The organism is Sinomonas atrocyanea, from assembly GCF_030811715.1.
Lineage (GTDB): Bacteria > Actinomycetota > Actinomycetes > Actinomycetales > Micrococcaceae > Sinomonas > Sinomonas atrocyanea_A.
On sequence record NZ_JAUSRH010000003.1, the window covers coordinates 397933 to 455603 of the forward strand.

Below are 57671 nucleotides of genomic sequence, written 5' to 3' on the forward strand. Positions count from 1 at the left end.
GCACCGACCTGTACCTGGGCGGCATCATGGAGCACATCGAGGAGGCCGGCATCCACTCCGGCGACTCCGCGTGCGTGCTGCCGCCGGTCACCCTCGGCACCGACGTGGCCGAGCGCGTCCGGGCCGCCACCGAGGCGATCGCCGCGGGCGTGGGCGTCCGCGGGCTCATCAACATCCAGTTCGCCCTCGCCGCGGACGTGCTCTACGTGCTCGAGGCCAACCCGCGCGCCTCGCGGACCGTCCCGTTCGTCTCGAAGGCCACCGGGGTCCAACTCGCCAAGGCCGCCGCGCTCATCGGCACGGGCGTGACCATCAAGCAGCTGCGCAGCGCCTACCGCATGCTGCCCGAGACCGGCGACGGCGCGGTGCTGCCCGAGAGCGCACCCGTGGCCGTGAAGGAGGCCGTGCTCCCGTTCAGCCGCTTCCGCACGCCGGAGGGCACCGTGGTGGACAGCCTGCTCGGCCCGGAGATGCGCTCGACCGGCGAGGTCATGGGCATCGACAAGCACTTCGACACGGCGTTCGCCAAGAGCCAGGCCGCGGCGAACAGCTCGCTGCCGACCTCGGGCCGGGTGTTCGTCTCGGTGGCGAACCGGGACAAGCGCTCGATCATCATGGCGGTGAAGAAGCTCTCCGACCTCGGCTTCGAGATCCTCTCCACGGGCGGCACCGCCGCCGTGCTCAACCGCAACGGCATCAGCGCCACCGTGGTCCGCAAGGTCAGCGACGGCGGCGAGGGCACGATCGTGGACCTGATCAACGACGGGAAGGTCGACATGGTCTTCAACACGCCCTCGGGCGGCGCCGCGCGCGGCGACGGCTACGAGATCCGCGCCGCGGCCACCTCGGTCGGCAAGCCCTGCATCACGACGGTCGCCGAGTTCAACTTCGCCGTCCTCGCGATCGAGGCCATGCGCAGCTTCGAGTGGGACGTCACGAGCCTGCAGGAGCACGCCGCCTCGGTGCGCGGCGGTTCGGCCGCACCCGCGGAGGACGCCGCGGAGCCTGCCCGTGCCTGAGCCCACCGCCCGCCCAGCGGGCCGCGCGCCCTTCGGCGAGCGGCTCGCCGGGGCGGTGGCCGCCCGTGGCCCGCTCTGCGTCGGCGTCGACCCGCACCCGTCGCTGCTGGCCGCGTGGGGGCTGACGGACGACGCCGACGGCCTCCGCCGCTTCTCGGCCGCGGTCCTCGAGGGGGTCGCCGAGGTCGCGGCGGCGCTCAAGCCGCAGGTCGCTCTCTACGAGCGCCACGGCTCGGCCGGCATCGCGGCGCTCGAGGAGCTCCTCGCGGCCTCGGCCGACGCCGGGCTGCTCACGATCGCCGACGCGAAGCGCGGGGACATCGGCTCCACCATGGCGGCCTACGCGCAGGCCTGGCTGGGGGAGGGGTCCCCGCTCGCGGCGGACGCCGTCACCCTGAGCCCGTACCTCGGCTTCGAGTCGCTGCGGCCCGCGCTCGAGACCGCCGCGGAGACGGGCCGCGGCGTGTTCGTGCTCGCCCTGACCTCCAATCCGGAGGGCGCCTCGGTCCAGCACGTGGGCGGGGACTCCTCCGTGGCCCGGCGGATCGTCGACGCAGCGGCCGCGGAGAACGGCCGGTACGCGGGCGCAGAGCGCGGCCTGGGCTCCGTGGGCCTCGTCGTGGGGGCCACCGTGGGGGACGCGATCGGCCGCCTCGGCCTCGACCTCGCCGCGATGGGCGGGCCGATCCTCGCCCCGGGCCTCGGCGCCCAGGGGGCCACGCCCGCGGTCCTGCGGGAGACGTTCGGGCAGGCCTACCCCCGGGTGCTGGGCACGTCCAGCAGGGACATCCTCGCCGGGGGCCCCGAGCCCCAGGGCGTGCGGGCGCGTGCCGAGCGGACCCTCGAGGGCTTGCGGGGCTGACTCGCGCCGGTCTACGTTCTAGGGGAGTCCGCGCGCCGCAGTGGCCGCGGGCTCCCGAGCGATCCGGGCGAGCACGGAGGCGGCGCAGTGGCCTTGGAACCCCTGACACCCGAGGAGAGGCGCGCGGCGCTCGGGAAGGCGGTCGAGGCGCGCGGGATCCGCTCCCGGGCCAAGGCCGCCCTCCACTCCGGGGAGCTGACCGTCGGGGAGCTCCTCGCCCAGGCGGACCACGACGAGGCGCTCGCGCGGCTGAAGGTCACCGAGATGCTCGAGTGCCTCCGCGGCATCGGGCCCGTGCGCGCCCGGGCGATCCTCGCCGCACTCGGCATCGCGCCGAGCCGCCGCCTCAGGGGCCTCGGCGTCCACCAGCGGCGTGCGCTGGTAGATTTTCTGGCAGGCTGAACATGCCCGGGGCATCCCGGGCTCTGACGAAGGGACAGCGTGGAGCACGCACAGGACCAGACGGCCGCATCCGAGGCCGGGCACGGCGGGCTGACCGTCCTCGCGGGGCCCACGGCCGTGGGCAAGGGCACAGTCTCGACGTACATCCGGGACACCTATCCGGAGGTGTGGCTCTCCGTCTCGGCCACGACCCGGGATCCGCGCGAGGGCGAGGTCGACGGCGTCCACTACTACTTCGTGGGCCCCACCGAGTTCGAGCGGCTCGTCGCCGAGGACGCGTTCCTCGAGTGGGCCGTGGTCCACGGGCAGAACCGCTACGGCACGCTGCGCCGCACCGTCGACGAGGCGATCGCCGCCGGGAAGCACGTCCTGCTCGAGATCGACCTCCAGGGCGCGCGCCAGGTCAAGGCCGCCATGCCGGACGCACAGTTCGTGTTCCTGGCCCCTCCGAGCTGGGACGAAATGGTGCGCCGCCTCCGCGGGCGCGGCACCGAAACGGCCGAGGAACAGCAGCGCCGCCTCGAAACGGCTAAAATAGAGCTCGCTGCCGAGCCCGAGTTCGACGTCACCGTCGTCAACGACGACGTGAAGCGCGCGGCAGACGAGCTTGTGTCACTCATGGGACTGACGCCGCACGCCCGGCCCGCGTCGCGCTAGCGCGCCGGCCATCCGCTACGAAAGAGCATTGGAGACCCACTTTGTCCTCGACCCCCGAAGGCATCATCAACCCGCCGATCGACGACCTCCTGACGAAGTCCGACTCCAAGTACGGCCTCGTCATCTTCGGTGCGAAGCGTGCCCGGCAGATCAATGCCTACTACGCCCAGCTGCACGAGGGCCTCTTCGAGTACGTCGGTCCGCTCGTGGACACCCGTCTGAATGAGAAGCCGCTGTCGATCGCCCTGCGCGAGATCAACGAGGGGCTCCTCGTCGCGACCCCCGCCGCCGAGGAAGAGCCGGCCACGGAGTCCGAGGACCAGTAGGACCAGGGACCAGAAGGAGGTCGGCCGCGTGCGCGTGGTCCTAGGCGTGGGCGGCGGGATCGCCGCCTACAAGGCGGCCCTGCTGCTGCGGCTGTTCACCGAGGCCGGCCACAGCGTCACCGCCGTGCCCACCGAGGCGGCGCTGAGCTTCGTCGGCAAGGCCACCTGGGAGGCCCTCTCGGGCAAGCCCGTGCGCACAGACGTGTTCGAGGCCGTGGAGACGGTCAACCACGTCCGCCTCGGCCATGAGGCCGACCTCGTGGTGGTGGCGCCCGCGACCGCGGACCTGCTCGCGCGAGCCGCGGGCGGGCACGCCGACGACCTCCTGACCAACACCCTCCTCATGGCGCACTGCCCGGTGCTGCTCGCGCCCGCCATGCACACCGAGATGTGGCGGCACCCCGCGACACAGGCCAACGTGGCGCTCCTGCGCGAGCGGGGGGTGCACGTCCTCGACCCCGCCGTCGGGCGGCTGACGGGGGCGGACTCCGGCCCGGGCCGGCTCCCGGAGCCGGAGGAGATCTTCAGCGCGGCCCTCGCCCTCGTGGGCGGGCCCTCGGCGGACGACGCCGGCCACCTCCCGGGCGGCCCCGGCACCGGCCGCCCCTCCGACTCCCTCGCCGGCCGGCGCGTCGTCGTCTCCGCGGGCGGCACCCGCGAGCCCCTCGACCCCGTGCGCTTCCTCGGGAACCGGTCCTCCGGCAAGCAGGGCGCGGCCCTCGCGCGCGCGGCCCTCGCGGCGGGCGCCGACGTCACGCTGGTCGCCGCCCACATGGACGTCCCGCCGCCCGAGGGCGCGCGGGTCGTCAGCGTCGGCTCGGCCCTCGAACTGCGCGAGGCGATGCTCGCCGAGGCGCCCGGCGCCGACGTCCTCGTCATGGCCGCCGCGGTGGCCGACTTCCGGCCCTCCGAGCAGCAGGCCAGCAAGATCAAGAAGCGCGACGACGCCGCCGATCCCATCATCACCCTCGTCCGCAACCCGGACGTCCTCGTGGAGCTCGTGCAGCGGCGGAACGCGGCGCAGCCCGGCCAGCTGATCGTGGGCTTCGCCGCGGAGACCGGCGACGACGCCTCGAGCGCCTTCGACTACGGCATGGCCAAGCTCGCCCGCAAGGGCTGCGAGCTGCTGGTCCTCAACGAGGTCGGCGCGGACGCGGCCGGGTCGGAGCGCGTCTTCGGCCAGGACAGCAACGCGGTGCTCATCCTCGCCCGCGACGGCGGCGAGCCCGAGCACGCGGCGGGCAGCAAGGACGAGGTGGCGGCCGCCGTCGTGCGCCGGATCACCCGCGAGCTCGCCGCCCGCGCGACCCAGTAGCGCGGCGCGACCCAGTAGAGTGGACCAGTGACCCACGCTCCCGATTCCGGCACCACTGCCCTGCGCCTCTTCACGTCCGAATCCGTGACCGAGGGGCACCCCGACAAGATCTGCGACCAGATCAGCGACTCGATCCTCGACGCGCTGCTCGCCGCCGACCCGGAGTCGAAGGTCGCGGTCGAGACGATGGCGACGACGGGCCTGGTCCACGTCGCGGGCGAGGTCACCACCGACGCGTACGTCGAGATCCCCCAGATCGTGCGCAACACGATCCTCGGCATCGGCTACGACTCCTCGGCCAACGGCTTCGACGGGGCCCGCTGCGGCGTGTCGGTCTCGATCGGCCAGCAGTCCTCGGACATCTTCGACGGCGTGTTTAACTCCCTCGAGGCGCGCGAGGGCACGATGGAGGACGAGTACGACCTCCAGGGCGCCGGCGACCAGGGCATCATGTTCGGCTACGCGTCCGACGAGACGGCCACCTACATGCCCACCCCGATCTGGCTCGCCCACCGGCTCTCCGAGCGCCTCACCGAGGTCCGCAAGAGCGGCGAGCTCGCGTACCTCCGCCCTGACGGCAAGACGCAGGCGACCGTGGGGTACGACGGCGACCGCCCCGTGAGCGTCGAGACCATCGTCATCTCGAGCCAGCACGCCGAGGGCACCGACCTCGCGACCCTGCGCGCGGACCTCGCCGACCACGTCGTCAAGCCCGTGCTGGCCATGGCCGAGCTCGAATCTGACCATGTGCGCAGCATCCTCAACCCCGCCGGCGCCTTCATCATCGGCGGCCCCGTCGGAGACGCCGGCCTGACCGGCCGCAAGATCATCGTCGACACCTACGGCGGGTTCGCCCGCCACGGCGGCGGCGCCTTCTCCGGCAAGGACCCGTCGAAGGTGGACCGCTCCGCCGCCTACGCCATGCGCTGGGTCGCGAAGAACGTCGTGGCCGCCGGCCTCGCACGCCGCGCCGAGATCCAGGTCGCCTACGCGATCGGACAGGCCCGCCCCGTGGGCATCTACGTCGAGACGTTCGGCACCGAGAGCGTGGACCCGCTGCGCATCGGCGCGGCCGTCAGCGAGGTCTTCGACCTGCGGCCCCGGGCGATCATCGAGGCCCTCGACCTCAAGCGCCCGATCTACGCCAAGACCGCCGCGCACGGGCACTTCGGCCGCGAGGAGCCGGACTTCACGTGGGAGCGGCTCGACCGCGTCCAGGACCTGAAGGACTTCTTCGGGGCGTGAGCCGCGTCAGGCGCGGGCGATGAGCGCGAGCCAGCAGCCCGCCGACCCCGTCCAGCCGTCGCTGCTGACCGGCTTCCCGCTGCCCGAGCAGGCCCCCCCGGGCCCGCGGCCGGCGCTCCAGCGGCCGGTGGCGCGCGTGTGCGTCGAGTCCCCGCTGCCGCAGCTGGACCGCCGCTTCGACTACCTCGTGACGGAGGAGCTCGAAGGCGCGGCCGTGCCGGGCGTCCGCGTCAAGGTCCGCATCGCCGGCCGCGAGCACGTCGGGTTCCTGCTCGAGCGGCGCGACTCCTCGGACGCCGGCGTGCGGCTGGCCCCGCTGGGCGCCGTGCTCTCGCCGCTGCCCGTCCTCGCGCCCGAGGTCGCCGAGCTCGCCGCCGCCGTCGCCGAGCGCTGGGCCGGGGCCCTCGGCGATGTCCTGCGCTTCGCCGTCCCGCCGCGTGCGGCGAAGGTCGAGGCGGAGTTCGCCGCCCGGGCCGCAGAGGCTCCCGACCTCGCGCCGGATCCTGTGCCGCACCCCGCGCCCGGACCGGCGGCAGCGCCGGGCCGCGGCGCCGGTGGCTGGGCGCGGCTCACCCATGGAACTGCCTTCCTGCGGCATCTGGCTGCGGGCGGGAGCCCGCGCGCCGTCCTGCAGGCCGCCCACGGCTACGGGCCCGAGGCCTGGCCCCACACGATCGCCGCCGCCGTTGCCGCCGCGCGGTCCTCGGGACGGGGAGCGCTCGTCGTCGTCCCCGACCGGCGGGACCTCGAGAGGATGCAGGCGGCCCTCGAGGAGGCGCTCCCCGGCGAACGGACGGTCCGGCTCTCCGCCGAGGACGGCCCGAGCGCGCGTTCGCGGTCGTTCCTCGAGCTCCTCACCGGCGGGGCACGGATCGCGGTGGGCACCCGTGGCGCCGTGTTCGCGCCCGTGCAGGACCTCGGCCTCGTGGTCTGCTGGGACGACGGCGACGAGACGCACCTCGAGCCCCGGGCCCCCTACTTCCACGCCCGCGAGGTCCTGCTCCTGCGCGCCGAGCAGGCAGGCTGCGCGGTGCTGCTCGCGGGCCACGCCGTCTCGGTCGAGGCCCAGCGCCTGGTCGAGTCGGGCTGGCTGCAGCCCATCGCTCCCGACAGGGCGGCGCTGCGTGCTGCCACGCCGCGGATCACGAGCACGGCAGACAGCGTCGAATCGGCCCGTGACCCGCTCGCCCGCGTCGCGCGGCTGCCGCACGCGGCGTGGCAGGCGGCGCGCGAGGCCCTCGCCGACGGCCCGGTGCTCGTGCAGGTGGCCCGCGCGGGCTATGCCCCCTCGCTCGCCTGCGAGCGCTGCCGTGAGCCGGCGCGGTGCCGGCACTGCTCCGGGCCCCTCGCCGAGCAGCCCTCGGGCCGCGAGCGGCTCGTGGCCTGCCGGTGGTGCGGGACGCCCGAGCTGGCCTTCTCCTGCCGCGTCTGCGGAGCCCACGCCCTGCGGCGCACCGCGATCGGCGCCCTGCGGACGGCCGAGGAGCTGGGGCGGGCCTTCCCCGGGGCGGTCGTGATCACCTCCGCCGGCGACTCGGTGAAGTCCGAGGTCGCGGGCTCGCCGGCCCTCGTCGTCGCCACCGTCGGGGCCGAGCCGCTGGCGCCCGAGGGGTACGCCGCCGCGCTCCTGCTCGACGGGGAGGCGCTGCTGCGGCGGGAGAGCCTGCGCGCGCCCGAGGAGGCCCTCCGCCGATGGCTCAACGCGGCCGCGCTCGTCCGCCCCGCCTCGGCCGGCGGCCGGGTGGTCATCACCGCCGGCGAGAGCGAGGCGCTGGCCGCGCTCGTGCGCTGGGACCCGGCGGGATTCGCCTCGCGCGAGCTCGCGCTGCGGCGCGAGCTGTCGCTGCCGCCGGCTGTGCGCACCGCGGCGGTCACCGGTGCCGTCGCCGACGTCGAGGCGTTCCTCGAGGTCGCGCGCGAGGCCGTGTCGCTGCCGGGCGTGCGCGTCGTGGGCCCCGTCCCGGGCGATCCCGCGCAGGCCCTGGTCTTCTTCCCGATCGCCGCCGGGCCGGCCGTGGCGCGCGCCCTGCACGCGGCGCGGATCTCCCTCGCGGTGCGCCGCACCGGCGGGCCGGTGACCCTCCGGGTCGATGCTCCAGATCTCCTATGAGCAGGCTGCTCTGATCCGCCGCCGCGGCTCAGCTGCGCGCGCCGCGGCGCGCGCGGGCGTCGATCGCCTCCTGGGCGGCGGAGAGGAGCGCTTCGGCCGATGCGTCCCAGCGGAACGTCGCCGCCTGGGCGCGGGCCGCGTCGGAGGCGGCCTCCCAGGCACCGGGGGCCTCGAGCGCCCGGACGGCGGCGGCGAACTCGGCGGGGGAGTCCGGGTCGACGTAGGAGGCGCCCGCGCCCCCCACCTCGCGGAAGATCGGGATGTCGCTCGCGACCACCGGGGTCCCCAGGCTCATGGCCTCGACGAGGGGCAGGCCGTAGCCCTCGGACCGGGACAGGCTCACGAGCGCCGTCGTGCGCCGCAGGAGCGCCTCATAGTCCTCCTCGGACACGCCGCCGTGGAAGACGACCCGGGCCCCGGCCGGCACGAGGGACTCGAGCTCCGCGCGCCGTGCGGGCGAGACCCGCGAGAGGAGGTGCAGTTCGTAGTCGGCGAGGTGCTCCATGCCCGCGATGACCGTCTCGACGTTCTTGTACGGCATGAAGGAGCCCATGTAGAGCAGGGTCTTCTCTGCCCCGTCCTCCGGGCGCCTCGGTTCGCGGCCGCCCTGCGGGGCGTTGCCCACGATCCGGACGGGGCGGCGGGTCAGGCGCTTCTCGGACATGAGCCACCGCGTCGTGTGGCTGACGGTGGCGACCACGTCCGCCCGGTTGAGCAGGACCCGCTGGGGCCAGTACGCCCGGTGGTAGAGGCGCCACAGCACGCGCACGGGCGCGGGGAGGAATCCCGGCGGCTCGGGGTGCTCGTAGTAGATGAGGTCGTGCAGGGTGAGGACGAGCGGGTACCGCCGCCCCCAGGAGCCCATGGTCTGCATGGGGCAGAACACGACGTCGGGCCTGAGCCGGTTGACCTGGGCGGCGATGAACAGCTCGCGCGGGGACAGCGGGCTCGTGACCTTCACGTGGGGCACGGGCGGCAGGAGCGCGAGCTGGCGGTCGTCGCTGATGAGCATCGCGACATCGGCACGGCGCGAGACCGCCTCGATCAGGCTCGCCCCGAAGCGGCTGATGCCGTCGTGCTGGTCCGTGCGCGTGAACCGGGCGTCGATGAGGATCCTCATGCCGTCCTCTCGGAGATGAAGTCGGCGATCGCGGCCGCGGCCGGACCTGGCGTCTCGTAGTGGATGAGGTGCCCGACGCCGGGGACCACGGTCAGGCGCGAGTCGCGGAGCCTGGCGTGGAAGCGCCGCACATCGGGCAGCGCCGCGATCTCGTCCCGCTCGCCCGCAACCAGCAGCACCGGAAGCTGCAGCTGGTCCGCGACCTCCGCGGCGTCGTGGGAGATCGATGCGCGGAACGACTCCAGCAGCGAGGACCGCGTCGCGAACTCGCTGAAGTGCTCGCGGTGCTGAGCGTGCACGAAGGCCCGCAGGCCGCCGTCGCGGGTCTTGGCCATGGCCTCGCTCATGAGGCGCACGACGGCGCGGCTGCGCAGCAGCGCAGTGCCGGGGGCCGCCGGAAGGGCCGCGGCGCCCCAGTAGTAGAACTCGGCGAGCCGGCTGAGGACGGCCTGGGGGCCCTCGAGGGCGGGAGCCGAGATCGGATTGACCAGGACGAGCCGCTCGAAGCGGCCCGGGTGCCTGGCCATGAAGTGCGCCGCGACGATGGACCCGAAGGAGTGCCCCAGCAGCACGGTGTCCGGGCCGAGTGCCAGCCCGTCGGCAAGGAAGGCGAGCCAGCGGACGTAGCCGTCGATGGAGTGCTCGCCGGCCAGGACGCCGGAGGCTCCGAAGCCGGGCAGGTCCGGCATGACGAACCGCACGTCAGGCAGGGCGTCGACGATGCGCATCAGCCCGTGGTGGGTCCCGCGGAAGCCGTGGACGGCGAGGACTGTCGGCGCGTCGGCGGCCGGCGGAGTCCCCGGGCGGCCCACCGGCTCGTAGGTGAAGACGGCCGTGGGCGCGCCGGCGACGTCGACGGTGTCGAGGCGCTCGCGCGCGGCCAGCTGCTCGGACAGGAACGGCTCTGCTGCCAGGGTCATGGGGGTCATCCTCCGTCTCAGTTGACGTCGTCGGGGTGGGAACCGCTGCGGAAGCCCCGGTCGAGGCCGGCGATCCGCTCCCGCTCGTCGTCAGTGAGCGCGAAGCCGAACACGTCCGCGTTCTCGCGGATGCGCTCGGGGCTGCTCGCCTTCGGGATCACGATGGTGCCCTCGTCGAGGTGCCAGCGGATCGCAGTCTGGGCAACGCTCACGCCGTGCGCGTCGGAGATCTCGCGCAGCACGGGGTCCTCGAGCAGGCGCCCGCGGGCGAGCGGCGACCACGCCTCGGTGGCGACGCCGAGCTCGGCGTGGAGCGCCCGCAGCTCGCGCTGCTGGAGCCAGGGATGGAGCTCGATCTGGTTCACGGCGGGCACCTCCCCGGTGGCGTCGACGAGGCGGCGCAGGTGCTCGGGCTGGAAGTTGCTCACGCCGATGGCGCGGACCCTCCCGTCCGCGCGGAGCCGGACGAGTGCCCGGTAGGTGTCGACGTACAGGTCCCTGCGGGGGCACGGCCAGTGGATGAGGTACAGGTCCACGACGTCCAGCCCGAGTTGGGCCTGGCTGCGGTCGAAGGCCCGCAGGGCGGCGTCGTACCCCTGATCCGTGTTCCAGATCTTCGTCGTGACGAAAAGCTCGGAGCGGTCGAGGCGGCCGGAGGGGGCGTCGTCGGACATCGCCCGGCGCACGGCGCGGCCCACGCCCGCCTCATTGCCGTACATCGCCGCCGTGTCGAGGCTCCGGTAGCCCGCCGCGAGGGCCTCGCCCGCGATCCGCTCCGCGTCCTCGGGCGGCACCTTGTACAGGCCGAACCCGAGCTGGGGGATGGCCACGCCGCGGGCAAGGGGGACCGTGGGGGACGCGATCATGGTCTCCACCCTACCGGCGCGCCCGGGCGGAACCGCCGACCGCCGGGCACCGGGCTAGGCATGCTCCGTGAGCAGGGCCCGGCCGGTCGCCTCGTCCACGATCAGGTCGGTGACGAGGCGGGCCTTCAGGGCTCCGCGCAGCGCCGCGGCCTTGGACGGGCCGGAGACGATGCACAGACGGCGGGGAACCCTGCGCAGCGCCGCGAAGTCCGGACCCGTGGCGCGCGCGTTGAGCCCGATCCCGTCCGAGGACCCGTCGGCCCGGAAGAAGACGGTGGCCACGTCCCCGACGACGCCCTCCGCGGCCAGCGACTCGAGGTCGTCGCGGTCGAGGTAGCCGCCGGAGTACACGTGGCTGGGAACCTCGGCATCGACCGAACCCACGCCGAAGACGGCGAGGGACATGCGCTCCTGGACGGCGAGGACGCGGCGCACGCTGCGCTCGCGCCACATCCACTCCTTGGTCTCCGGCCGGTCGAAGAACGCGGGGACTGGGAACTCCTCGACATCGGCGTCGAACGCCCTCCCGAAGCGCCGCATGATCTCGCTCGCGTATCCGAGCCCCATCGTCTGGGTATTGGCCGCCCCATTGAGCTGCACCACGGTCGTCCCATGGGTGGGCTTGCGGTTGAGGTAGCGGCTCATGGCGCTGAGCGTCGACCCCCAGGCGATCCCGATGACCGTCCGCGAGGCGACGAAGGGCGTCAGCGTGCGGGCCGCGTACATCGCGACGCGGTCCAAGGTCTCCGCCTCGTTGAGGTTCTCGACCTGCGGGACCACGTGGACCGAGGAGGGCGCCATGCCGAACTGCTCGGCCACGGCCGTCTCGAGCTCCACCGCCGAATCGATCGGGCTGTGGATCTGGATCTGGACGAGACCCGACTCACGGGCGAGCGTGAGCAGGCGGGAGACGGTCGAGCGCGAGGTGCGGAGCTGCCGCGCGATCCCGTCCATGGTGAGGTCCTGCAGGTAGTACAGGCGGGCCGCGAGGAGCGCGTCCTGATGCCGGCGCGAAACGGTCCCAGGTGAGCTTTGTCTCACCGACGGGCGGTACGGATCGGTCTCGGAGGGTCCCACGGCGGTCCTTTCTGCACGTTTGTGCAGACTGCTTGAACTTCTTTCGCAGCCCTTCAAAGAATAGCGGGAGCGCCACGCACAACCTAGGCCAAGGAGGTCCACGTGCCCCAGAACCCCAACCCCGCCCAGCCCGCCCCCCGTGGGGGAGTCGCATCGCTGAAGGCCGCACCCCACGCGAAGGTCCTGATCATCGGCGGCGGCATCAACGGCGTCGGCACTTTCCGTGATCTGGCCCTCCAGGGCGTCGACGTGGCGCTGGTCGAGCGCGGCGACTACTGCGACGGCGCGTCCGGTGCGTCGTCGCACATGATCCACGGCGGCATCCGCTACCTCGAGAACGGCGAGTTCCGGCTCGTCAACGAGTCCGTGGTCGAGCGCAACCGGCTCCTGCGGATCGCGCCGCACTACGTCAAGCCGCTGCAGACCACGATCCCGATCTTCTCCACCTTCTCGGGCATCCTGAACGCCCCGCTGCGCTTCCTCACCCACCGCTCGGGCAAGCCGCAGGAGCGCGGCGCAGTCCTGATCAAGCTCGGACTGAGCCTCTACGACGCCTTCTCCCGCAACGGGGGCACCGTGCCGCGCCACCGGTTCCTCGGCCGGAAGAAGGCACTCGCCGAGCTCCCGCTGCTGCGTCCTGACCTGAAGTACACCGCCACCTACTTCGACGCCTCCGTGCACAACCCCGAGCGGCTGACCCTCGACGTCCTGCGGGACGGGCTGGCCGCCGGTGCGCACGCTCGCGCCACCAACTACGTCTCCGCGGTCGGCGTCTCCGGGCGCGGGGCAGCGCACGACGGCGCGGCGGTGCGGCTCCGCGACGAGCTCACCGGGGAGGAATTCGACTTCAGCGCCGACATCGTGGTCAACACCACGGGGGCCTGGGTCGACGCCACCAACGGCTCCTTCGGCGCGCCGACGCGGTTCATGGGCGGGACGAAGGGCTCGCATATCGTCCTCGACCACCCCGAGCTGCTCGCGGCCTGCGCCGGGCGCGAGATCTTCTTCGAGCACAGCGACGGCCGCATCGTCCTGATCTATCCGATGGGGGACCGCGTCCTCGTGGGCACCACCGACATCGACGCGGGCGACGACCTCACGCCCACGTGCACGGACGAGGAGATCGCCTACTTCTTCGACCTCATCCACCACGTCTTCCCCACCATCGAGGTGGGCAAGGACAGCATCGTCTACACGTTCTCCGGCGTCCGCCCGCTCCCGCGGCACGACGACACCGCCCCCGGCTTCGTCTCACGCGACTACCGGATCGAGCGGGCGCCGCTGCCGGGCGGCTCCGGGCAGACGGTGCTGAGTCTCGTCGGCGGCAAGTGGACCACCTTCCGCGCGCTCTCCGAGCACCTCGCGGACGAGGTCCTCGGCCTGAGCGGGCACACCCGGAAGGTCAGCACCGGCGAGCTGCCGATCGGCGGCGGGCAGGACTTCCCGTCGACCCGGGAGGCGACCGAGCGCTGGCTCAAGGCCCACACCGGCGGAGGGATCGACGCGGCCCGCGCCGAGGTCCTCCTCGCCCGTTATGGAACGCGTGCTTCGGAAGTCATTGAATTCCTCCGCGCTGGGGAGGACAGTCTGCTTCAGAGCACCAAGGAGCTGAGCGTCCGCGAGCTGGAGTGGATGGCGCTGCACGAGCAGGTGGGGCACGCCATCGACATCCTCATCCGCCGCACCTCCCTGGCCTTCCGGGGCCTGGTGACGGCCGAGCTCATCGACGAGGTGGCCGGACACTGTGCCCGGTTCCTCGGCTGGGACACGCAGCACACCCGGCGGGAGGTCGAGCGGGCCGTGGCCACGCTGGCCGACCGCCACCGCGTGGACGTCGACCACCTGGTCGCCTGAGGCGCATCGCACCATGCCCCGGGCCGACCGGCCCGGGGCAACACCTGAATACCGCAAGGAGTCAAAGATGTCTCTAGGGATCGTCTTCTTGTCCGAAGTGCTCGGCACCGGGATGCTCACCCTCCTCGGGTGCGGCGTCGTCGCCAACGTCGCGCTGAAGGGCACGAAGGGGAACGCCGCCGGCTTCCTGATGGTGACGTGGGGATGGGGAATCGCCGTGTTCTCCGGCGTCTACATCGCCGCGAAGTCCGGGGCCCACCTGAACCCCGCCGTCACCCTGGGCCTGCTGCTCAACGGCAAGGGCGAGTACGCGCCCGGCGTCAAGGTCGATGTCGCCTCGACGCTGACCTACTTCGGCGGCGAGATGCTCGGGGCGTTCCTCGGCGCGGTCGTGTGCTGGCTCGCCTACAAGCAGCACTTCGACCACGAGGCAGACCCGGCCAACAAGCTCGGCACCTTCTCCACCGGTCCGGCCATCCGCAGCAAGGGCTGGAACCTCATCACCGAGATCATCGGCACGTTCGTGCTCGTCGAGGTCATCCTCTCCTTCGGAGGGACCCCGTCCGGGCTCGGCCCCCTCGCCGTCGCCCTCCTCGTCGTCGGCATCGGCGTCTCGCTCGGCGGCCCGACTGGCTACGCCATCAACCCCGCGCGCGACCTCGGACCCCGCATCGCCCACGCCCTCCTGCCGATCAAGGGGAAGGGCTCGAGCGACTGGGCCTACGCCTGGGTTCCCGTGGCCGGACCGCTCCTCGGCGGTGCCCTCGCCGGCCTGTTCGCCCGCATCATTCCCGACATCTTCGCGGCCGTCGCGAAGTAGCAGCCCAAGCACCCGTCACTGCAGACTCATCCAAAGGAGCCATGAATGTCTGATCAGGCGCAGAGCGCACAGCAGTACGTCATCGCGATCGACCAGGGGACCACGAGCACCCGAGCGATCATCTTCGACCACTCGGGCTCGATCGTCTCCACCGGCCAGCTCGAGCACGAGCAGATCTTCCCCCAGGCCGGCTGGGTCGAGCACGACCCGAAGGAGATCTGGGGCAACACCCGCGAGGTGATCGGCCAGGCGCTCTCGAAGGCGAACCTCACCCGTCACGACATCGCCGCAGTCGGCATCACCAACCAGCGCGAGACCGCGGTGGTCTGGGACAAGAACACGGGCGAGCCCGTCTACAACGCCATCGTGTGGCAGGACACGCGCACCCAGAGCATTGTCGACGAGCTCGCCAAGGACGGCGGCGTCGAGCGGTTCAAGCAGAAGGTCGGCCTGCCCCTGGCCACCTACTTCTCGGGCACCAAGATCAAGTGGATCCTCGACAACGTCGAGGGCGCCCGCGCCAAGGCCGAGGCGGGAGACCTCCTCTTCGGCAACACCGACGCCTGGGTCCTGTGGAACCTCACGGGCGGCACGGACGGCGGCGTCCACGCCACCGACGTCACCAACGCCTCGCGCACCATGTTCATGGACCTCGAGACCCTCACCTGGGACCAGGAGATCCTCGACGCGTTCGGCGTGCCCGCCTCGATGATGCCGGCCATCAAGTCCTCCTCCGAGACCTACGGCACGGTGCACACCTCGCAGCTGCTGCGGGAGACGCCCGTCGCGGGCATCCTCGGCGACCAGCAGGCGGCCACCTTCGGCCAGGCGGCCTTCGACACCGGCGAGGCCAAGAGCACCTACGGCACGGGCAGCTTCCTGATCTTCAACACGGGTGAGGAGATCGTCCACTCGAAGAACGGCCTGCTCACCACGGTCGGGTACAAGCTCGGCGATGCGGCCACGCACTACGCCCTCGAGGGCTCGATCGCGGTCACTGGCTCGCTCATCCAGTGGCTGCGCGACAACCTCGGGATGATCGGCAGCGCCCCCGAGGTCGAGACGCTGGCCAAGTCGGTCGAGGACAACGGCGGGGTGTACATCGTGCCGGCGTTCTCGGGCCTGTTCGCCCCGTACTGGCGCCCGGACGCCCGAGGCGCGATCGTGGGCCTCACCCGGTACGTCAACAAGGGCCACATCGCCCGCGCCGCCCTCGAGGCGACCGCCTTCCAGACGCGCGAGGTGCTCGACGCCGTCAACGCCGACTCCGGCGTCCCCCTGGCCGAGCTCAAGGTCGACGGCGGCATGGTCGCCAACGACGCGCTCATGCAGTTCCAGGCGGACATCCTCGGCGTGGACGTGGTGCGGCCCAAGGTCATCGAGACCACCGCCCTCGGCGCCGCGTACGCCGCCGGCCTCGCGGTCGGGTACTGGAAGGACCTCGGCGAGTGCTCGGCCAACTGGGGCGAGGACAAGCGCTGGAGCCCGCAGATGGACTCCGCCGAGCGCGACCGCCAGATGCGGCTGTGGAAGAAGGCCGTGTCCAAGTCGATGGACTGGGTGGACGCCGACGTGAAGTAGCCCGGCGGCGCCGGAGGATGCGGCGCACGGCGGCCCCCGCCGTCGTGCGCCGCGCCTGCGGTAGCATGGCTTGCATGCGCGGCGTCCTCCTGCTTCGATAGCCGCTTGCTGCATGGGGCCCCGCGGGGCCCCATGCAGCAAGCGGCCGCCCCTCCTTGTGCGAGGGGCTTTTGTGTGTCAGGGGAAGGATGCAGGCGGACGCCTGGACGAAGAGAGACGTGGAGAGAAATACGGTGAGCGAAGAGCAGGTCGCGGAACAGTCGGCAGGGGCGGCATACAGCTTCGCCGCGATCGAGGCCAAGTGGCCCGCGGTGTGGGACGAGCTGGGGGTGTTCACCCCCAAGGACGACGGCTGCCGCGAGCGCCGCTACGTGCTCGACATGTTCCCGTACCCCTCCGGCGACCTCCACATGGGCCACGCCGAGGCCTTCGCGATGGGCGACGTCGTGGCGCGCTACTGGCGCCTGAGGGGCTACGACGTGCTGCACCCCATCGGCTGGGACTCCTTCGGCCTGCCTGCCGAGAACGCCGCGATCAAGCGCAACACCCACCCGGCCGAGTGGACGTACAAGAACATCGAGACGCAGGCCGCCTCGTTCAAGCGCTACGCCCTCAGCCTCGACTGGTCGCGCCGCCTGCACACCTCCGATCCCGAGTACTACCGGTGGACGCAGTGGCTGTTCCTGCGCTTCTACGAGCGCGGCCTGGCCTACCGCAAGAACCACCCGGTGAACTGGTGCCCCAAGGACCAGACCGTCCTGGCCAACGAGCAGGTCGTCAACGGCGCCTGCGAGCGCTGTGGCACCCCCGTGACGAAGAAGTCCCTCAACCAGTGGTACTTCAAGATCACCGAGTACGCGGACCGCCTCCTCGAGGACATGGCCGAGCTCGAGGGGCACTGGCCCGAGCGCGTCCTGGCCATGCAGCGCAACTGGATCGGCCGGTCCGAGGGCGCGCACGTGCAGTTCGCCATCGAGGCCACCGACGCCCGCCCGGAGCGCGAGGTCACCGTCTTCACGACCCGGCCCGACACGCTCTACGGGGCCACGTTCTTCGTCGTCGCGGCCGATGCCGACCTCGCGGGCGAGCTCGTGGCACCGGAGCAGGCGCAGGCGCTCGCGGAGTACCAGGACCGGGTCAAGGCATTGAGCGAGATCGAGCGGCAGAATACAGACCGCGAGAAGACCGGGGTCTTCCTCGGCCGCTACGCCGTGAATCCCCTCAGCGGCGAGAAGCTGCCGGTCTGGGCAGCAGACTACGTCCTGGCCGACTACGGCACGGGCGCGATCATGGCCGTCCCGGCCCACGACCAGCGCGACCTCGACTTCGCCAAGGCCTTCGGCCTGCCCGTCCGGGCCGTGCTCGACACGGGGGAGGAGGACCCCGCGGCCACCGGCGTCGCGACGAGCGGCGAGGGCACGATCATCAACTCCGGGCCGCTCGACGGCCTGTCCAAGGCCGAGGGCATCGCCAGGGCGATCGAGGTGGTCGAGGCCGCCGGCACGGGCGAGGGCACGGTCAACTACCGGCTGCGCGACTGGCTCCTGTCCCGCCAGCGGTTCTGGGGCGCGCCGATCCCGATCATCCACTGCCCGGCGTGCGGCGAGGTCCCGGTCCCCGACGACCAGCTGCCCGTCCGGCTCCCGGACAACCTGCGCGGCGAGCAGCTCGCTCCCAAGGGCACCTCCCCGCTCGCGTCCGCCGAGGACTGGGTCAAGGTCACGTGCCCCTCGTGCGGCGGCGCCGCCCTGCGCGACACCGACACGATGGACACGTTCGTCGACTCGTCCTGGTACTACCTGCGGTACCTCTCGCCCGACTACACCGACGGCCCTTTCGACCCGGACGCCGCACGGCGCTGGATGCCGGTCGCACAGTACGTGGGCGGGGTCGAGCACGCGATCCTGCACCTGCTCTACAGCCGCTTCTTCACCAAGGTCATGAAGGACATGGGCCTCATCGACGCGGACGAGCCCTTCGCGGCCCTCATGAACCAGGGCCAGGTGCTCAACGGCGGCAAGGCGATGAGCAAGTCCCTCGGCAACGGCGTGGACCTCGGCGAGCAGCTGAACACCTTCGGGGTCGACGCCGTCCGCCTCACCATGGTGTTCGCGTCCCCGCCGGAGGACGACGTCGACTGGGCGGACGTCTCCCCGTCCGGCTCGGCGAAGTTCCTGGCCCGTGCGTGGCGCCTCGGGCAGGACGTCACGAGCGCTCCCGGCGCGGATCCGGCCACCGGGGACCGTTCGCTGCGCGCCGTCACGCACCGTACGATCGCCGACGCCACCGAGCTCCTCGACGCGCACAAGTTCAACGTGGTGGTCGCCAAGGCCATGGAGCTCGTCAACGCCACGCGCAAGGCGATCGACTCCGGCCCGGGAGGCTCTGATCCGGCCGTGCGCGAGGCGGTCGAGACCGTGGCGATCATGCTCAGCCTCTTCGCCCCGTACACCGCCGAGGACCTCTGGGCGGCCCTGGGCCACGAGCCCTCGGTCTCCAATGCGTCCTGGCCGCAGCACGACCCGTCCCTCCTCGTCGAGGACACCGTGACGGCCATCGTCCAGGTCCAGGGCAAGGTGCGGGACCGGCTCGAGGTCGCCGTGGACATCACGGAGGAGGATCTGCGCGAGCTCGCGCTCGCGTCGCCCAGCGTCCAGCGTGTCCTCGACGGCCGCGGCATCCGGACCGTGGTCGTGCGGGCGCCCAAGCTGGTCAACGTCGTCCCCGCCTGATCGGGGTGACTCCGCGTGGCTGAGGGGCAGGCTCAGGAGCTTCCGGCGATCGCCTGGCTGAGGCGGCGGTGGGGCAGACTCCGCCAGGGGCCTGCCCCGGCCGTGCCGCCGACGCCGCGGCCCCGCGTCGCCGTCGTCACCGACTCCTCGGCTGCGCTGCCCCCCGCGTGGACGGAGGAGTTCGAGCGGGCGGGGTGCTTCGCGTGCATCGTCCTGCCGGTCATGGCCGGCGAAGAGATCTTCACCGAGGGCGAGGACGTCGACACGGCCCTCGGCCTCGCCCTCGCGGCGGGACGCCAGGTGAGGACCTCGCGGCCCTCGCCCGGGCAGTTCGAGCGGGCCTACCGGGCCTTCGAGCAGGCGGGCTTCGACGCCGTCCTGTCGCTGCACCTCTCCGGCAAGCTGTCCGGGACGGCCGACGCCGCGCGGATCGCCTCGGCGCGCGTGGGCATCCCGGTCGCGGTGGTCGACTCGCAGACCGCCGGCATGGCGCTCGGCTTCGCCGTCCAGTCAGCGGTGCTCTCTGCGGCCACGGGTGCCGGTCCCGCCCAGGTGCGGCGTGCCGCCGAGGACCGGCTCGCGGGGGCGGAGGTCCTCTTCTACGTGCCCAGCCTCGAGCAGCTGCGCCGCGGGGGCCGCATCGGTGCGGCGGCGTCGCTCGTGGGGACGGTGCTCTCGATCAAGCCGATCCTCACCCTGCGCGACGGGCTGATCGTCCCCCTCGAGCGCATCCGCACGGCACCCAGGGCCGTGTCCAGGCTGCGGGAGCTCGCTGAGGCGAGCGCGGCTGCCCACGTCCCGCCGGTCCTCGCCGTGCACTACTTCGGCAACCGGCCCGAGGCGGAAGGGCTCGCCCGGGCGCTGGCGGCAGACCTCGGCCTGGCTCCAGGCAGCGTGGTGGTCTCCGCAATGCCGGCAGTCCTCGCCGCCCACACCGGGCTGGGAGTTCTGGCCGTCGTCGTGTCCCGCTCCGTCGGCGACGCCGCCGAACCTTCCGGGCCGGCGCCCCGCTAGCCCACAGCGGTGCCCCGCTGGCCCGGCACTTGCCCTCCACAGGGCTGCTCCATCGCGCGTCGTCCACATAGCGCACCCGGGGACCGCGGCATATCGCGGCCCGATGGCAGCGTGAGGGCCGTGGGCAGATGGCAGAGGGGAACCGGCGGGCGGCGGGCGGCTGCCCATCGCTGGAGCGTGCTCTTCCCGCCCGACAACGCCGCGCCTGGGCTCCTCGACCTCGGCGCGCCCGCGGACGAGAGCGCCGACCCTGCCGACGAGAGCACCGACGCGGCGGAGGAGAGCAGTGGCCCCGAAGACCCGAGTGCGCTCGATCCGGACGCCGGAGCAGGGCGCCGGCGGCGGGAGGACCGCCCGCGGCTCGCGATCTCGGTCCGGCTCGGCGCGGTCCTCGCTGCGCTCCTGGCCACCGTGTGCGCCAGTTGGTGGGGGGTCGCGCAGGGGACCGCGCCCGCCGCCGTCCCGGTCGGCGCACCGACGCTGGGCCCAGGCAGCACGGGCCCCCGGGCCGCAGGCCCTCAGGCGTCATCGGGCGCACCGGGCCCCGCGGGAGATGCACCGGCGGGAGATGCACCTGTGGGGGATGGTCCGACGGTGCACGTCGCTGGAGCGGTCGCGGCCCCGGGTGTCTACCGCCTGGCCCCCGGGGCACGGGTCCACGAGGCCATCGCCGCCGCCGGTGGTGCGAAGCCAGGCGCGGATCTGGACCGCCTCAACCTCGCAGCTCCGGTGGAGGACGGAACGCGCCTCAGGGTCCCGCTCCGGGGCGAACCCGAGGAGGGGCAGGCAGCCGGCGGCACAGCAGCCGCAGCAGCGGGGAGCGGCACGCCGCAGAAGGCAGGCAGCGCCGCCGCGTCAGGCAGAGGCGCCCAGCGCAAGGTCGACATCAACGCCGCGACGGCAGAGGACCTCGGGGCGCTTCCACGCGTCGGCCCCGTCCTCGCCCAGCGCATCGTCGACTACCGCACGGCCCATGGCCGTTTCGCGGCCCCCGAGGACCTCGACGCCGTGAGCGGGATCGGACCGAAGATGCTCGAGTCGCTGCTCCCGCTCGTGACGGTCGGATGAACGCCCGTCGCGGCGCCTGGGACCGCTACCGCACTGCGGCCGTGGCGGGCGCGGGGGAGCGGGCGGCACAGCCGGCCGCCCATTCCGACCGCTTCCGCACGCTCGCCTCGGGCTGGTGGAGCGCGGAGGCGGCGCAGCCGCTGCCGGCTGCCGGCCGCTGGAGGGACCTCCGGCTCGTCCCCCTGGGCGCAGCGGCCTGGCTCGGGGCCGCGGTCGGCCCGTTCGCAGCAGCGCCCGGTATCCTGGCGGCGCTCCTCGCCGTCAGCCTCGCCGGCGCCGCAGCGGCCGCTGGCCTGGCGCTCGGCCTGCACCGGGCGCGAAAGCCGCGGCATGGCCACGCTCCGCACGGCGGCATCGCCCCGGCTCGGGCCAGATGGGCAGGATCCGCGATCCTCGCCGCCTGCTCCTGCCTGGCGGCCGCCGCGGGGCTGGCCGCGGCCGCCGGCCACGGCGCGGCAGAGCGCGCCGGACCGGTGGGCGAGCTGCTGGCCCGCGGCGGAAGCACGGTCGCGACCATCGAAGTCATGGCCTCGCCGATCCCACTGCGCGGCCCCAGCACGTTCGGCACGGCACCGCGCTTCACCGCCGAGGGACGGATCGTCCGGGCCACCGACGCCGGCCGCGCCTTCGCGGCGGCGTCCGCCATCCGGCTTGTCGGCGGCAGCGATATCGGCGGACTCCGCCCGGGCACGACCATCGACGTGGCCGGCCGCGTCGTCCCCGCGACGCAGCCAGGGCGCCCCGCCCTGCTGAGCACCTCGTCCCGCCCGCGCGTCGTCGGCGGCAACCCCGCAGGCCTGCTGGCCGGCGACGTCAGGGGAGCGCTCCGTGCCTCGAGCGCATGGCTGTGGCAGGACGCCGCCGGGCTCCTGCCCGGCATGGCCGTCGGGGATACGGCCGCCCTGCCGCAGGACCTCGAGGACGCGATGCGGCAGGTGGGGCTGGGCCACCTCACGGCCGTCAGCGGAGCGAACTTCACCCTTCTGTCAGCCAGCGTGCTCCTTGCCCTGCGTGCGGCCCGCGCACCACGGCCGGTCGCCTCCGGCGCCAGCTGCGCGGTCCTCGCGGCCTTCGCGTTCGTGGTCGGGCCCGAGCCGAGCGTCCTGCGGGCAGCCGCCATGGGCGCCGTCGCCCTCGTAGCCCTCATGAGCGGCCGCGCCGGGCGGAGCTGCTCTTCCCTGTCCGGCGCCGTCCTGGTCCTCGTCCTGCTCGAGCCGGACCTCGCCCTGAGCATGGGCTTCCTGCTCTCGGTCGCGGCCACGCTCGGGATAGCGCTGCTCGGACCGCCGCTCACCGGCCTGCTCGCGACGCGCCTGCCCACCTGGCTCGCCGTCGCCGTCGCCGTGCCCCTGTCTGCCCAGCTGATGTGCGGGCCGCTCGTGGTGCTCATCCAGCCCTCATTCCTGACCATGTCCCTTGCCGCCAACATCGCAGTGTCCGCCTTTGTCCCGCTCGTCACCGTGGCCGGAACGCTGGCCCTCGCCACGTGCACCTGGTGTCCACCGATGGCGCTCGTCTGCACGGCGATCGGCGGCGCGGCCGCCCAGGCCGTCGCCGCCTCCGCACGCCTGCTCGCTTCACTACCGGGCGCGGCCCTGCCCTGGCCGGACGGGCCGGCCGGGGCCCTCGCCATGGCCGTCACGTCCGCGGTGAACTCCGCGGCACTGTGGGTGGGCCTCTCGCCGGCCGGACGGCGCGCGGCCGCCCGACTGGCGCGCGGGCTCACCGACAGCGCCAGCGCGGCCGCGGTCTCCACGTCCGGATTGGGCCGGGGGGCCCGACGTGGGAGAGTGGACAGGTGAAGTGCAGCAAGACCACCGCAGGGGGCCGCGCGTGACGCCCCCAGCCCGGACCGGCAGGTCCCAGGCCTCCAAGGGTTCCGCAGGCACCAGGAGCGCGGGGACAGTCGACTGGCGCGACGCCGCCCCAGCGCCCGTGGTCCTGGTCACCGGTCCAGAGGACTACCTCGCGGCGCGGGCCATGGACGCCGTCCGTGCCAAGGCCAGGGAGGCCGCCGGCGAGCTCGAAGTGACCCGGCTCGAGGCCGGCGCCTACACCGGCGGCGAGCTGCTGATGGCGGCCTCGCCCTCGCTCTTCGGCGAGAACAAGCTCATCGAGGTGCACGGACTCGAGTCCATGAGCGAGGAATTCCTCCGCGACGCCCTCGCGTACACCTCTGCCCCGGAGCCGGACGTCGTCCTCGTGCTCCGGCACGGCGGGGGAACCCGGGGCAAGAAGCTCCTCGACGCGGTCAAGGCCTCGGGGGCGCCCGTCGTCGACTGCCAGGCGCTGAAGAAGGACGCAGACAAGGCTGCCTTCGTGCTGGCCGAGTTCCACGGTTCCGGGCGGCGGATCGAGCGCGAAGCTGTGGATGCGCTCGTCGCCGCGGTGGGCAGCAGCCTCGCAGAGCTCGCGGCCGCATGCAGCCAGCTCATCCTCGACGCATCGTCCACCGTGGACGCGGCAACCGTCGAGAAGTACTACGGCGGCCGGGTCGAGGCCACGGCCTTCAAGGTCGCGGACGCCGCCCTCGCCGGCCAGAAGGCGAAGGCGCTCTCGGCCTTCCGGCATGCCCTCGAGACCGGCGTCGACCCGGTGCCGATGGTCGCGGCCATCGCGTCCAAGCTCAGGACGCTCGCCAAGGTGGCGGGGGCGCGCGGCTCGGCCCAGAGCATCGCGCGGGAGCTCGGCATGCAGCCGTGGCTGGTCGAACAGGCCCAGCGCGACATCAGAGGCTGGACCCCGCAGAGCCTCGCCACGGCGATCCGCGCGGTGGCCGAGGCTGACGCCGAGGTCAAGGGGCTCGCGCGCGATCCCGCCTATGCGGTCGAGCGGGCCCTCTCGGCCGTGAGTTCCGCCGCCCGGGCACGCTGACCGCGGAGCCGGCCCGGTTGCTGGGCTCGGTCCGCTCAGGTCGGGACCACCCCTGGGGACCCACCGGGACTGCCGGAGACGCAGCAGGGGCCGGCACCCGTGAAGGATGCCGGCCCCTGCCGGGAAGACCTGCTGGGTCAGCCGATCTTGCCGACCTTCTTCGCGATGCCCGACTTGCGGTTCGCGGCCTGGTTCTTGTGGATGACGCCCTTGCTCACGGCCTTGTCGAGCTTCTTGCTCGCGTACGCCAGAGCGGAGGCAGCAGCATCCTTGTCAGCGGAAGCGACGGCGGTGGTGACGGCGCGGATGGCCGTCTTCAGCTCCGACTTGACCGCCATGTTGCGCTGGCGGGCCTTCTCGTTCGTGAGAATGCGCTTCTTCTGGGACTTGATGTTTGCCACGTATGGAACTCTCTTGTTGATGCCAACAGGGTCTAGAGGGCGTTCGGACCGACCATCGACTGAGCGGCGTGGGGATGCCTATGGCAGCCGGTCGTCAGTGCCCGCCGACCTGCACGGACACACAGCAGACAATGCTAGCAGACTCCCCGGGCGCGGCGACCCTCGCGCGCGCGGAGCGGCGGACGCACTGCCTATGGGAGACTAGGAAGTCAGCAATCCACCGTGGGCAACCACGCCTCGACAGTATTGACAGTGAGGACCGTTCACCGTGTCTCCCATGGCCCGCACAGCGCCCGTGCCCGCCGCGACGGATCCGTCGATCATCCGCAACTTCTGCATCATCGCGCACATCGACCACGGAAAGTCGACCCTCGCGGACAGGATGCTCCAGTTCACCGGGGTCGTGCAGGCGCGGGACATGAAGGCGCAGTACCTCGACCGCATGGACATCGAGCGTGAGCGCGGCATCACCATCAAGTCCCAGGCAGTCCGCATGCCCTGGGAGGTCGACGGCACGGCCTTCGCCCTGAACATGATCGACACCCCCGGACACGTCGACTTCACCTACGAGGTTTCGCGCTCGCTCGCGGCGTGCGAGGGCGCGGTGCTCCTCGTCGACGCCGCCCAGGGGATCGAGGCGCAGACCCTCGCGAACCTGTACCTCGCGATGGAGAACGACCTCACCATCATCCCGGTGCTGAACAAGATCGACCTGCCCGCTGCCCAGCCCGAGAAGTACGCGGAGGAGCTCGCCAACCTCATCGGCGGCGACCCGGACGACGTCCTGAAGGTCTCCGGCAAGACGGGCGTCGGGGTCGAGGGCCTCCTCGACCGGATCGTGCGCGACATCCCCGCGCCCGTGGGCGACGCCGCGGCCCCCGCCCGGGCCATGATCTTCGACTCCGTGTACGACACCTACCGCGGCGTCGTCACGTACGTGCGCGTCGTCGACGGCTCCCTGAGCCCGCGCGAGCGGATCCAGATGATGTCGACCAGGGCCAGCCACGAACTCCTCGAGATCGGTGTCATCTCCCCGGAGCCGATCCCGTCCAAGGGACTCGGGGTCGGCGAGGTCGGCTACCTCATCACGGGCGTCAAGGACGTGCGCCAGTCCAAGGTGGGCGACACGATCACCAACCTGTCCAAACCGGCCGCGGAATCCCTCGGGGGCTACCAGGACCCCAAGCCGATGGTCTTCTCCGGCCTCTACCCGCTGGACGGCTCCGACTACCCGGACCTGCGGGACGCGCTGGACAAGCTCAAGCTCAACGACGCCGCCCTCGTCTACGAGCCCGAGACGTCGGCGGCACTCGGCTTCGGCTTCCGCGTCGGCTTCCTCGGCCTGCTCCACCTCGAGATCGTCCGCGAGCGCCTCGAGCGCGAATTCAACCTCGACCTCATCTCCACCGCGCCCAATGTCATCTACGAGGTCACCCTCGAGGACAAGTCCGTGGTGACGGTGACCAACCCGAGCGAGTTCCCCACCGGCAAGGTCAACGAGGTCCGCGAGCCCATGGTCTCGGCGACGATCCTCGCCCCCAACGAGTTCGTGGGCGCCATCATGGAGCTGTGCCAGGGCCGGCGCGGCCAGATGAAGGGCATGGACTACCTCTCCGAGGACCGCGTGGAGCTGCGCTACTGGATGCCGCTGGCCGAGATCGTGTTCGACTTCTTCGACCAGCTCAAGTCCAAGACCCGCGGCTACGCGTCGCTCGACTGGAAGGCCGACGGCGACCAGGTCGCCGACCTCGTGAAGGTCGACATCCTGCTGCAGGGGGAGCAGGTCGACGCCTTCAGCGCGATCACCCACCGCGACAAGGCCTATGCCTACGGCACGATGATGACCGCCAAGCTGCGCGAGCTCATCCCTCGCCAGCAGTTCGAGGTGCCGATCCAGGCGGCCATCGGCTCCCGCATCATCGCGCGCGAGAACATCCGCGCCATCCGCAAGGACGTCCTCGCCAAGTGCTACGGCGGCGACATCACCCGCAAGCGCAAGCTCCTGGAGAAGCAGAAAGAGGGCAAGAAGCGCATGAAGATGGTCGGCCGCGTCGAGGTGCCGCAGGAGGCCTTCATCGCGGCGCTCACCACCGACGAGTCGAAGGACAAGGCGAAGAAGTAGTGCCCAGCACCCTTCCTCTGGGCGACCCGGCCCCGGCCGACGGCGCCCTGCCGCCCCAGGCGGCCGTCGCGGCAGGGGAGCGGGGCTTCTCGCTGTACGCCCACATCCCGTTCTGCGCCGTGCGCTGCGGGTACTGCGACTTCAACACCTACACGGCCACCGAGCTCGGCGGCGGCGCCTCGCAGGCCAACTACGCCGCGACCGCCGTCTCCGAGGTGCGCTTCGCGGCGGCCGCGCTGGACGCCTCAGGGGTGCCGCGCCGTCGTCTGTCCACCGTGTTCTTCGGCGGCGGCACGCCGACCCTCCTGCCCGCGCACGACCTCACGGCGATCCTCTCCGCCGCGGTCGCAGAATGGGGGCTGGAACCGGGAGCGGAGGTGACCACCGAGGCGAATCCCGATTCGGTCACGCCTGAGTCCCTCGAGGCCCTCGCCGAGGCCGGATTCACCCGGGTCTCCTTCGGCATGCAGTCGGCGGTGCCGCACGTGCTCAAGGTCCTCGACCGGACCCACACCCCGTCCCGCGTGCCCGAGGCGGTCCGCTGGGCCCGGGCGGCGGGGCTCGACGTGAGCCTGGACCTCATCTACGGCACCCCGGGCGAGTCGCGCGACGACTGGCGCGTCTCGCTCGACGCGGCGCTCGCGTGCGAGCCGGACCATGTGAGCGCCTACGCGCTCATCGTCGAGGAGGGCACCAAGCTCGCGGCCCAGATCCGGCGTGGCGAGGTCCCCGCGGTGGACGACGACGACCACGCCGAGAAGTACGAGCTCGCCGACGCGGTGCTCGGCAGCGCGGGCTTCCACTGGTACGAGGTCAGCAACTGGGCCCGCGGCGCCGCGGGCGAGGGTCCGCAGGGCGGGCGCTTCGAGTGCCGCCACAACCTCGCCTACTGGAACGGCGGCGACTGGTGGGGCATCGGACCCGGGGCGCACTCCCACGTGGGCGGCGTGCGCTGGTGGAACGTCAAGCACCCCACGGCGTACGCCGGGCGGCTCTCCCAGGGGGTCTCGCCGGCCGCGGGACGGGAGACGCTCGACGACGGCACTCGCCGCGTGGAGCGCGTCCTCCTCATGGTCCGGCTCGCCTCCGGCCTGCCGACGTCCGAGCTCGAGGCCGAGGGCCGCGCGGCCGCGGCCGGCCTCATCGCCGACGGGCTCGTGGAAGGGCCCGCGGCCCTGCAGGGCCGGCTGGTCCTCACGCTGCGGGGCCGGCTCCTCGCCGACGCCGTCGTGCGGGCGCTGCTGCCCTGACCCGGGCAGCAGGGCTCACTTGATGAGGTGCAGGTTGTAGCGGTACTGGTACGGCTGCCCGCGGTTGACCTGGATGCCGGCCGTGACCGAGAAGACGGTGAGCGCGATCCAGACCAGGGTGGCCAGCACCGAGAACACGCTTCCCACGAACGGGATGTACCCGAGCAGGTTGAGCAGGATCGCCGCGACAGTGGGCGGCAGCGTGAAGTTCAGGGCTTCCTTCGATTCCTGCGCCGTGAACGGGCCGCGGTCCTTGAAGACCAGGTAGATCAGGAGCGACGGGACGAAGCCGAGGATGCCGCCGAAATGCGCGAGGGTCGCCCATTGCCGGTCCTCGGACGCCGTCAGCGGCGGCGCGGGGACCGTGGCACCGTTGTCCTGTCCGGCGGTGCTGCGGGGGTCCTTCGGGTACTCGGCCACTGATGAATCCTTGCCTGTGGTTCCTTGCGGTCTTGTCGCTCGCGGGACCGGGCGGCCGCCGCGAGCAGTCCAAGGATATCCAAGGTTGGGTGCTCAGGCGGTCAGGAAGTCGATGACCTCTTCGACACGGCCCAGCAGCGAGGGCTCCAGATCGGCGTAGGTGCGCACGGCCCCGAGGAGCTTCTGCCAGCCGAGCCCGACGTCCTCCGCGGTGCGGTGCGGCCACCCGAAGGCCTTGAGGATCCCGGTCTTCCAGTCCGTCCCCCGTGGGACGGTGGGCCACGCGGGGATGCCGAGCACCGAGGGCTTGATGGCCTGCCAGACGTCCACGTAGGGGTGGCCGACGACGAGCACGTTCCCAGCGGCGCCGGGCACCGCCATCGCCTCGGCGACGATGCGCGACTCCTTCGAGCCCGCCACCAGGTGGTCCACGATGATCCCGAGCTTCCGGCCCGGCCCGGGGCCGAACGCGGCGACTGCCCCCGCCAGGTCGTCGACTCCGTGCAGGGGCTCGACCACGATCCCCTCCACGCGGAGGTCGTCGCCCCACACCTTCTCCACGAGCTCGGCATCGTGCTTGCCCTCGACCCAGACCCGGCTCGCCTTCGCCACCTGCGCGCGCAACCCCTCGACGCGGACGGAACCGGACGCGGTGCGGGCAGGGGCAGCGGGCTGGGTCCGCGGGGCCGGCGGCCCGACGCGGACGGGCCGGCCGTCGAGGAGGAAGCCGAACCCGAGCTGGAACGAGCGGGTGCGCCCGCGCCGGTCCTCGAGGCTCATGACGTGCATCCCGCCGGACTTCTCCACACGGACCACGGCGCCGACCCAGCCGCTCTCGGCGTCCTCGAGGACGAGTCCGAGCTCGGCGGGGACGAGGGGCAGTTCGGCACGGGACGGGGCAGCGAGGTCGGCCGGCCCCCAGGAGTCATAGCTGAGTCGGTCCACCCGCCGAATCCTACGGCGGCCCGCGCCGTCGCGCCCCGCGGACGCGCCGTGGCCGAGGGCACAGCACGGGGGTTCCCGCCGGGGCCGGTGTGCGTACTAGACTTAGCACTTGATCCCAGAGAGTGCTAAGCCGCGGGTGCGCCGCCCGCCGTCGCAGCAGGAGGTGTGATGAACGAGCCCCGGAAGCTGGAGGTCCTGCGGGCGATCGTGGAGGACTACGTCCACTACCGCGAGCCCGTCGGGTCCAAAGCGCTCGTGGAACGCCACCGGCTCGGCGTCTCGAGCGCCACGATCCGCAACGACATGGCCGCCCTCGAGGACGACGGCCTCATCACGGCCCCGCACACGAGCGCCGGGCGCGTGCCCACTGACAAGGGCTACCGGGTCTTCGTGGACCACCTCGCTGCGGTGCGGCCGCTGTCCGCCGCCGAGAAGCAGGCGATCCAGGCGCTCCTGGACGGAGCGAACGACCTGGACGACGTCCTCGAGCGCACGGTCAGGCTCCTGTCGCAGTTGACCAACCAGGTCGCCGTCGTGCAGTACCCGCAGCTGGGCCGCGCCAAGGTTCGCCATGTCGAGGCGGTGTCCATGGCCCCGCGCCAGGTGCTGCTCGTCCTCATTGCGGACACCGGCACGGTCGAGCAGCGCGTGCACACCGTGAGCGAGGACGTCGACCGGGACCGGCTCGCCTACCTGCGGCAGCGGTTCCTCGACGGACTCGCCGGGACTGCCGTCGCACGGCTCTCCGCGGGAGCGGCGGAGGTCGTCGCCTCGCTCGCGCCGCAGGACCAGCGGCTGGGCGCCGAGCTGGCCCACGGCCTCGGCACCCTCGCCGAGGCGAGCCGCGAAGACCGGATGGTGATGGCCGGCACCGCCTACCTCGCGAGGTCGAACAGCGACTTCCTGCAGAGCATCTCGCCGGTGCTCGAGGCGCTCGAGGAACAGGTCGTCCTCCTGAGGCTCCTCTCGGAGATGGCGAGTGACCCCCGCGGCGTCACGGTGACGATCGGGCGGGAGAACCCGTACGTCGGCCTCGCCGAGACCTCCGTCGTGGCAACCGGGTACGGGCAGGACGACGGCCCGAAGCTCGGCATCCTCGGCCCCACACGCATGGACTATCCGGCCACGATGGCCGCGGTGCGGGCGGTCGCCCGCTACCTGTCGAAGATCATCGCCGGAAGCTGAGAAGAAAGAGAACTGTGAGCAGCCACTACGAAACCCTCGGCGTGCAGACGGATGCGACGCCCGAGGAGATCAAGAAGGCCTACAAGAAGCTGGCCCGCAAGCTCCACCCGGACATGAACCCGGGCGAGGACGCCGCGGACCGCTTCAAGGCGGTCACCCACGCCTACGAAGTCCTCTCGGACCCCCAGAAGCGGCGGATCTACGACACGACGGGCAACGAGAACGGCACCGACAACGGCTTCTCCGGGGGCTACAACGGGGCCGGCTTCGCCTTCCAGGACATCTTCGAGACCTTCTTCGGCGGCGGCGCGGCGCAGTCCGGCCCCGCGTCCCGGGTCCGGCGCGGACAGGACGCGCTCATCGCCGTCCGGATCGAGCTCAAGGATGCCGTCTTCGGCGTCAACAAGAAGCTCGAGGTCGACACCGCCGTCGTCTGCACCCGCTGCGACGGCTCGTGCTGCGAGCCGGGCACCCAGCCCGTCCGCTGCGGCGTCTGCGGAGGCTCGGGCCACATCCAGCGCCCGGTCCGCTCGATCCTCGGCCAGGTCATGACCATGGCCACGTGCCCCACCTGCCAGGGGTTCGGCACGGAGATCCCCAGCCCGTGCAACGAGTGCGGCGGCGAGGGCCGCGTGCGCAGCCGGCGCTCGCTCACCGTCAAGATCCCGGCCGGCGTGTCCACGGGTACCCGCATCCAGCTCGCCGGCCAGGGCGAGGCCGGCACCGCCGGCGGCCCCTCCGGCGACCTCTACGTCGAGATCCGCGTGGCCGCCCACCCCACGTTTACACGTGAGGGCGACGACCTGCATGCGACGCTCAGCGTCCCCATGACCGCGGCGGCGCTCGGGTCCGAGATGACCCTCGAGACGTTCGACGGAGAGCAGAGCATCACGCTGCGGCCCGGGAGCCAGTCGGGCGATGTGGTGACCCTGCACGACCTCGGCGTTGCCCGGCTGCGCGGCACGGGCCGCGGGGACCTCCTGGTGCACGTCAGGGTCGAGACCCCGACCAAGCTCGACGCCGAGCAGGAGGAGCTCCTGCGCCAGTTCGCCAAGCTGCGCGGCGAGCAGGTCGGCGAGGGCAAGCTCGTGGGCAGCGGCGGCATGTTCGCCAAGCTCCGCGACAAGCTCGGCAATCTCTGACGATGTCCCGGCCGCTCTTCTACGTCGCCCCCGGCGCGCTCGACGGCGCAGTCCCCGGAAGCACCATGACGGTCGACGGGGCCGAGGGCCGGCACGCCGTCGCGGTCCGGCGGCTGGGCGTGGGGGAGGGCGTCGACGTCTCGGACGGCGCCGGCACCCGCGCCGTCGGCACGGTCAGCAGGGCCGAGGGCTCCGTGCTGGAGGCGGTCGTCGACACGGTCGTGCACGAGGAGCGCCCGCCCTTCCGGCTCGTGCTCGTCCAGGCGCTGGCCAAGGGCGACCGGGACGAGCTCGCCGCCGAGACGGCGACCGAACTCGGCGTGGATGCGGTCATCCCGTGGCAGGCCGAGCGGTCGATCGTGCGGTGGAAAGGCGAGCGCGCCCAGAAGGCCATCGCGAAGTGGCGCTCGGTGGTCCTCGCGGCGGCCAAGCAGGCACGCCGCGCCTGGGTGCCGGCCGTCGAGCCCGCGCTCGACGACGCCCGCCTCGCCGAGCGCATCGCGCAGGCGCGGCTCGCAGTCGTGCTCCACGAGGAGGCGAGGGAATCGCTCGCGGAGATCCTTCGCGGTGTGGCCCTGGCGGACGGAACGGCCGCCGAGGGGGAGATCCTGTTCATCGTGGGCCCGGAGGGCGGCATCAGCCCCGCCGAACTCGGCCGCTTCGTCCAGGCGGGGGCGCGCACAGCTCTTCTGGGCCCCCACGTGCTGCGGTCCTCGACGGCAGGACCGGCCGCGCTCGCACTCGCCGGCGAACACCTGGGCCGCTGGGGAACCAGGGACGGCCGCTAGCCCGTGACGGTGAACGACTTGGAGTCCCAGGCCGCGGTACTCGAGGTCGCCGACGGCGAGGCGTCCTCCGCGGGCAGGACCCGCACCTCGTAGTTCCCGGGCGGCAGGTTCACCGAGAAGGTGAACTCGCCCAGATGCCCCGCCTCATGCCCCGGGGTCACGTTCCCGCTGACGTACACCGACCGGTTCCCCTGCGCATCGTGCCGCAGGACCTGCCACGCGAACGGCTTGTCCGGCGAGGTGGCCCGGCCGAAGACCTTGAGCGAGCCCTTGAGCTGGCTCCCTTCCTGCGGGTCGATGATCCACACCGGCGCGATCATGGACGGGTCGCGCTGCATGAGCTGCCCCAGCTGGACCCGCTCGAAGGCCAGCTGGGAGGTCCGGCCGTCGACCAGGAGCATGACCGAGATCGGCTGTCCGGCGTCGACGAGTCCCGAGCTGGCCGCCGCCGCCGTCGCGGTGTAGACCAGCTGCTGGACCGCGAGCTGCGCCGTCGGCTCGTCCACGCCGGTGTTGAACGCGTCGTCGGAGACATCGACAGTGATGTAGTTCCGCCCCGAGACGGACGCGGCGAGCTTCTTGGGCGACTGCCACGGACTGAAGTAGTGGGGATCGAGCGGCTTCTGCGACATCATGATCCGCAGGGCGGTCGCGATGGGGTTGTCGTGCGAATCGGCGTCGCGGAACTCCCGGTACAGGTAGACGCCGTCCCGGGCCCGGCCCAGCCAGTACACCGGCGCCTTCGCCGAGGTCTGGGACGTCTCGAGAGGAGCGGAGGCCTGCGTCATTCCGCTGGTGGGGCCCGCCGTCGACCCCGCAGCAATGCTCGGCTGCGGGGTGCCGACTGCCGTGCAGCCCGCAAGGGGCAGGCCCGCGGCGAGGAGGGCGGCAGCAAGGACCCGCGCGCCCGGTCGGCGCCCGCTCCCCAGCCCAGCTCGAAGTGCCATCGGTTCCCCTGCAGATCAATCGGAGGCCCTCCCTGGGGCCACCGTCCAGCTTGGCACAGCATCTCGGCCCGGTCCCGGCCGTGAGGGGAATAGTGTCCCAAGTGATGCACGATTGATATTTCCAACGGCTTTGCCCGGAGCCGATCTCCCGTCCGACGGCCCCCGTGCCAGGCACGGCAGTAGGATGGACTGAACGGGCGGCCAGAGGGCCGGCCACGAGCGGCGACGGCCGCACCGAGGAGGAGAGACACGCCTGTGACCGCGGAGTTCCCGCACACCACCCCTGCGGCCCGCACCGAGGTGCTGCGCTTCGGTTCGAGCGACGAGATGGTCCGCATCCTCGGCCCCCACGACGAAGCGCTGCGGTACGTCGAGGAGCAGTTCCCGGCGGTGTCGATCCACGCACGGGGGAACGAGCTCACGATCGTCGGCCCGACTGCCGAGGTCCCGCATATCCGGCGCCTCTTCGAGGAGATCTCGGCCATTGCCGCGAGCGGCGCCACGGTGACCACAGCGTCGCTCGAGCAGCTCGTCGCAATGCTCCGCACCCAGACAGTCGCGAGCCCCTCCGATGTGCTCACGCACAACATCCTCTCGAGCCGGGGCCGGACGATCCGGCCCAAGACGGCCAACCAGAAGGAGTACGTCGACGCGATCGACGCCAACACCGTGATCTTCGGGATCGGCCCCGCCGGAACAGGCAAGACCTACCTCGCGATGGCCAAGGCTGTGCAGGCGCTCCAGCACAAGGACGTCAGCCGGATCATCCTCACGCGGCCCGCCGTGGAGGCGGGGGAGCGGCTCGGGTTCCTCCCGGGCACCCTCAGCGACAAGATCGACCCGTACCTGCGTCCCCTCTACGACGCGCTGCACGACATGATGGACCCCGAGTCCATTCCGCGGCTCATGGCGGCCGGCACCATCGAGGTCGCCCCGCTCGCGTACATGCGCGGGCGCACCCTCAACGACGCCTTCATCATCCTCGACGAGGCGCAGAACACCACGCCCGAGCAGATGAAGATGTTCCTCACGCGCCTGGGCTTCGGCTCGAAGATGGTCGTGACCGGGGACGTGACCCAGGTCGACCTCCCCACGGGAGCGGCCTCGGGCCTGCGGATCGTCCAGCAGATCCTCCAGGGCGTCGAGGATGTGAACTTCTCGGTGCTCGATGCCTCGGACGTGGTCCGGCACCGGCTCGTGGGAGACATCGTCGACGCCTATGGACGGTGGGACGCGAAGGAGCGTGCGAGGGCACAGCGCCGGCGCGACCAGGCCCGCGCGCAGGGGGCCTGGTCGCCGGCCGCCGGCGCGCCTGAGTCTAAGCTGGAACCGTGAGCATCGAAGTCAACAACGAGTCCGGCCTCGAGGTCGACGCCGAAGCCCTCGTCCGCCTCGCACGGTTCGTGTTCGACCGCCTGTGGCTCCATCCGCAGACTGAACTCTCGATCCTGCTGGTCGACGAGGAGGCCATGGAGCGGCTGCACCTCGAGCTCATGGACGAGCCCGGACCCACGGACGTGCTCTCCGTCCCGATGGACGAGCTCACGCCCGGCGCCCCGGGCCGGCCCACGCCCCAGGGCATGCTCGGGGACATCGCCATCTGTCCTCAGGTTGCGGCCCAGCAGGCGGAGCGCGGGGGTCACCCGGCCGATGACGAGATGCTCCTGCTTGCGACCCACGGCATCCTGCACCTGCTCGGGTTCGACCACGCCGAGCCGGAGGAGCGGGACGAGATGTTCACCCTCCAGCGCGAGCTGCTCACCGAATTCCTCGGGAGGCCGGCACCGAGCGAGACGGTGGCGTGACCACCGCGTTCCTCCTCACCCTCGCCCTCGTCTTCGTCGTCCTCGCAGGTTTCCTCGCCGCCGCTGAGGCGGCGTTCGCCTTCCTCCCGCGCCACGACGCGGAGGAGCACATCGAGGCCGGGCATGCCGCCGCCCTCGCGCGGGTCCTGGCCGATCCGGTGCCGCACCTGCACGCCCTGCGGTTCTGGCGCATCTGGTTCGAGACGGCCGCGGCGGTGGCCGTCGCTGTCCTCGTCCACAGCTGGCTGGACAACGTGTGGCTCGCGGGCCTGGCCGCCACCGTCGTCATGGCACTCATCGGCTTCCTGCTCGTCGGGGTGTCGCCGCGTCAGCTCGGCCGTCAGCACGCGCTGCCGATCGCGGCAGTGTCCGCGCCGCTCCTGAGCGGCCTCCGGGCGGCCCTCGGCCCCGTTCCCGGGTGGCTCGTGCGGCTCGGGAGCGCCGCCACCGGCACCGACCCGCGCCACGAGGAGGCCACGTACACCTCGACCGAGCTGCGCGAATTCGTCGAGCGCTCGAGCGACACTGAGGATCTCGAGGACGAGCAGGCCGAACTGCTCCAGTCCGTGTTCGAACTCGGCGAGACGCTCGTGCGCGCCGTCATGGTGCCCCGCACCGACATCGTCGCGATCGAGTCCGGGTCGACGCTGCGCCAGTCCATGTCGCTCTTCCTGAGGTCCGGGTGCTCGCGCGTGCCGGTGTTCCGGGAGAGCCTCGATGACGTCATCGGGATCCTCTACCTCAAGGACGTCGCCGCGCGGCTCCACGAGGCCCCGGGCGCCGAGCGCGAGGCCGTCGACTCGCTGGCGCGCGAGCCGCGTTTCGTGCCCGAGTCGAAGCCCGTCGACGAACTGCTGAAGGAACTGCAGCGCGAGTCGACCCATCTGGCCATCGTCGTCGACGAGTACGGAGGCACCGCCGGCCTGGTCACGCTCGAGGACCTCATCGAGGAGCTCGTCGGCGAGATCGTCGACGAGTACGACGACGACGAGGCCGAGGCCCTCGACCTCGGCGGCGGCCGGTTCCGCGTGGCCGCCCGCATGGGCCTGGACGACCTCGGCGAGCTGTTCGACGTCGACCTCGAGGACGACGAGGTGGAGACCGTCGGCGGGCTCCTCGCCAAGGGCCTGGGCCGGGTGCCGATTGTGGGCAGCACCGCCGACGTCCACGGAATCCGGCTGACCGCGGAGCGGAGGGTCGGGCGCCGGAACAGGATCAGCCACATCCTCGCCGAGCGCGCCGAACCGACCACGACTACTGAGAACAACGACGAGGCAGGGAACACCCATGGCTGAGAAGACCGAGGGGCAGAACGCCCCCGACTACCGCGCCGGTTTCGCCGTGCTCGTGGGGCGCCCGAACGCGGGCAAGTCGACGCTGACCAACGCCCTCGTGGGCCAGAAGGTGGCGATCACCTCGGCGAAGCCCCAGACGACGCGGCACACGATCCGCGGCATCGTCCACCGCGAGGACGGCCAGCTGATCCTCGTGGACACCCCCGGGCTCCACCGCCCGCGGACCCTGCTCGGCCAGCGGCTGAACGACCTCGTGGCCGAGACCCTCTCGGAGGTCGACGCCATCGGGTTCTGCATCCCCGCGAACGAGCGGATCGGCCCGGGCGACAAGTACATCGCCAACCAGCTCGCCGCCGTCCCGCGCAAGCCGATCGTCGCGCTCGTCACCAAGGCCGACCTCGTGGACCGCGCCCAGCTGACCGAGCAGCTCCTCGCTGTCGACGCGCTCGGCCGCGAGGTCCTCGGCGGCGAGGGCTGGGCCGACGTCGTGCCCGTGTCCGGGCAGGACGGGTACCAGGTCTCCACCGTCGCAGACGTCCTGATCGGCCACATGCCCGCCTCGCCGCCGCTCTACCCGGACGGAGAGCTCACGGACGAGCCCGAGGCGGTCATGGTCGCCGAGCTGATCCGCGAGGCGGCCCTCGAGGGCGTCCGCGACGAGCTCCCGCACTCCCTCGCCGTCGTGGTCGAGGAGATCGTGCCGCGCGAAGGACGCAGCGAGGACAACCAGCTCCTCGACGTCAGGGTCAACCTGTTCGTCGAGCGTCCCTCGCAGAAGGCGATCATCATCGGCAAGGGCGGCTCGCGGCTGCGCGAGGTCGGCACCGCGGCGCGGCGCGGCATCGAGGCCCTCCTCGGGACCCGCATCTACCTGGACCTGCACGTGAAGGTCGCCAAGGACTGGCAGCGCGACCCCAAGCAGCTGGGCCGGCTCGGGTTCTGACCGGGCGTGCCGCCGCCCCGGCTCCGCCTACAGGGCCTACACAGGGCGGCCGGTTACCATATACCGACCCAGCCCCTCGCAGGAAGGCCTCTCCTTGGCTCGACGCGCCGACGCCGCGCCGGCTGCTCCCAGCAGCGCCCGACGCAGCGGCGTGCACCACGCACGCCCGAACGGATCCGCCCCGCTGCGCCATGCGCGTCCCCTCGGGAGGCGGCATCTCGCCCTCAAGATCATCGGCGGCGTGGTTGCGCTGGTCCTCGTCGGAGTCATCGCCTTCGCCGGCTACTGGTTCATCCGGCTCGGGTCCAACCTCCACCAGGCCCCGCTGAGTGCAGGCAACGCGACGGCGGATGCGACGAACGACGCGACTGATCCCCTCCAGATCCTCATCATCGGCACCGACACCCGGTCGGGCGCCGACGCGGCCTATGGCTCCCAGGCGGACAGCTCCGGGTACGGCAACTCCGATGTGATGATCCTCATGGACATCTCGGGGGACAACAAGGTCGTCTCGATGACGAGCTTCCCGCGCGACCTCATGGTGCCGATCCCGAAGTGCCACGACCCGAAGACGAACCGGGACTACCCGGCGCAGGCCGTGGGCCAGATCAACTCAGCCATGGCCGAGGGCGGCCCCGGCTGCGCCGTCGACACCGTGAACGCGCTCACGGGCCTGAAGATCGACCACTTCATGGTCGCCGACTTCAATGCCGTCAAGGACCTCTCCAACACCATCGGCGGCGTGCAGGTGTGCGTCAACGCGCCGATCGACGACCCGGCGTCGGGGCTGAAGCTGAACGCGGGGAACAACATGGTCCAGGGCGAGCAGGCGCTGGCCTTCCTCCGCAGCCGCCACGGCGTGGGCGACGGCAGCGACCTGTCCCGCATCAGGTCCCAGCAGGAGTTCCTGGCGTCATTGGCCCGGAAGGTCAAGTCGGACGGTACTCTCTCCGACGTCCCGAAGCTCCTCTCCATCGCTGACACGATCACCAAGAACCTCACCGTCGACCAGGGGCTCGGCAGCCCGCAGACGATGCTGACCATCGCCGGCCGCCTCAAGGCCGTGGATCTCGCCAAGGTCTCGTTCGTGACGGTCCCGTGGGAGCCCTACACGGGCGACCCCAACCGCGTCCAGATCAAGCAGCCGGCAGCGGGAGCGCTCTTCCAGGCGCTCCAGGAGAACCGCGACCTCACGGCGCCCGCGCCGGCCAAGACCCCGAGCGCCGCCCCGACGAAGTCCCCCTCGGCGCCCGCTACGCCTGCCTACGACAAGTCGATCCAGCCCGTGACCGTCGCCGACGGCTCGGGGGTCGCCGGCCGCTCCGCGGAGCTGGTGAAGTTCCTCGCCGGCCAGGGCTTCACGAAGACGACGCAGTTCACGGCGCCGCCGGTCGGCACGACCAACGTCTACTACGGGGCTGACTTCGCGGACGTCGCGGCCGACGTCGCCGCCAGCCTCGGGATCCCCCCGTCCCAGGTGCAGCAGGCGCCCAATGTCTACGGCGTGCAGCTCTACGTGGGGCAGGACTTCACGACCGGCACGCACTACACCCCGAAGATGCCGGACAACCTCGTGGCGCAGACCGCGGCCCAGAGCACCTGCCAGGCGGCCTTCGGCCAGTGACAGCGCCGTCCCGCGGCTCGCGCGGAGAACGGCAGCGGCCCCGGATTCCCAGCAGGGGATCCGGGGCCGCCGTGTGTGCGCAGCGCGCGGCCTACCAGATGGTCACGCGCTCCTCAGGCGCGAGCCACATCGCGTCGCCCTCCGCCACACCGAACGCCTCGTGGAAGGCGTCGAGGTTCTTGGCGACGGCGTTGGTGCGGAACTCGTTGGGGGAGTGCGGGTCGATCGAGAGGCGCCGCAGCGTCTCCTCCGGCCGGCAGACCTGGCGCCAGACCGTGGCCCAGGAGACGAAGAACCGCTGCGCGCCGGTGAGGCCGTCGATCACCGGTGCCTCCTGACCGTGCAGGCTCAGCCGGTAGGCCTTGTAGGCGATGCCGAGGCCCCCGAGGTCGCCGATGTTCTCGCCGAGCGTGAGCCGGCCGTTGACGGTGTGGCCGGGTGTCTCAGCCGGGGACAGCGCATTGAACTGGTCCACGAGCCGGGCCGTGAGCGCCTCGAAGGAGCTGCGATCCGCGTCGGTCCACCAGTTCCGCAGGGCGCCGGTCCCGTCGAACTGCGAACCCTGGTCGTCGAAGCCGTGACCGATCTCGTGCCCGATCACGGCGGCGATGCCGCCGTAGTTCACCGCCGGGTCCGCGTCCGGGTGGAAGAACGGCTCCTGGAGGATGGCCGCCGGGAAGACGATCTCGTTCATGAGCGGGTGGTAGTACGCGTTGACCGTCTGCGGCGTCATGAGCCACTTGACGCGGTCCACCGGCTTGCCGATCTCGTCCAGCAGCCGGTCGAGCTCGGCCGCGTGGGCGCGGTAGACGTTGCCGAGGAGGTCCGCCTCGTCGACCACCACATCGGAGAAGTCGATCCACTCGTCGGGGTAGCCGATCTTGGGGCGGAAGGCCGCGAGCTTCTCGAGCGCCCGCTCCCGCGTCTCCTCGCCCATCCAGGGCAGGACGGAGATGCTCTCGCGGTACGCCTCGACGATGTTCGCCACGAGCTCCTGCATGGCCGCCTTGTGGCCCTCGGGGAAGTGGCGGGCGACGTAGAGCCGGCCCACGGCCATCCCGAGGCCGGCCTCGACCGCGCCGACGCCGCGCTTCCACCGCTCCTTGTTCTGCGGGGTGCCCGAGAGGACCGTGCCGTAGAACGCGAAGTGGCGGTCCACGAACACCGTGGAGAGGAACGGCGCCGCGGCGCCCACGAGATGCGCAGTGAGCCACAGCTTCCAGGCGTGCAGCGGAGCCTCTTCCAGGAGCCCTGCGATGCCCGCGAGGAAGTCCGGGTTGCCCACCACGAGTTCGGCCCGCGCGTCGGGGCGGACGCCGGTGGCCTCGGCCCAGGCAGCGAAGTGCCCGAACGCCTCGGTCGCCTCTGCCTCGGTGCGCAGGTTGTAGGTCCGCTGGGGGTCGCGGAGGGCCACCCTGTCCCAGTGGAGGGCCGCGATCCGCCGCTCGAGGCCCAGGACCTCGGCGGCGTCCTCCGTCGCCGAGCCCGAGCCCAGCAGGGCGAAGACGTCTCGGAGGTACTCCTCGTACGCGGCGACCGTCTCTGCGAACTTCTCGTCGCGGTAGTAGGACTCATCGGGGAGGCCCAGGCCGCCCTGGCTCGCGTAGAGGACCACCCGCTCGGGGTTGCCGGCGTCGGGCGCCGCGTAGAAGCTGAACAGTCCCTCAGTGCCCCCGCGCCCGAGGCGGGCCGACGTCGTGACGAGCGAGGCGACGTCGTCCACCGCCGCGATCTCGGCGAGCAGCGGCTGCAGGGGAGCGGCGCCCAGCTCCTCGACGCGTCCCACGTCCATGAACGAGCGGAAGAACGCGCCGATCTTCGCCTCGTCCGAGCCCTCCGGGTGATCGCCGCCGGCGAGGTCCTCGATGAGGGCCCTGACGTTCTCCTCGGAGAGGTCCCGCAGCTGCACGAACGTCCCGACGAGGGCACGGTCCGCCGGGATCTCGGTGGAGCTCAGCCACCCTCCGTTGACATGGCGGTACAGGTCGTCCTGCGCCCTGACGCCGTCATCGAAGTACTGGCGGTCGACGCCGGACGGCGCGGCTGGGATGGTCATGGTGCCTCCTGTCTGCGGACGCTTCATCTTAGGCGCCGCGGCGTCACCCGCTCGGGTGCGCCATGAGCGGATGCTATCGTGGGCGTGTGCCAACCGCGCTGCTTCTTCTTAGCTGCCGTGGCGGGGCCTTCTAGCCGCTGATCCAGTGCTGATCCGCCGCAGGCCGATCCCCGCCGCGGAGTTCGCCCGTGCTCGGCCGCCGCGGATCACAGCAGCTACGAAAGGCCTACAGTAAAATCATGCGCAACGCTCAGAAGCCCTCGGGCATGCCCGTCCACCGCTACCAGCCCTTCCACGAGCAGATCACCGTCGAGCTGCCCGACCGGACGTGGCCGGACCAGCGGATCGAGAAGGCGCCGCGCTGGTGCGCCGTGGACCTGCGGGACGGCAACCAGGCACTCATCGACCCCATGAGCCCGGCCCGCAAGCTGAAGATGTTCAAGCTCCTGGTCGACATGGGCTACAAGGAGATCGAGGTGGGCTTCCCCTCGGCGTCGCAGACGGACTTCGACTTCGTCCGCCAGCTCATCGACGGCAACCACATCCCGGACGACGTCACCATCCAGGTCCTGACCCAGGCGCGCGAGCACCTCATCGAGAGGACCTACGAGGCCCTGGCCGGTGCGAAGCAGGCCATCGTGCACCTCTACAACTCGACCTCGGTCCTGCAGCGTCGGGTCGTGTTCAACCAGGACGAGGACGGCATCCTCGACATCGCCGTGCAGGGTGCCCTGCTGTGCAAGAAGTACCAGGAGATGATCCCGGACACGCACATCACGTACGAGTACTCCCCGGAGTCGTTCACGGGCACCGAGCTCGAGTACGCCGCCCGCGTCTGCAACGCCGTCGCCGAGGTCTTCGAGGCCAGCGCGGACAACCAGGTGATCGTCAACCTGCCGGCCACGGTCGAGATGGCCACCCCGAACGTGTATGCCGACTCGATCGAGTGGATGAGCCGGAACCTGCACCCGCGCGAGGGCATCATCCTGTCCCTCCACCCGCACAACGACCGGGGGACCGGGGTCGCCGCCGCCGAGCTCGGCTACATGGCGGGCGCGGACCGCATCGAGGGGTGCCTGTTCGGCAACGGCGAGCGCACCGGCAACGTCGACCTCGTCACGCTCGGCCTGAACATGTTCGTCCAGGGCGTCGACCCGATGATCGACTTCTCCAACATCGACGAGGTCCGCCGCACCGTCGAGTACTGCAACCAGCTGCCGGTCGGCGAGCGCGTCCCCTACGGCGGCGACCTCGTGTTCACCGCCTTCTCCGGGTCCCACCAGGACGCGATCAAGAAGGGCTTCGAGGCGCTCGAGCGCGACGCCGCTGCCGCCGGGAAGGCCGTGGAGGACTTCACGTGGCAGGTCCCGTACCTGCCCATCGACCCCAAGGACCTCGGCCGCAGCTACGAGGCCGTGATCCGGGTCAACTCCCAGTCCGGCAAGGGCGGGGTGGCCTACCTGCTCAAGAACGAGCACAGCCTGGACCTCCCGCGCCGGGCGCAGATCGAGTTCTCGGGCGTGATCCAGCGGCACACGGACACCGCCGGCGGCGAAGTCAGCGCCGCCAAGCTGTGGGCCATCTTCACCGACGAGTACCTGCCCTCGACCGAGGACGGCAGGGCCTGGGGCAAGTACGCGCTGAGCCACGTCACGGCGGAGTCCGACGAGGACGGCACGATGACGCTCAACGCGACGCTGCGGATCGACGGCCAGCGCGTGGAGCGCACCGGCACGGGCAACGGGCCCATCGCCGCCCTGCTGGACATCTTCGCCCAGGAGGGCATCGACGTGCGGGTCCTGGACTACAGCGAGCACGCGCTGAGCGAGGGCGGCAACGCCCGGGCCGCGGCGTACGTCGAGTGCGCGGTCGGGGAACGCGTCCTGTGGGGCGTCGGCATCGACCCCAACACCTCGATGTCCTCCCTCAAGGCGGTCATCTCCGCCGTGAACCGCGCGCTGCGTGACGCCGAGGCTGCCGCCTGAGGCACCTCCAGGCAGGGCGGACGACGGCGCCGGGCCACCCCGGCGCCGTCGTGCCGCCCGGGCGGCACTTCCGGTGGGAGAATGGGCGTCATGGCTGAGACGACGTTCGCATCCCGGAGCTACCGGGACGACGGCGTGGTGCTGCGCACCCACAAGCTCGGCGAGGCGGACCGGATCGTCGTCCTGCTGACGCGCTCGCACGGGCAGGTCCGAGCCGTCGCTCGGGGGGTGCGGCGTACCCGCAGCCGCTTCGGAGCGAGCCTCGAGCCGTTCATGGTCGCCGAGCTCCAGCTCGTGCACGGCCGGTCGCTCGAGATCGTCAGCCAGGCCGCCGCTCGGGCCAGCTATGGCGCCCCGATCGCCGCGGACTACTCCCGCTACACGGTGGCAGCGGCGATGGCCGAAACGGCGGAGCGGCTGACGGCCTCCGAGGCCGACGCCGCGACCGCGCAGTACCTGCTGCTCGTCGGAGCCCTCGCCGCCCTGAGCAGGGGAGCCCACGCGCCCGGCCTCATCCTCGACTCCTACCTCCTGCGGGCCCTCGCGACCGCAGGGTGGGCGCCGAGCTTCACCGACTGCGCCCGCTGCGGCGAGCCTGGACCGCACGGGGCCTTCAGCGCAGCCCTCGGCGGCATTGTCTGCCCCTCGTGCCGCCCGCCCGGATCCCCGGCCCCGGCCAAGGAGACCGTCCGGCTGCTCGCCGCGCTGCTGGCCGGCGACTGGGACGCGGCCGACTCCTCCGAGTCTCCGCACCGGCGCGAGGCCGCCGGCCTCGTCGCCGCCTATGCACAGTGGCACCTCGAACGCGCCGTGGGATCCCTCAAGCTCGTCGAGCGGGAGCCCGCAGATCCCTGACCGCCGGCCGCGCGGCGTCGTCCGCGGCCGAGAAGACCCCCAACCCGACTCCGGACGGTGACCGCCCTCGTGACCCCCCTCTCCCCGCGCCGCCCCCGCACGGGCCGCGCTGCCCCGACCGCGCCCTTCCCGCACCCCTCGGGGGCCACCGCTCCCGACATCCCGCGCGAGTTCGTGCCGCGGCACGTGGCGATCGTGATGGACGGCAACGGCCGCTGGGCCAACCAGCGGGGCCTTCCGCGCATCGAGGGCCACAAGGCCGGGGAACCCGCACTGCTCGACGTCATGGCCGGCGCGATCGAACTCGGCATCGAGTACGTCTCCGTCTACGCGTTCTCGACGGAGAACTGGAAGCGCTCGCCCGAGGAGGTCCGGTTCCTCATGGGCTTCAACAAGGACGTCCTGCGGCGCCAGCGCGACACCCTGGACTCGTGGGGCGTGCGCATCCGCTGGGCCGGGCGCCGGCCCCGCCTCTGGGGCTCGGTGATCAAGGAGCTCGAGGACGCGGAGGCCTACACCCGGCAGAACACGGTGTGCCACCTCACGATGTGCGTCAACTACGGGGGACGAGCGGAGATCGCCGACGCCGTCGCCGCGATTGCACGTGACGTCGAGGCCGGCCGCCTCCGCGCGAGCAGCGTGGGGGAGAAGACCATCCAGCGCTACCTCGACGAGCCCGACCTGCCGGACGTGGACCTCTTCCTGCGCAGCTCGGGCGAGCAGCGCCTGAGCAACTTCCTGCTGTGGCAGTCGGCGTACGCGGAGATGGTGTTCCTCGACACGCTGTGGCCGGACGTCGACCGGCGCACCCTCTGGGAGGCCGTGGAGATCTACGCGCGCCGCGACCGCCGCTACGGCGGCGCGGTCGACCGCGCCCCGGCGGGCTAGCCCTCTTCCCGCCCGAGCTTCTCGAGCCAGCGCCCCAGCCGGCCGTAGGCCTCGTTCCGCACGGGGGCGGGGGAGAGCAGCACGTCATGCAGGCCGCCCTCCACGAGCGCCTCCTCCAGCTGCACGCACAGCTCGGACGCAGCCCGGCGCATCGGGGCGATCGAGAGGACCGCGTCGCGCTCTCGCATGCGCTCGCGCCACACCGGCCCCACATCCGAGGTCGTGGACGCGAGGAGCAGGGACGGCAGCTCGATTCTCGGGCCCGAGCGCAGGAGACGCTGCCCCTCGAGGACGCCGTGGAGCCAGCCCAGCCGCACGGGGAACGCGTTGCGCGGGCGCAGGTCCTCGCGCAGTTCCCACTCGCCGCCGGCCTCCTTCGCGACCGCACGCCAGAAGTAGCCGCGGGAGGGCAGGGGCAGCTGCTGGCGCGGCCACCGCACCGACACCGGGCGCAGGGCCGCCTCGAGGACCCGGCCGGCCGCCGCGCCGCCGTGGGCCACGAGCCACGGGCTGCTCAGGACGAGGCCGGCCAGCTGGTCCCCGGACCGCTGCGCGTACAGCGCGGCGGCGAGGCCCCCGGTCGAGTGGCCCATGAGCACCGGCCGGGCCCCCGAGTCCGCGTGCACGGCGGCGACCGCCGCACCCAGGCTCTCGAGGTAGTGCTCCGCGGAGCCGACGAACCCGGGCAGCTCGCCCCCCTCCAGGCTGCGTCCGTGCTCGGGGAGGTCGAGGGCGTAGAACCGGAAGCCACGGGCGGCAGCGAAATGGGCCAGCTCGAGGTTGAAGAAGTAGTCGCTCCAGCCGTGCACGTACAGCAGCGACCCCTCCTCCGGGTCCGCGGATCTGTGCTCCTCGACATCCGACGAGTCCTCCGCCGGGTCGAACCGGATGAGCGTGCCGAGCTCGCCGCGCCGGCCGCGGCCGAGCGGCGCCGATTCGACGCCGCGGCCCAGGAAGTCCTGGGTCCAGTGGAGCGGCATGGGGCCTCCTGTCGTGGCGTCAAGAACGAGAGTAGAGAGCGGCGGGCATGGGAGACTAGACCCATGCGCTTCTACCCCCTGTTCTTCCGTGCTGCCTTCTCCTGGATGGACGCCGAACGGGCCCACCGGATCGGGTTCGGCGCGATCCGGGCGGTCCACACGTGCGGACTCGGCCGGCTCCTCGCGAGGTACACGGCGCCGTCGCCGTCGCTGCGGACCGAAGCCCTCGGGCTCGTCTTCCCCTCGCCCTTCGGCCTCGCGGCCGGCTTCGACAAGGAGGGCCGCGGGATCGAGGCCCTGGCCGAGCTCGGCTTCGGGCACATCGAGGTTGGCACCATCACCGGGCAGGCCCAGCCGGGCAACCCGCAGCCGCGCCTGTTCCGGCTGATCGAGGACCGCGCGGTCGTGAACAGGATGGGCTTCAACAACGACGGCGCCGCCGCCGTCGCACCCCGCATCGCCGCCGCACGGGCCGCCCTCGAGGCCCGCTACGGCGCCGCCCGGCCCGTCATCGGCGTGAACATCGGCAAGACCAGGGCCGTGGAGCTCGAGGACGCCGTCGAGGACTACCGGGTGAGCGCACGCGAGCTCGCCCCGGTGGCCGACTACCTGGTGGTGAACGTCAGCTCGCCGAACACGCCCGGGCTGCGCCTCCTGCAGAGCGTCGAGACCCTCCGGCCGCTCCTGGCTGCCGTGCGCGAGGAGTCCGAGGCCGCCGCCGGGCGCCGGGTGCCGCTGCTGGTGAAGATCGCCCCGGACCTCTCCGACGCGGACGTCGACGACGTCGCGCGGCTCGCGCTCGAGATGGGACTGGACGGCATCATCGCCACCAACACCACGATCTCAAGGGAGGGCCTCGCGAGCCCCGCAGACGCGGTCGAGGCCGCCGGCGCGGGCGGACTCTCGGGCGCACCGCTCAAGCGCCGTGCGCTCGAGGTGCTGCGCCGGCTCAGGGCCGCGGTGGGGGACCGGCTCACGCTCGTCGCCGTGGGCGGGGTCGAGACGGCGGAGGACGTCCGCGAGCGCCTCGACGCCGGCGCGACGCTCGTCCAGGGATACACCGCCTTCCTCTACGAGGGCCCCTTCTGGGCAGCCGCCGTCAACCGCGGCCTCGCCCATACCGTCGCCCCGGCACGAAGCCGCTGACCCGGCGCCAACCGGCGCTCCCTCAGGGGAACGGACGACGGCGGCGGGGGGCCCCCCGGGGGGGGGCGGGCGCCCCCACCCGTACCGCGGCGCGGGGACCCCGCCCAACCCAGCGGGGGGGGGGGCGTCCGCGCCGCCGCCGCCGGCCCCGGCGCCCCCGCCCCCCCCCGGCCCCCCCCGGGGGCCCCCCCCCCCCGCCCCCCCCCCGGGGGGGGGGGGCCCCCCCGCCGTCGTGGTCAGGGCAGGCGAGGGCAGCGCCCCCGCTGCTGCCGGCCAGATCCGCCAGCTCGGGGCCGTCGGCCCTGGTGCAGTCAGCTCGGGTACTGGCCCCGCTTGACGAGGGCCTTGGGCAGCCGCAGTGGACGGAACTGGAGGGCGCGCATGCTGCCGTACCAGACGGTGCCGCGCTCGACCTCGCCGAACTTGGCCTGGAGGCCGCGCTTGAGCCGGCGCGAGAGCCAGAAGGTGTCCACGAACACCAGGAGGAAGACGATCCAGAAGGCCCCCAGGATGAACACCTGGGCCGCGGCGGCCTGCGGGACGATGAACGAGATGACCACGAAGGCCAGGGCCGCGAACATCAGGTACTCGCCGAGGTTGAAGCGCGCATCCACGAAGTCGCGGGCGAACCGCTTCTGCGGGCCCCTGTCGCGGAACGGCATGTTCCGCTCGTCCCCGGTCTCGAGGGCCCGGCGCACGCGCTGGCGCTCCTCCACCGCGGCCTGCCGCTCGGCGGCCTTCGACGCCTTGCGGTCGGTGGGGACGAGGGGGCGCCGGCGCGCCGCCTCCTGGTCTCTGCGCCTCGGGGTCGGGGTCCCCTTGCCCACGACCGGGACCTGGGGCTCGGCGGGCTGCGGGGAGCTCTCGGCAGCGGGCTCGTTCTTGCGTCCAAACACCCTCCAAGGATACCGGCCGGTTGCCCGTGCGGCCGCCGCGGCAGCCCCGGGGGTGCGGGTGGCGTGCCGGGCATTGATGGGGCATCGACTCCCTTGTAATGTCAAGCCATGCCTTCACATCTTCCCCAGCACGTGCCCGCCGCCGACGTCGCGGCGCTGCGGGCCGCCGTCGGCCGCCGGTTCGCCGACACGGTCGCCGAACTGTCCGAGCTCGTCGCCATCCCCGGCATCGCCTGGCCGTCCTTCCCGCCCGCGGACATCGAGCGCAGCGCAGCGGCCGTCCTGGACCTCGTCCGCGCCGCCGGCATCGAGGACGCCGAGATCCTCCGCGCTCCACGCCCCGACGGCACCGAGGGCGGCCCCGCCGTGGTTGCCCGGCACCCCGCTCAGCCCGGCCAGCCCACGGTCCTGCTCTACGCCCACCACGATGTCCAGCCGCCAGGGGACCTGGGCCTCTGGGAGACCGAGCCGTTCACGGCCACCGAACGCGACGGGCGGCTGTACGGCCGGGGGAGCGCCGACGACAAGGCCGGGATCCTCGTCCACCTCGCCGCCTTCCGCGCGGTCACCGAGGTCTTCGCCGACCGGCTCGGAATCGGCGTCACCCTCTTCATCGAAGGCGAGGAGGAGTTCGGCTCCCCGTCCTTCCGCGCCTTCCTCGAGGCACACCGCGAACGCCTCGCGGCGGACGTGATCGTCGTCGCCGACTCGAGCAACTGGGCGGTGGGCCAGCCCGCGCTCACGGCGAGCCTCCGCGGCCTCGTCGACGGCACCTTCGAGGTGGCCGTGCTCGACCACTCCGTCCACTCCGGGGTGTTCGGCGGACCGGTGCTCGATGCGCCCACCATCCTCGCCCGGCTCATCGCCACGCTGCACGACGACGACGGCAACGTCGCCGTCGCGGGACTCGTGGCCCACGACGACGCGGACCTCGACTACCCGGAGGAGCAGTACCGCCGGGACGCCTCGGTGCTCGACGGCGTGCGGCTCGCGGGCACGGGCAGCATCGCGGCCCGCCTGTGGCGCCGGCCCGCGCTGTCGATCATCGGCATCGATGTCCCCGCGGTGGACGTCGCGTCCAACACCATCCAGGCCCGGGCGCGCGCCAAGTTCAGCCTCCGCCTCGCCCCGGGACAGGATCCCGACGCCGCGATGGAGTGCGTACGCGAGCACCTTGAGGCGCACGTGCCCTTCGGCGCCCGCCTCGCCTTCACCCCCAAGGAGAAGGGCAACGCGTACCAGGCGGACACCGACTCCGGGGCCGCCCGCACCGTCCTGTGGGCGCTCGGGGAGGCGTGGGGGACACCGGCGGTCCACACCGGCATGGGCGGCTCCATCCCGTTCATCGCCGACCTCAAGGAGGTCTTCCCGGCGGCCGAGGTCCTCATCACCGGCGTCGAGGACCCCGACTCGCGCGCGCACAGCGCCAACGAGTCCCTCCATCTCGGCGACTTCGAGAAGTGCATCGTGGCCGAGGCGCTGCTCCTGGCCGGGCTGCACCGCGACCGGGTGTGAACTCGCCCTCAGGGGGTTGGCAGCTCCTGCCGCCTCGGTCGTAGCATGGAGAGAAGGCCCTACGAGGCCGGGGGGCAATCCGCCGGCCGCGAGAGATGGCACGAGAGAAGGTATGGAATGAGCACTGCAATCAATGAGCCGGCCGAGGCCCTCGCCTCGCACGAGGTGCAGCTGACCGAGGTCGCGGCCGGGAAGGTCCGCAGCCTGCTGGAGCAGGAGGGCCGCACCGACCTGCGCCTGCGTGTCTCCGTCCAGCCCGGGGGCTGCTCCGGCCTGATCTACCAGCTCTACTTCGACGAGCGGCTCCTGGACGGCGACGCCGTGCGGGACTTCGACGGCGTCGAGGTGGTCGTGGACAAGATGAGCGTGCCCTACCTCGCGGGCGCCACCATCGACTTCGAGGACTCCATCTCGAAGCAGGGGTTCACGATCGACAACCCCAATGCGCAGGGTTCGTGCGCATGCGGTGACTCCTTCCACTGAGCCGCTTCTGGCACGGCATCGGCCGCGCCCTGACGGGACCGCCCTAGGTCCCGTCAGGGCGCGGCCGACGCGTCTGTGGGACATGTGGGATATTGGCCCGTGTTCGCTGTAAGCTCTACACCGAGTAGTAAAACTATGTCGCCCGGTCGCGTGCACGGGAGCTCGTCTGCCGTGCTGCCACCGGAGAGAAGCACCAAGAGGAAGGGCCGTCTGTGAGGTCGCAGAACCGAACCAGCAGGCAGCGCGCACGCATCATCACGGTCTCGGCAGTTGCCGCGGCCGGCGCGCTCGCGCTGTCTGGATGTTCACCCGAGGTCCAGCGTGGCTGGCTACCCACTGATCGGGATACCACGAGCAATACGCCGATCCTGACGGACCTCTGGGTGAATTCCTGGATCGCGGCCATGGTCATCGGCATGATCACCTGGGCCCTCATCCTCTGGTGCATCGTCGCCTACCGCCGGCGCAAGGGCACCACGGGCTTCCCCCGCCAGACGAGCTACAACCTGCCGCTCGAGATCTTCTACACGGCGATCCCGCTGTTCCTCGTCTTCACGTTCTTCTACTTCACCGACCGCGACCAGCGTGCGATCGACACCCCGAACGCGAACCCGGACGTGACCGTCAACGTGGTCGGCAAGCAGTGGTCCTGGGACTTCAACTACAAGCAGGGCGGCGTCGTCAAGGACGACGTGCACGAGGCCGGCACCCAGGCGCAGCTGACGGGCCAGGCGATCGACCTCAACACGCTCCCGACCCTCTACCTGCCGGTCGGCAAGTCGGTGACCGTGGAGCTCACGTCCCGCGACGTCATCCACTCGTTCTGGGTCCCCGCCTTCCTGCAGAAGCGCGACATGATCCCGGGCAAGCCCAACTACATGTACTTCACGCCGCAGAAGGAAGGCACCTACGACGGCAAGTGCGCCGAGCTCTGCGGCGAATACCACTCCGAGATGCTGTTCCGCGTGAAGGTCGTCTCCGAGGCGGAGTTCCAGGCGCATCTGGCGGGCCTCGACAAGGGCCTCCTGGACACGAAGTACGACCGCAACCCTAACCAGAACCAGAAGTAGGGACCATGGCTACCTATACCCAGTCGCCTTCTGCCGGTGCTGTAAGCGCACCGGTGGTGCCGACGTCCAAGGGGCGCATCGTCGTCAACTGGATCACCTCGACCGACCACAAGACCATCGGGTACATGTACCTGATCGCGTCCTTCGTGTTCTTCTGCCTCGGCGGCGTGATGGCACTGCTCATCCGCGCCGAGCTCTTCGAGCCGGGCATGCAGATCCTGCAGACCAAGGAGCAGTACAACCAGCTGTTCACGATGCACGGGACGATCATGCTGCTCATGTTCGCGACGCCGCTGTTCGCGGGCTTCACGAACGTGATCATGCCGCTGCAGATCGGCGCCCCGGACGTCGCCTTCCCGCGCCTGAACGCCCTCGCGCTCTGGTTCTTCCTCTTCGGCTCCACGATCGCGGTGGCCGGCTTCATCACGCCCCAGGGCGCCGCCTCCTTCGGATGGTTCGCCTACGCACCGCTGTCGAACACGACCTTCACTCCGGGCGTCGGCGGTGACCTCTGGGTCTTCGGGCTCGCGCTCTCAGGCTTCGGCACGATCCTCGGCGCGGTCAACTTCATCACGACCGTGATCTGCATGCGTGCCCCCGGCATGACGATGTGGCGCATGCCGATCTTCACGTGGAACGTGTTCATCACCTCGATCCTCGTGCTGATGGCGTTCCCCCCGCTCGCCGCCGCGCTGTTCGGCCTCGGCGCTGACCGCCGCTTCGGCGCCCACATCTTCGATCCGGAGAACGGCGGCGCCATCCTCTGGCAGCACCTGTTCTGGTTCTTCGGCCACCCCGAGGTGTACATCATCGCTCTGCCGTTCTTCGGCATCGTGTCGGAGATCTTCCCGGTCTTCAGCCGCAAGCCGATCTTCGGCTACAAGGGCCTCGTCTTCGCGACCATCGCCATCGCGGCCCTCTCGGTCAGCGTGTGGGCACACCACATGTACGTCACGGGCGCCGTGCTGCTCCCGTTCTTCTCGTTCATGACGATGCTGATCGCGGTGCCGACGGGTGTGAAGTTCTTCAACTGGATCGGCACCATGTGGCGGGGCTCCCTGACCTTCGAGACCCCGATGCTGTGGAGCCTCGGCTTCCTGATCACGTTCCTCTTCGGTGGCCTGACGGGCATCATCCTGGCGTCGCCGCCGCTCGACTTCCACGTCTCGGACACCTACTTCGTGGTGGCCCACTTCCACTACGTCGTGTTCGGCACCGTCGTCTTCGCGATGTTCGCCGGGTTCTACTTCTGGTGGCCGAAGTTCACGGGCAAGATGCTCAACGAGCGGCTCGGGAAGATCCACTTCTGGCTGCTGCTCATCGGCTTCCACGGCACCTTCCTGATCCAGCACTGGCTGGGCGTCATGGGCATGCCGCGCCGCTACGCCGACTACCTCCCGCAGGACAACTTCACCTGGATGAACCAGTTCTCGACGATCTTCTCATTCGTGCTGGGCGCGTCGCTGATCCCGTTCTTCTGGAACGTGTACATCACCGCCCGCCACGGCAAGAAGGTCCTCGTGGACGACCCGTGGGGCTTCGGCGGATCGCTCGAGTGGGCCACCTCCTGCCCGCCGCCGCGGCACAACTTCACGTCTCTGCCGCGCATCCGTTCCGAGCGTCCCGCGCTTGACCTCCACCACCCGGAGCTCTCCAGCGTTGGAGCCGTACAGCACGCGGGGGCCACGGCTGCCGTCGCGGCCGCCGACCGTAAGGACACCGCCAAGTGAAAATCGAGACGATGATCTTCGCGATCGTGGGGCTGTTCTTCCTCCCCGTCGCGATCGTGTACGGGTTCATGACAGCGTGGACCGAGTGGGTCGGCGTCATCGGGCTGCTGCTCGCCTTCGGGCTGGGCATCATGATCAGCTCCTACATCATGGTCACCGGGCGCCGGGTCGGACTCCGCCCCGAGGACCGCGAGGACGCCGAGATCCATGAGGGTGCCGGCGAGCAGGGCCACTTCAGCCCCTGGAGCTGGTGGCCGCTGGTCCTCGGCGCCTCCGCCGCGATCAGCTTCCTCGGTGTCGCTGTGGGCTGGTGGATCCTCTTCATCGGCGCGGGCATCGCCATCGTTGCCCTCGTCGGCTGGGTCTTCGAGTACAGCCGCGGAGACCACGCCCACTGAGTTCGGTCAGGCCTGAGGCCGGTGGCCGGCATCCTCGTCACGAGGGTGCCGGCCACCGGCCTTTCTGCCGTCGGCGCAGGCCGGGGCTGGCGCGCACGGAGGCCGTGGGGGTGTGTCAGGATTGAAGCGCAACACCTGCGGCGTGCCCCAGCACAGGGCGCGCGCCCCGCGGCTCACGAGGAGGACTGTGCACAACGCCGAAGGCATCGACGGCGAGCTCGATCGCTCGTCGAAGACCGCCATGTACATCCAGCTGCGGGAGATCCTCCGCTCCCACATTGCCGTGAAGCTTGCTCCTGGCGCGCCGCTGCCGTCCGAGCGGGACCTCTCCCTGCGGTTCGGCGTGGCCCGGATGACGGTGCGCCAGGCGATCGACGCGCTGGTTGCCGAGGGCGTGCTGGACCGGATCGTCGGGCTGGGAACGTTCGTGAGCCGGCCGAAGCTCGATCTCCAGATGAAGCTCACCTCCTATTCGGAGGAGATGCAGCGCCGTGGGATGGTCCCGGACGCCAAGGTCCTCAGCTTCGAGCAGATCGGCGCCTCCGCCTACCTGGCCCGCGAGCTCAAGGTCGACGAGGGCACTCCTGTGGTCCGCTTCAGGCGACTCCTGCTGGCGGACAAGGAGCCGATGAGCGTCGACGAGAACTACATCGTGGCCAGCCGTGTCCCGGGCTTCACCGACGGGCCCCCGCCGAACTCGCTCTACCAGGTGCTCAGCGAGAAGTACGGCCTCGTCATGGAGTGGGGAGAGGACACCATCGAGGCGACCGCGGCCTCCCCGTCCACGGCCCGCCTCCTCAACGTCGAGATGGGCTCGCCCCTGCTCAAGATCCAGCGCCACGCCTATGTGTCGAAGTCGATCGTGGACTACTCGGTGTCCTACTACCGCGCCGACCGCTACAAGCTGTGGGTGCCCCTGCAGCGCCCGGGAGTCCGCACACCCCGCAGCTACTCGCCGAAGCGCTTCCGGGCCCTCTGAGGAGCTTCCGAGGCCCGCTCACCGCCCGCTCACGCGAAAGGACCCCGCACCGTCAGGTGCGGGGTCCTTCTGCTTGGCGAGGCTGGAAGCGTCAGTGGCTGATGCTCTTGGCCTCTTCGTGCGACTCGATCGCCTCGTGGTGCCCGTGGGCGTGGGCCGCCTCGAGCTCCGCCGGCGTCACCGGGGCGACGCGGTCCTCGAAGAACCACTTCGAGAGCTTCGCACGCCGCTTCTCCTTGCGGTCCACGACGCCCTTCGCGTTCGGCTGGGCCGGAAGGGCCAGGGGCGACTCGAAGCCGACCAGGCGGTAGCGCTTGTACTCGTCGACCGGGGCATGGACCTCGATGAACTCGCCGTGGGGGAGGCGGACGATCCGGCCGGTCTCACGGCCATGGAGCGCGATCTCGCGGTCCTTGCGCTGGAGCGCCAGCGCGATCCGCTTGGTGACCACGAACGCGATGATCGGGCCCGCGAAGAACAGGGCTCGGAGCCAGTAGGTCACATCGTTGAGCGCCACGTGGAAGTGGGTCGCGATGAGGTCGGAGCTGGCGGCAGCCCACATCACGCAGTAGAACGTGAACCCGGCCATGCCGATCGCGGTGCGCGTCGGGGCGTTGCGGGGACGGTCCAGCACGTGGTGCTCGCGCTCGTCCTTGGTGATCCACCGCTCGATCCACGGGTAGGTGAACAGCACCGTGAAGACGATGCCGGCCGGGACAAGGGCGGGAAGGAGCACGTTGAGGGTGAGCGTCTGCCCGAAGATGATGAACTCGAAGTGCTGGCGGTAGCCGCCCACAGCGCCGAGGACACCAGGCATGAGACGCAGTGCGCCGTCGACCCAGCCGATGTACCAGTCCGGCTGCGTGCCGGCCGAAACGGGGGAGGGGTCGTAGGGACCGTAGTTCCAGATCGGGTTGATCGTGAAGGCCGAGGCCATCGCAGCGATCACGCCGAACACGATGAAGAAGAAGCCGCCGGCCTTGGCCGCGTAGACCGGGCCGAGGGGGTAGCCGACGACGTTGCCGTCGTTGCGGCCCGGGCCGGGGTACTGCGTGTGCTTGTGCACCACGACGAACATGAGGTGCAGCGCCACGAACAGCAGGATCATCGCGGGGATGAGCAGGATGTGCAGCACGTACAGGCGCCCGATGATGGCAGAGCCCGGGAACTCGCCGCCGAACAGGAACATCGAGATCCACGTGCCGATGATCGGGATGGACTTGATGACGCCGTCGATGATGCGCAGGCCGTTGCCCGAGAGGAGGTCGTCCGGCAGGGAGTAGCCGGTGAAGCCGGCCGCCATGCCCAGGATGAGGAGCACGCCGCCGATGACCCAGTTCATCTCACGGGGCTTGCGGAACGCGCCGGTGAAGAAGACGCGCAGCATGTGCACGCTCATCGAGGCCACGAACAGCAGGGCGGCCCAGTGGTGGACCTGGCGCATGAACAGGCCGCCGCGCACCTCGAAGGAGATGTGCAGCGAGGACTGGTACGCGACGGACATCTCCATGCCGCGCAGGGGCACGTAGGCGCCCGCGTAGTGCGTCTCCGCCATGGACGGATCGAAGAAGAACGTCAGGAAGGTGCCCGACAGCAGCAGGATGACGAAGCTGTAGAGGGCAACCTCGCCGAACATGAACGACCAGTGGTCGGGGAAGACCTTGCGGCCGAACTCCCGGACCACGCTCGACGCACCGGTGCGCTGGTCGACGAAGCTGGCGATCCGGCCGACCTTGGTCGGCGGCTGATAGGTGGAGGCGGTAGTGCCGCTCACGAGTACTCACGCTCCCAGTAGCTAGGTCCAACAGGTTCGTGGAAGTCCGACGTGGCCACGAGGTAGCCGTCGGCGTCGACCTCGATCGGCAGCTGCGGAAGCGGACGGCTCGCAGGACCGAAGATGACCTCGCACTCGTGGGTGAGGTCGAAGGTCGACTGGTGGCACGGGCACAGCAGGTGGTGGGTCTGCTGCTCGTAGAGTGCCACGGGGCAGCCGACGTGCGTGCAGATCTTGGAGTACGCGACGATGCCGTTGTAGCTCCAGCTCTCGCGACCGGGCGAGATGTGCAGGTCCGTCGGGTTGAGGCGCATGAGCAGGACGACGGCCTTGGCCTTCTCGTTCAGCTTGCCCTCGGTCAGGTCGTTCAGACCCTCGGGAATGACGTGGAACGCGGAGCCGATGGTGACGTCCGAGGCCTTGATCGGCGTGCCGTCCGGATCACGCGTGAGGCGGACCTTCTTGCCGTTCTTCGGGGCCCACATCGTGTGGCGCAGCTTGTCGTTCGCGTTCGGTCCCAGGTCGCCGAAGACGGCGAGGGCCGGGAGCGGGGCGAGCGCGAGCGCACCGATGAGCGTGTTCCGGATGAGGGGGCGGCGCTTGATGCCCGTCTCCTCGATGATGTCGTCGACGATCTTGACCGCGGCGACGCGGTCTTCCTCGGAGCTGATCGCGTGGCGCGACTCCGAGACCTCGTGGTCGGGCATGAGCGCCTTGGCCCAGTGGACGATCCCCGTGCCGATGCCGAGCATGGCGAACGTGGTGCCGAGGCCGAGCAGGATGTTCTGCAGGCGGATCATCGGGATCGTCGAGTCACTGCCCAAGTCGATGGCGAAGTACGCGACGAGGAACACGATGGTGCCGATCACCGAGATGATGAACAGAATCGTGACCTGGCGCTCAGCGCGCTTTGCAGCCCCGGGGTCGGTGTCAGCCAGACGGAGACGGTGCGGCGGGAGTCCCGGGTCCGCGAACTTCTCTGTCTGACCAGCCGTAGCTACGGCGCCCCCGGTCTGGGGAGAACCGTCACTATGGTTGCCCATATTTCCCCTCATCCTTCCTGGCCCCCGGCATCCCGGGGACGATGTTCAAATCTACGCCGCCACCGTTGGGCGGCCCATACTGCGATGCGCTGGCGCGTCAGGACGTGCGGGACGTGAGCCAGATCGTGAAGCCGATGATGACGCCGAGGCCCGCAACCCACACGAAGAGGCCTTCGGAGACCGGACCGAGCGAGCCGAGGGTGGCGCCGCCGGGCGAGCCCTGGGTCTCGATCGTCTTGAGGAACGTGATGATGTCGCGCTTGCCCTCGGGGGAGATGTTGGCATCGGAGAACACCGGCATGTTCTGCGGGCCGGTGGCCATGGCCTCGTAGATGTGCTTCTCGGTCACGCCGGCGAGGGACGGAGCGAACTTGCCCTGCGTCAGGGCGCCGCCGGCCGCAGCCGCGTTGTGGCACATCGCACAGTTGACTCGGAAGAGCTCGCCGCCATGGGTCGCGTCTCCCTTGTCATCGAGCATGGCCGCATCCGGCAGGGCCGGGCCGGGGCCCAGCGAGGCAACATAGGCGGCCAGCTGCTTGGTCTGGCCGTCGGTGAACTGCACCGGCTTCTTCTGAGCCTGCGGCCCGTTCATCTGCATGGGCATGCGGCCCGTGCCGACCTGGAAGTCAACCGCTGCCGCGCCCACGCCGACCAGCGACGGGCCGGCGGCCGTGCCGGAGGCGCCCATGCCGTGGCACGTGGCGCAGTTCGCCACGAAGAGCTTCTGCCCCTCGCTGACGTCCGACGCCGAGAAGCTGGTGTCTGCCTTGGCCTGATTGGCAGTGCTGAACATTGCGTACATTCCGCCGGTCAGCAGCAGCCCCATGACCAACAGTGCGATGACTGCCATCGGGTGACGCCGCTTCTGCGAGAGTGCCTTCACGAATCCGTTCCTATCCGTTTGCTGCCGCCGCCGTCCGGGCGCGGTCCGAAATCTGCTGCTGTGCTCCTGGGGACTACCTGAGGACGTAGATGACCAGGAAGAGCCCGATCCACACGACGTCCACGAAGTGCCAGTAGTACGAGGTGACGATGGCCGAGGTGGCCTCGTAGTGGCCGAAGCGCTTGGCCGCGAAGGCCCGGCCGATGATGAACAGGAAGGCCACGAGGCCGCCCATCACGTGCAGGCCGTGGAAGCCGGTGG

General features: G+C 71.3%; 51 protein-coding genes (2 of these 51 only partly in view). 36 read left to right on the forward strand and 15 right to left on the reverse strand.

The genetic code is table 11. The features are described from left to right. The 8 genes from carB to J2W21_RS07365 all read left to right on the forward strand — a co-directional run. A protein-coding gene (carB, locus tag J2W21_RS07330; RefSeq protein WP_307113828.1) for a carbamoyl-phosphate synthase large subunit crosses the window boundary here: on the forward strand, positions 1-1019 show its 3' end. 2302 nt of this gene lie to the left of the window's left edge; only the last 1019 of its 3321 coding nucleotides appear in the window; its start codon lies off the left edge, out of view; its stop codon occupies positions 1017-1019. Continuing rightward, positions 1012-1881 (forward strand): orotidine-5'-phosphate decarboxylase, encoded by an 870-nt coding sequence (pyrF, locus tag J2W21_RS07335; protein ID WP_307113829.1) that lies wholly within the window; start codon positions 1012-1014, stop codon positions 1879-1881. Before carB ends, pyrF begins: the two co-directional genes overlap by 8 nt. Positions 1882-1968: 87 nt before the next feature. Then, positions 1969-2283: an integration host factor, actinobacterial type gene (mihF, locus tag J2W21_RS07340; protein WP_307113830.1), complete on the forward strand. Its 315-nt coding sequence runs from the start codon at positions 1969-1971 to the stop codon at positions 2281-2283. A gap of 39 nt (positions 2284-2322) precedes the next feature. Next, positions 2323-2940 (forward strand): guanylate kinase, encoded by a 618-nt coding sequence (gene gmk, locus J2W21_RS07345; protein ID WP_307113831.1) that lies wholly within the window; start codon positions 2323-2325, stop codon positions 2938-2940. Positions 2941-2981: 41 nt separating this feature from the next. Continuing rightward, entirely contained in the window at positions 2982-3266 is a 285-nt protein-coding gene (rpoZ, locus tag J2W21_RS07350) for a DNA-directed RNA polymerase subunit omega (RefSeq protein WP_307113832.1), read from the forward strand. 28 nt (positions 3267-3294) lie between these two features. Beyond that, complete coding sequence (gene coaBC / locus J2W21_RS07355; protein ID WP_307113833.1) at positions 3295-4581, forward strand: bifunctional phosphopantothenoylcysteine decarboxylase/phosphopantothenate--cysteine ligase CoaBC; 1287 nt, start codon at positions 3295-3297, stop codon at positions 4579-4581. A 27-nt stretch (positions 4582-4608) separates the two neighbouring features. Then, the gene (metK, locus tag J2W21_RS07360) at positions 4609-5826 is read left to right on the forward strand and encodes a methionine adenosyltransferase (protein ID WP_307113834.1); all 1218 of its coding nucleotides are present in this window, start codon (positions 4609-4611) and stop codon (positions 5824-5826) included. A gap of 19 nt (positions 5827-5845) precedes the next feature. Next, positions 5846-7936 (forward strand): primosomal protein N', encoded by a 2091-nt coding sequence (locus tag J2W21_RS07365; RefSeq protein WP_307113835.1) that lies wholly within the window; start codon positions 5846-5848, stop codon positions 7934-7936. Between the two features lie 28 nt (positions 7937-7964). On the opposite strand, the gene J2W21_RS07370 is transcribed toward J2W21_RS07365, so the two are convergent. Genes J2W21_RS07370 through J2W21_RS07385 form a run of 4 tightly spaced genes read right to left on the reverse strand, consistent with a single transcriptional unit; the run spans position 7965 to position 11883 of the window. After that, positions 7965-9056, reverse strand: coding sequence for a glycosyltransferase family 4 protein (locus J2W21_RS07370; protein ID WP_307113836.1), 1092 nt, complete (start codon positions 9054-9056; stop codon positions 7965-7967). Continuing rightward, positions 9053-9976 carry an alpha/beta fold hydrolase gene (locus J2W21_RS07375; protein WP_307113837.1) on the reverse strand — a complete coding sequence of 308 codons (924 nt, stop codon included), beginning with the start codon at positions 9974-9976 and terminating at the stop codon, positions 9053-9055. The genes J2W21_RS07370 and J2W21_RS07375 overlap by 4 nt, the downstream gene beginning before the upstream one ends. 17 nt (positions 9977-9993) lie before the next feature. Then, complete coding sequence (locus J2W21_RS07380; protein ID WP_307113838.1) at positions 9994-10842, reverse strand: aldo/keto reductase; 849 nt, start codon at positions 10840-10842, stop codon at positions 9994-9996. Between the two features lie 54 nt (positions 10843-10896). After that, on the reverse strand, positions 10897-11883 hold the full coding sequence (locus J2W21_RS07385; protein WP_373423087.1) for a sugar-binding transcriptional regulator: 987 nt from the start codon (positions 11881-11883) through the stop codon (positions 10897-10899). Positions 11884-12021: 138 nt separating this feature from the next. Here J2W21_RS07385 and J2W21_RS07390 point away from each other — a divergent pair, with 138 nt between their 5' ends. The 8 genes from J2W21_RS07390 (at position 12022) to holA (ending at position 23862) form a co-directional block, all read left to right on the forward strand. Continuing rightward, positions 12022-13773 carry a glycerol-3-phosphate dehydrogenase/oxidase gene (locus J2W21_RS07390; RefSeq protein WP_373423077.1) on the forward strand — a complete coding sequence of 584 codons (1752 nt, stop codon included), beginning with the start codon at positions 12022-12024 and terminating at the stop codon, positions 13771-13773. Between the two features lie 67 nt (positions 13774-13840). Beyond that, positions 13841-14593 (forward strand): MIP/aquaporin family protein, encoded by a 753-nt coding sequence (locus J2W21_RS07395; RefSeq protein ID WP_307113839.1) that lies wholly within the window; start codon positions 13841-13843, stop codon positions 14591-14593. A gap of 45 nt (positions 14594-14638) precedes the next feature. Continuing rightward, entirely contained in the window at positions 14639-16174 is a 1536-nt protein-coding gene (gene glpK / locus J2W21_RS07400; protein WP_307113840.1) for a glycerol kinase GlpK, read from the forward strand. A 218-nt stretch (positions 16175-16392) separates the two neighbouring features. Next, on the forward strand, positions 16393-18906 hold the full coding sequence (leuS, locus tag J2W21_RS07405; RefSeq protein ID WP_373423078.1) for a leucine--tRNA ligase: 2514 nt from the start codon (positions 16393-16395) through the stop codon (positions 18904-18906). Between the two features lie 15 nt (positions 18907-18921). Continuing rightward, positions 18922-19920, forward strand: a complete 999-nt coding sequence (locus J2W21_RS07410; protein WP_307113841.1) for a DegV family protein — start codon at positions 18922-18924, stop codon at positions 19918-19920. A 177-nt stretch (positions 19921-20097) separates the two neighbouring features. Further along, the gene (locus J2W21_RS07415) at positions 20098-20988 is read left to right on the forward strand and encodes a helix-hairpin-helix domain-containing protein (protein ID WP_307113842.1); all 891 of its coding nucleotides are present in this window, start codon (positions 20098-20100) and stop codon (positions 20986-20988) included. Beyond that, the gene (locus J2W21_RS07420; RefSeq protein WP_307113843.1) at positions 20985-22790 is read left to right on the forward strand and encodes a ComEC/Rec2 family competence protein; all 1806 of its coding nucleotides are present in this window, start codon (positions 20985-20987) and stop codon (positions 22788-22790) included. Before J2W21_RS07415 ends, J2W21_RS07420 begins: the two co-directional genes overlap by 4 nt. A 31-nt stretch (positions 22791-22821) precedes the next feature. Then, a complete protein-coding gene (gene holA / locus J2W21_RS07425; RefSeq protein ID WP_307113844.1) occupies positions 22822-23862 on the forward strand; it encodes a DNA polymerase III subunit delta in 1041 nt (346 codons plus the stop codon). Positions 23863-23999: 137 nt separating this feature from the next. Here the strand turns inward: holA and rpsT are convergent, their stop codons facing one another. Further along, positions 24000-24263, reverse strand: coding sequence for a 30S ribosomal protein S20 (gene rpsT / locus J2W21_RS07430; protein WP_307113845.1), 264 nt, complete (start codon positions 24261-24263; stop codon positions 24000-24002). A gap of 268 nt (positions 24264-24531) precedes the next feature. Here rpsT and lepA point away from each other — a divergent pair, with 268 nt between their 5' ends. Beyond that, positions 24532-26385 carry a translation elongation factor 4 gene (gene lepA / locus J2W21_RS07435; RefSeq protein ID WP_307113846.1) on the forward strand — a complete coding sequence of 618 codons (1854 nt, stop codon included), beginning with the start codon at positions 24532-24534 and terminating at the stop codon, positions 26383-26385. Next, positions 26385-27635, forward strand: a complete 1251-nt coding sequence (gene hemW, locus J2W21_RS07440; RefSeq protein WP_307113847.1) for a radical SAM family heme chaperone HemW — start codon at positions 26385-26387, stop codon at positions 27633-27635. The genes lepA and hemW overlap by 1 nt, the downstream gene beginning before the upstream one ends. 15 nt (positions 27636-27650) lie before the next feature. On the opposite strand, the gene J2W21_RS07445 is transcribed toward hemW, so the two are convergent. Further along, positions 27651-28055, reverse strand: coding sequence for a DUF4870 domain-containing protein (locus J2W21_RS07445; protein WP_307113848.1), 405 nt, complete (start codon positions 28053-28055; stop codon positions 27651-27653). Between the two features lie 93 nt (positions 28056-28148). Further along, entirely contained in the window at positions 28149-29000 is an 852-nt protein-coding gene (locus J2W21_RS07450; protein WP_307113849.1) for a DUF3097 domain-containing protein, read from the reverse strand. 168 nt (positions 29001-29168) lie between these two features. Between J2W21_RS07450 and hrcA the strand changes: the two genes are divergently transcribed. The 3 genes from hrcA to J2W21_RS07465 are packed head-to-tail and all read left to right on the forward strand — an operon-like array spanning position 29169 to position 32115. Beyond that, positions 29169-30185 carry a heat-inducible transcriptional repressor HrcA gene (hrcA, locus tag J2W21_RS07455; RefSeq protein ID WP_307113850.1) on the forward strand — a complete coding sequence of 339 codons (1017 nt, stop codon included), beginning with the start codon at positions 29169-29171 and terminating at the stop codon, positions 30183-30185. Between the two features lie 14 nt (positions 30186-30199). Next, on the forward strand, positions 30200-31327 hold the full coding sequence (gene dnaJ / locus J2W21_RS07460; protein ID WP_307113851.1) for a molecular chaperone DnaJ: 1128 nt from the start codon (positions 30200-30202) through the stop codon (positions 31325-31327). Between the two features lie 2 nt (positions 31328-31329). Continuing rightward, on the forward strand, positions 31330-32115 hold the full coding sequence (locus J2W21_RS07465) for a 16S rRNA (uracil(1498)-N(3))-methyltransferase (RefSeq protein ID WP_307113852.1): 786 nt from the start codon (positions 31330-31332) through the stop codon (positions 32113-32115). Here the strand turns inward: J2W21_RS07465 and J2W21_RS07470 are convergent. Continuing rightward, complete coding sequence (locus tag J2W21_RS07470; protein ID WP_307113853.1) at positions 32112-33062, reverse strand: GerMN domain-containing protein; 951 nt, start codon at positions 33060-33062, stop codon at positions 32112-32114. The genes J2W21_RS07465 and J2W21_RS07470 overlap by 4 nt on opposite strands. 255 nt (positions 33063-33317) lie before the next feature. Here J2W21_RS07470 and J2W21_RS07475 point away from each other — a divergent pair, with 255 nt between their 5' ends. The 5 genes from J2W21_RS07475 to J2W21_RS07495 all read left to right on the forward strand — a co-directional run bounded on the left by J2W21_RS07475 (position 33318) and on the right by J2W21_RS07495 (position 38729). Continuing rightward, positions 33318-34397, forward strand: coding sequence for a PhoH family protein (locus J2W21_RS07475; RefSeq protein ID WP_373423079.1), 1080 nt, complete (start codon positions 33318-33320; stop codon positions 34395-34397). Next, complete coding sequence (ybeY, locus tag J2W21_RS07480; protein ID WP_307113854.1) at positions 34394-34867, forward strand: rRNA maturation RNase YbeY; 474 nt, start codon at positions 34394-34396, stop codon at positions 34865-34867. Before J2W21_RS07475 ends, ybeY begins: the two co-directional genes overlap by 4 nt. Then, complete coding sequence (locus tag J2W21_RS07485; RefSeq protein WP_307113855.1) at positions 34864-36162, forward strand: hemolysin family protein; 1299 nt, start codon at positions 34864-34866, stop codon at positions 36160-36162. The genes ybeY and J2W21_RS07485 overlap by 4 nt, the downstream gene beginning before the upstream one ends. After that, positions 36155-37105: a GTPase Era gene (gene era, locus J2W21_RS07490; RefSeq protein WP_307113856.1), complete on the forward strand. Its 951-nt coding sequence runs from the start codon at positions 36155-36157 to the stop codon at positions 37103-37105. Before J2W21_RS07485 ends, era begins: the two co-directional genes overlap by 8 nt. A gap of 94 nt (positions 37106-37199) precedes the next feature. Then, positions 37200-38729: an LCP family protein gene (locus J2W21_RS07495; protein ID WP_307113857.1), complete on the forward strand. Its 1530-nt coding sequence runs from the start codon at positions 37200-37202 to the stop codon at positions 38727-38729. A 91-nt stretch (positions 38730-38820) separates the two neighbouring features. Here the strand turns inward: J2W21_RS07495 and J2W21_RS07500 are convergent, their stop codons facing one another. Then, on the reverse strand, positions 38821-40785 hold the full coding sequence (locus J2W21_RS07500) for a M13 family metallopeptidase (protein WP_307113858.1): 1965 nt from the start codon (positions 40783-40785) through the stop codon (positions 38821-38823). 239 nt (positions 40786-41024) lie between these two features. On the opposite strand from J2W21_RS07500, the gene leuA reads away from it, so the two are divergent. From leuA to J2W21_RS07515, 3 genes are all read left to right on the forward strand, one after another. Further along, a complete protein-coding gene (gene leuA / locus J2W21_RS07505; RefSeq protein ID WP_307113859.1) occupies positions 41025-42770 on the forward strand; it encodes a 2-isopropylmalate synthase in 1746 nt (581 codons plus the stop codon). A gap of 90 nt (positions 42771-42860) precedes the next feature. Then, the gene (gene recO / locus J2W21_RS07510) at positions 42861-43625 is read left to right on the forward strand and encodes a DNA repair protein RecO (RefSeq protein ID WP_307113860.1); all 765 of its coding nucleotides are present in this window, start codon (positions 42861-42863) and stop codon (positions 43623-43625) included. Positions 43626-43694: 69 nt separating this feature from the next. Then, the gene (locus tag J2W21_RS07515; RefSeq protein WP_307113985.1) at positions 43695-44513 is read left to right on the forward strand and encodes an isoprenyl transferase; all 819 of its coding nucleotides are present in this window, start codon (positions 43695-43697) and stop codon (positions 44511-44513) included. Here the strand turns inward: J2W21_RS07515 and J2W21_RS07520 are convergent. Next, positions 44510-45493: an alpha/beta hydrolase gene (locus tag J2W21_RS07520; protein ID WP_307113861.1), complete on the reverse strand. Its 984-nt coding sequence runs from the start codon at positions 45491-45493 to the stop codon at positions 44510-44512. The two genes, J2W21_RS07515 and J2W21_RS07520, sit on opposite strands and share 4 nt — an antisense overlap. Positions 45494-45556: 63 nt before the next feature. On the opposite strand from J2W21_RS07520, the gene J2W21_RS07525 reads away from it, so the two are divergent. Further along, entirely contained in the window at positions 45557-46639 is a 1083-nt protein-coding gene (locus J2W21_RS07525) for a quinone-dependent dihydroorotate dehydrogenase (protein ID WP_307113862.1), read from the forward strand. A 311-nt stretch (positions 46640-46950) separates the two neighbouring features. Here the strand turns inward: J2W21_RS07525 and J2W21_RS07530 are convergent, their stop codons facing one another. Further along, positions 46951-47535 (reverse strand): DUF3043 domain-containing protein, encoded by a 585-nt coding sequence (locus J2W21_RS07530; protein ID WP_373423080.1) that lies wholly within the window; start codon positions 47533-47535, stop codon positions 46951-46953. A 108-nt stretch (positions 47536-47643) separates the two neighbouring features. On the opposite strand from J2W21_RS07530, the gene J2W21_RS07535 reads away from it, so the two are divergent. The 6 genes from J2W21_RS07535 to J2W21_RS07560 all read left to right on the forward strand — a co-directional run bounded on the left by J2W21_RS07535 (position 47644) and on the right by J2W21_RS07560 (position 53710). After that, entirely contained in the window at positions 47644-49050 is a 1407-nt protein-coding gene (locus tag J2W21_RS07535) for a dipeptidase (RefSeq protein WP_307113863.1), read from the forward strand. A 117-nt stretch (positions 49051-49167) separates the two neighbouring features. Next, a complete protein-coding gene (erpA, locus tag J2W21_RS07540; RefSeq protein WP_066497818.1) occupies positions 49168-49533 on the forward strand; it encodes an iron-sulfur cluster insertion protein ErpA in 366 nt (121 codons plus the stop codon). 212 nt (positions 49534-49745) lie between these two features. After that, positions 49746-50603 (forward strand): aa3-type cytochrome oxidase subunit II, encoded by an 858-nt coding sequence (ctaC, locus tag J2W21_RS07545; RefSeq protein ID WP_307113864.1) that lies wholly within the window; start codon positions 49746-49748, stop codon positions 50601-50603. A 5-nt stretch (positions 50604-50608) separates the two neighbouring features. Next, a complete protein-coding gene (ctaD, locus tag J2W21_RS07550; protein WP_066497813.1) occupies positions 50609-52333 on the forward strand; it encodes an aa3-type cytochrome oxidase subunit I in 1725 nt (574 codons plus the stop codon). Continuing rightward, the gene (locus tag J2W21_RS07555) at positions 52330-52731 is read left to right on the forward strand and encodes a cytochrome c oxidase subunit 4 (RefSeq protein ID WP_307113865.1); all 402 of its coding nucleotides are present in this window, start codon (positions 52330-52332) and stop codon (positions 52729-52731) included. Before ctaD ends, J2W21_RS07555 begins: the two co-directional genes overlap by 4 nt. A gap of 241 nt (positions 52732-52972) precedes the next feature. After that, entirely contained in the window at positions 52973-53710 is a 738-nt protein-coding gene (locus J2W21_RS07560; protein WP_307007789.1) for a GntR family transcriptional regulator, read from the forward strand. A gap of 91 nt (positions 53711-53801) precedes the next feature. Here the strand turns inward: J2W21_RS07560 and qcrB are convergent, their stop codons facing one another. From qcrB to ctaE, 4 genes are all read right to left on the reverse strand, one after another. Next, the gene (gene qcrB / locus J2W21_RS07565; RefSeq protein ID WP_307113866.1) at positions 53802-55484 is read right to left on the reverse strand and encodes a cytochrome bc1 complex cytochrome b subunit; all 1683 of its coding nucleotides are present in this window, start codon (positions 55482-55484) and stop codon (positions 53802-53804) included. Next, positions 55481-56527, reverse strand: coding sequence for a cytochrome bc1 complex Rieske iron-sulfur subunit (qcrA, locus tag J2W21_RS07570; RefSeq protein ID WP_307113867.1), 1047 nt, complete (start codon positions 56525-56527; stop codon positions 55481-55483). Before qcrA ends, qcrB begins: the two co-directional genes overlap by 4 nt. A 97-nt stretch (positions 56528-56624) precedes the next feature. Beyond that, entirely contained in the window at positions 56625-57410 is a 786-nt protein-coding gene (qcrC, locus tag J2W21_RS07575; RefSeq protein WP_307113868.1) for a cytochrome bc1 complex diheme cytochrome c subunit, read from the reverse strand. Positions 57411-57483: 73 nt separating this feature from the next. Further along, a protein-coding gene (ctaE, locus tag J2W21_RS07580) for an aa3-type cytochrome oxidase subunit III (protein ID WP_307113869.1) crosses the window boundary here: on the reverse strand, positions 57484-57671 show its 3' end. Its footprint extends 451 nt past the window's final position; the window shows 188 of its 639 coding nt (coding positions 452-639); the start codon falls outside the window, past its right edge; it ends in the stop codon at positions 57484-57486.

Coding starts and splice junctions, on each gene's coding strand:
- J2W21_RS07365 (WP_307113835.1), top strand. CDS start 5,846: ATGAGCGCGAGCCAGCAGCCCGCCGACCCCGTCCAGCCGTCGCTGCTG.
- J2W21_RS07370 (WP_307113836.1), bottom strand. CDS start 9,056: ATGAGGATCCTCATCGACGCCCGGTTCACGCGCACGGACCAGCACGAC.
- J2W21_RS07375 (WP_307113837.1), bottom strand. CDS start 9,976: ATGACCCTGGCAGCAGAGCCGTTCCTGTCCGAGCAGCTGGCCGCGCGC.
- J2W21_RS07380 (WP_307113838.1), bottom strand. CDS start 10,842: ATGATCGCGTCCCCCACGGTCCCCCTTGCCCGCGGCGTGGCCATCCCC.
- J2W21_RS07395 (WP_307113839.1), top strand. CDS start 13,841: ATGTCTCTAGGGATCGTCTTCTTGTCCGAAGTGCTCGGCACCGGGATG.
- glpK (WP_307113840.1), top strand. CDS start 14,639: ATGTCTGATCAGGCGCAGAGCGCACAGCAGTACGTCATCGCGATCGAC.
- J2W21_RS07420 (WP_307113843.1), top strand. CDS start 20,985: ATGAACGCCCGTCGCGGCGCCTGGGACCGCTACCGCACTGCGGCCGTG.
- hrcA (WP_307113850.1), top strand. CDS start 29,169: ATGAACGAGCCCCGGAAGCTGGAGGTCCTGCGGGCGATCGTGGAGGAC.
- J2W21_RS07465 (WP_307113852.1), top strand. CDS start 31,330: ATGTCCCGGCCGCTCTTCTACGTCGCCCCCGGCGCGCTCGACGGCGCA.
- J2W21_RS07470 (WP_307113853.1), bottom strand. CDS start 33,062: ATGGCACTTCGAGCTGGGCTGGGGAGCGGGCGCCGACCGGGCGCGCGG.
- era (WP_307113856.1), top strand. CDS start 36,155: ATGGCTGAGAAGACCGAGGGGCAGAACGCCCCCGACTACCGCGCCGGT.
- J2W21_RS07500 (WP_307113858.1), bottom strand. CDS start 40,785: ATGACCATCCCAGCCGCGCCGTCCGGCGTCGACCGCCAGTACTTCGAT.
- leuA (WP_307113859.1), top strand. CDS start 41,025: ATGCGCAACGCTCAGAAGCCCTCGGGCATGCCCGTCCACCGCTACCAG.
- recO (WP_307113860.1), top strand. CDS start 42,861: ATGGCTGAGACGACGTTCGCATCCCGGAGCTACCGGGACGACGGCGTG.
- J2W21_RS07520 (WP_307113861.1), bottom strand. CDS start 45,493: ATGCCGCTCCACTGGACCCAGGACTTCCTGGGCCGCGGCGTCGAATCG.
- J2W21_RS07525 (WP_307113862.1), top strand. CDS start 45,557: ATGCGCTTCTACCCCCTGTTCTTCCGTGCTGCCTTCTCCTGGATGGAC.
- J2W21_RS07535 (WP_307113863.1), top strand. CDS start 47,644: ATGCCTTCACATCTTCCCCAGCACGTGCCCGCCGCCGACGTCGCGGCG.
- erpA (WP_066497818.1), top strand. CDS start 49,168: ATGAGCACTGCAATCAATGAGCCGGCCGAGGCCCTCGCCTCGCACGAG.
- ctaD (WP_066497813.1), top strand. CDS start 50,609: ATGGCTACCTATACCCAGTCGCCTTCTGCCGGTGCTGTAAGCGCACCG.
- J2W21_RS07560 (WP_307007789.1), top strand. CDS start 52,973: ATGTACATCCAGCTGCGGGAGATCCTCCGCTCCCACATTGCCGTGAAG.
- qcrA (WP_307113867.1), bottom strand. CDS start 56,527: ATGGGCAACCATAGTGACGGTTCTCCCCAGACCGGGGGCGCCGTAGCT.